The following is a 56,977-nucleotide window of genomic DNA, read 5'->3' on the forward strand; positions in this document are numbered from 1 at the left end:
CCGCAGCGCAAGTTCAGCAACGCCTTCGTCCGCACCTGGGTCGGCTGAGCCGCCCCCCGTCTGGGACGCACTCCAGGTCGCCTCGATGCACGTCCCGTCGTTCCGGGGCGTACCGGAGGGGCGAACCAGAGGCGGCGCGGGGCGGCTCAGCCGACCCAGGTGCGGACGAAGGCGTTGCTGAACTTGCGCTGCGGGTCGTGCAGGCGGACGACGTCGAGGAAGTCCTCGCGCCGGGGGTAGAGACCGCGCACCCGCTCGGGGTCGGCGCGGAACTGCTTGCCCCAGTGCGGGCGCCCGGCCAGCGCACCGAGCGCCGCGTCGATGACCGGCAGCGCCGCGCCCACCCGCTCGACGTCCCGCACCAGCGTGAAGTGGACCGCCACGCAGGGCTGGGCGTACATCGGGCTCATCCACGCGGTGTCGGTCGCGATCGAGCGGACCTCGCACACCTGCACGAGCCCGGCGAGCGGCCCGGCGAGCCCCGCGAGCGCCCGGAGCGCCAGCCGTGCGCTGTGCCGCGGCACGAGGTACTCGCACTGGATCTCCGCGCCCGCGCTGGGCAGCTGGTCGGCGCGGAAGTGCGGCAGCCGGTCGCTCGCCGGGCCGGGCACGCCCTGCTGCGCCGTCGCGTTGCCGGGGTCGATGCCCGGGATCGGGTGTGCCTCGGCGGTGAGCGCGGGCCCGCCGAGCACGTCCGCGGGCGCCGGGCCCTGCGCCGTCGTCCGCTTGACCCACACGGTCTCGAACTCCTCCGTCCGCAGGGTGGTGAAGCAGCTGACCGAGTAGCCGAGGTCGCTCACCTCGTCGAAGGCGTCGGCGAGCGCCGCGAAGCCGACCGGTCCGTAGACGGTCTGGGCGACCTCGAAGGCAGGGACGGTCTCGAGCGTCACGGCGTGGACGATCCCGAGGGCGCCGAGGGAGACGGTCGCGGCGTCGAAGGTGTCGCCGTCGACCTCGCGGTCCAGGGTGCGCAGCGAACCGTCGGCCGCGACGAGCTCGAGCCGCGTCACGGCGGCCGCGAGCACCGTGTTGCCGACGCCCGAGCCGTGCGTCGCCGTCGCCACCGCGCCGGCCACCCCGATGTGCGGCAGCGAGGCGAAGTTGACCAGGGTGCGGCCGCGCTCCTCGAGGAAGAGCGCGAGGTCCGCGTACCGGGTCGCCGCGGCGACACGCACCCGGCCGGTCAGCGCGTCGAGCTCGGGCTCGGGGCCGCTCGCCTCGCCGTCGCCGAGGAGCCGCGGGTGGCGGTAGGCGAGTCGGTCGAGGCTGACGAGCAGACCCTCGGAGTCGGCGAGGTCGTTGAAGGTGTGCCGGGTGCCGAGCACGCGTACGTGCTCGGCACCGGCGACGACGTCGGACACCTCCGTGAGGGACGCGGGCCTGACCAGCGCGCCCGCGTAGACGTGGTTGCCTGCCCAGTTGATCGTCGTGGCCACGCCTGAGCCTCCCACGACCGGCTCAGGCCGCGCGCTCGAGCTCGAGCAGCAGCTCCTTGGCGGCCAGCCCGCCGAGGTAGCCGCCCACGCCGCCGTCGCTGCGCAGCACACGGTGGCACGGCACGACGATCGGCAGCGGGTTCGTCGCACACGCCGAGCCGACCGCCCGCACCGCCCCCGGGTTGCCCACGTGGCCGGCGACCTCGGTGTAGCTCTCGGTCTGCCCGTAGTCGATCGTCATGAGGTACTCGAGGACGGTGCGGCGGAAGCCGCGGGAGAGCGCGAGGTCGACGTCGAGCTCGAAACGGGTCCGGGTGCGGGCGAAGTACTCCTCCAGCTGCCGGGCGGCCTCGTCGAGCTGGGCAGGGGCATGCAGGACGCGCGGCCCCACCCGCTGGGCGAGGTCGGCCACGATGTGCTCGTGGTCCTCGAAGCCGTAGGCGACGCGGACCAGCCCGCGCGGGGTGGCGGCGAGCAGCAGCGGACCCACGGGGGAGTCGACCGTGCGGTAGGCGACGTCGAGGACCCCCTCGCGGGCGGCGTCGTCGGCGAGGCGGGCGTGCAGGCGCTCGAGGTCGGCGGGCTCGGCGTCCGGGAACAGGGCACTCATCGGCGGTCTCCTCGGCTGGGGGCGCCGTATCGGCGGCGCAGGGTGGTCATGCCGTCGGCGGCGGCGCGCCGGGCGGCGTCGGTGGTGCCGCCGACGATCGCGGCGACCTCGGCGTAGGGCAGGCCGGCGAGGTGGTGGTAGGCGACGGCCAGGCGCTGCTTCTCCGGCAGCGCGGCGACGGCGGCCCACACCTCCGCGGCGTCCCCCGGCTCACCGCCGGGCGCCGGCCGCTCGGGCAGTGCCGGCACGGGCACGGGCCGGCGGGCGCGGGCGCGGAGCTGGTCGAGGGCCTTGCGGTGGGCGATCCTCACGAGCCACGCCTCGAGGTTGGCCCCCGCGCCCAGGTCCGGGTAGGCGCGCAGCGCGGCGAGGAAGGTCTCCGACCAGGCGTCGTCGGCGTCGTCGGGGCCGACGACGGCGCGGCACACGCGCAGCACCGTCGCGCCGTGGCGGGCCACGACCTGCTCGAAGTGCGGGTTGGTCATCATCACCCCGTAGACGCTGCGGATGGGCGGAACGTGAGATCAGATCCAGGAGCCGAGCCACATGCGCGCCCGCCACATGTCGTAGGACAGGGTCTGGCCGGTCCACACCGGCCAGAACCACACGAGCGCGGCGACCGCCGCCACGCAGACGACGGCGAGCAGCACGTGGCCGAACCGGGTGCTGCGGGCGGGCTCGGGAGCGTCGTCGTCGTGGACGACGGCGGTGGCGACGGCGGTGGCAACGGGCGCGGTGGCGGGACGGGACAGCCACGAGTCGTCGGTGAGCGGCGCGGCCGGGAGGGGGCCGCCGTCGTCGTCCTCGTCCGGCAGCTGCCCGGGGCGGCGCGCGGGACCGTGCAGGGGCGGGAGCAGCCCGCCCACCCACGCGACGGCGACAACGACGGCGAGGGCGACGTACGGGGCCAGCGCGATGGCGTAGAAGGTGAAGATCGTGCGGTGGGAGTAGGCGAGCCACGGGACGTAGACGGCCGCGTAGCCGGCGAGGACCACCCAGGCGCGCCAGTCGCGGCGGGCGATCGCCATCCACAGGATCGCGACGAGCGCGAGCAGCCCGAGCCACCACACGACGGGGTTGCCGACGGAGGAGATCGCCTGGACGCAGCGGTCGGCGCCGCAGTCGCCGGGGGCCGGGCTCTCCCAGTAGAAGGACGTGGGGCGCAGCTGGAGCAGCCAGCCGGCGGGGTGGGCCTCGTAGGAGTGCTCGGAGTCGAGGCCGTTGTGGAAGTCCCACGCGCGCAGGTGGTACTCCCACAGGGAGTTGAGCGCGTTCGGCAGCCACGAGCGCACGACGGTCCCCGTCCCGGCGATCTCGTCCGCGGCCCACGTGCGCAGGTAGGCGCCGGTGTTGGCGAACCACGACGCCCACCCGGCGACGTAGGCGAGCAGCGCGACCGGGACGAGGGCGAGGAAGGCGGGCACGCCGCCGCGGAAGACACCCGCGCCGAACCACAGCCGTGCCCCGACGGCGCGACGGGCGCACAGGTCCCACACGACGACGAGGATCCCGAAGACGGCGAGCGCGTAGATCGCCGACCACTTGACCCCGCCGCCGAGCCCGAGGAGCACGCCCGCGAGGACGAGCCACCAGCGGATGCCGGTGCGCGGGCCCCACGGGTCGGACAGGCGCCCGTCCCCGCGCGCGGCGAGGTCCGCCGCCGCGGCGTGGGCGAGGCGCCGGCGGGACTGCTCCCGGTCGAGGAGCACCGCCGCGAGCGCGGCGACGACGAAGAGCCCGAGGAAGACGTCGAGGAGCCCGATGCGCGAGCCGGTGAGGTGGAGACCGTCGACGGCGAGGAGGAGCCCCGCGGCGCTGCCCAGGAGCGTGGAGCCGGTGAGCCGGCGGCCGATGCGCGCGACGATCAGCACGGTGAGCGCCCCGGCGACCGCCGCGGAGAAGCGCCAGCCCGCGCCGTTGTCCGCACCGAACAGGCGCAGCCCGATCGCGATGAGCCACTTGCCGATCTGCGGGTGGACGACGTAGTCCGGGTCGGCGGTGAGGTCGGAGAAGTCGCCCTCCCGGAAACGGGCGTTGACGTCCTCGTTCTCCCCGTCCCACTCGCCCTCGTAGCCGAGGGTGAGCAGGGAGTAGGCCTGCTTGACGTAGTACGTCTCGTCGAACATGAGCCGTGTCGGGTGGTTGAGGTTGACCAGGCGCAGCACCGCGGCGAGGGCGGTGACGACGAGCGGGCCGAGCCAGCCCCACAGCCGGTCGGTGGGCCCGGGGCGCAGCAGGCGGGAGGCGAGGTCCGTCTCGATCTCCGCCGCGCTGCGGTGGTCCGTCCGCTCGGGCGCCGCCTCCGCGGTGGCGACCGGGCCCGGGCCGTCGGTGTCGTCATGCGGCGCTGTCACGGGGGTGAGTCTAGGTCGTGGCGGGTGGGCCACACTGGACGGATGACTGAGCCGGTCGAGGGACCCGAGAACGACGACGCCGTGGCGGACGACGACGACGCGACGTCCGCCGTCGGCGGCTCCCCCTGGCGCGGGGAGGGTGGGCAGATCGTCCTTGCCGCCACTCCGATCGGGGATGCCGGGGACGCGCCTCCGCGCCTCGTGCGCGCCCTCGCGGAGGCCGACGTCGTCGCCGCCGAGGACACGCGCCGCATGCTCGCCCTGGCCAAGCGCCTGGGCGTGTGGGTGGGCGGGAGATGCTCAGCTTCCACGAGCACAACGAGCGTGAGCGGTCCCCGCGCCTGGTGGAGGAGGCGCGTGCCGGGCGACGGGTGCTCGTCGTGTCCGACGCCGGCATGCCCTCGGTGTCCGACCCCGGCTACCGGCTCGTCGACGCCGCCGTCGCGGCGGACGTGCCGGTGAGCGTGCTGCCCGGGCCCAGCGCCGTGCTCACGGCGCTCGCAGTCTCCGGGCTGGCGACCGACCGGTTCAGCTTCGAGGGCTTCGCCCCACGCCGGCCGGGCGAGCGGGACAAGGTGTTCGGGGCGCTCGCGGACGAGCGCCGCACGATGGTCCTCTTCGACTCCCCGCACCGGGTGGGCGAGACGCTCGAGGCGATGGCGCGGGCCTTCGGCGCCGAGCGCCGCGCCGCCGTGTGCCGCGAGCTGACGAAGACCTTCGAGGAGGTGCGGCGCGGGACGCTCGCCGAGCTCGCCGAGTGGGCCGCCGGGGGTGTGCGGGGCGAGGTGACGGTCGTCGTGTCCGGTGCGGAGCTGCGCGAGGCACGGCTGGAGGACCACGTCGCCAGCGTCGTCGCCCGGGCTGCCGCGGGCGAGCGCCTCAAGGACGCCGCGGCCGCCGTCGCCGCCGAGACGGGCCTGAGCAAGCGCGACCTCTACCAGGCCGCCCTGGACGCCCGCCAGTAACAACTCAGCTCTCGCCGCCCGGGGCGGTCGGCCCCGCATGGGTGGTCCTCCTCGCCGAGAGCTCACTTGTTACCGACAGCGCACGTGTTGCGGCACGCCCTTTGCCGCCGAGAGCTCACTTGTTACCGAGAGCGCATCGGTGACCGACTGGGCGGTCGTCGGTGCTGGGTCAGCGGACGACGACGACGGGGACCTTCGCCTCGCGGATGCACGCCGCGGCCGTCGAGCCGACGAGCATGTCGGCGATCTTGGACCGCCCCTTGGAGCCGACGACGAGGACGTCCGCGCCGGCCGCTGCCGACACCAGGGCCTTGCCGGCCCTCCCGAACGCCGTGTGCGCGTGCACGGTGACGCCGGGGTGCTCCGCGGCTGCCTTCTCGGCGCGGCGGTGGGTCTCGGCGAGCGTCGCGTCCTGCATCTCGACGATCGAGGGCGTCGTCCCGAAGGGGGCGTCGGGAGGCCGCACCGCCGTCGGGATGCTCCACGCGCGCACCACGTGCAGGTCGGTGCCGCGACGGGCGGCCTCGGCGGCTGCGTAGCGCAGGGCCTGGCCGGCGCAGGCCGAGCCGTCGTCACCCACGAGGACCCCACCGTCGATCTCCACGGCCGTGTGGATGCCGGCCATGGTCCAGCTGTGGCGCGCGTCGTCGTCGGCCATGTCTCCACTCTACGACCGGGCGGCGCGGGGGTCACGGGAATGGCGGCCGTGGAACGATGGGAGCGTCCACCGCGTGTGAGGAGGCCCCCATGTCCGAGCGTCGTGCTCTGCTCGTCGTCGACGTCCAGCCCACCTTCTGCGAGGGCGGTGCCCTTCCGGTGGCGGGAGGCAACGCCGTCGCCCAGGCCGTCGCCGCGTACGCCGCCGCCCACCGCGACCGGTACGCGCTCGTCGTGACGACGCAGGACTGGCACATCGACCCCGGCCGCCACTTCGCCACCCCGCCCGAGGAGCCGGACTACGTCGACACGTGGCCGCCGCACGGCGTCGCCGGGACGGCGGAGGCCGAGCTTCACCCGGCGCTCGCGGACCTCGCCCTTGACGCCTCGGTGAAGAAGGGCCAGTACGCCGCCGCGTACTCCGGTTTCGAGGGCACCGACGGCGAGGGGCGCACCCTCGCCCAGCTGCTCGACGGCGTGGACGCGGTCGACGTCGTCGGGCTCGCCGAGTCGCACTGCGTCAAGGAGACGGCGCTCGACGCCGTGCGGGCAGGCATGTCCGCGCGGGTGCTCAGCGACCTCACCGCGCCCGTCACCCCGGAGCAGGGCGAGCTGGCGCGGGCGCAGCTGCGCGACGCGGGCGTGGAGGTCGTGCCCTCGCGCTGACCGGGCTACGGAGGAGTCCGGCTGTCGGCGAAGGGGGACGGGCGTGATCCGGTTGTCGGCGCGGTGGGGGTTGGGGAACAAGTGAGCTGTCGGCGAGGCTGGTCGCCCGTGACAAGTGAGCTGTCGGCGACAGGGGTCGGCCCCGGCTCCGGGGGCGGTGCGCGGGCAACTAGGCTGGTCCCATGACGAGCATCCTCTCGGCGGTGGCCTGGCCCTACGCCTCCGGCCCGCGCCACATCGGGCACGTGGCCGGCTTCGGCGTTCCCTCCGACGTCTTCTCCCGCTACATGCGCATGGCGGGCCACGACGTCCTCATGGTCTCCGGCACCGACGAGCACGGCACCCCGATCCTCGTCGCGGCCGACGCCGCCGGCGTCTCCGCCCGGGAGCTCGCCGACCGCAACAACCGCCTCATCGTCGAGGACCTCGTCGCGCTCGGCCTGTCCTACGACCTGTTCACCCGCACGACGACGCGCAACCACTACGCCGTCGTCCAGGAGATGTTCCGGGCCGTCCACGAGAACGGCTACATGGTCGAGCAGACCACCCAGAGCGCGATCTCCCCGTCCACCGGCCGCACGCTGCCCGACCGCTACATCGAGGGCACCTGCCCCATCTGCGGCTACACCGGGGCGCGCGGGGACCAGTGCGACAACTGCGGCAACCAGCTCGACCCCACCGACCTCATCGACCCGCGCTCGCGGATCAACGGCGAGACGCCGCAGTTCGTCCAGACCCAGCACTTCTTCCTCGACCTGCCGGCGCTGGCCGAGGCGCTGGGGGAGTGGCTCGACGGGCGTGAGGCGTCCGGCACGTGGCGTCCCAACGTCATCCGCTTCTCCAAGAACATCCTCGCTGAGATCCGTCCGCGCGCGATGACCCGCGACATCGACTGGGGCATCCCGGTGCCGCTGGACGGCTGGCGCGACCAGCCCACCAAGCGGCTGTACGTGTGGTTCGACGCCGTCATCGGCTACCTGTCCGCCTCGGTCGAGTGGGCCCGCCGCACCGGCGACCCGGACGCGTGGCGCAAGTGGTGGAACGATCCGGAGGCCCTGTCCTACTACTTCATGGGCAAGGACAACATCGTCTTCCACTCCCAGATCTGGCCCGCCGAGCTCCTCGCCCACAACGGCGAGGGCCAGCGCGGCGGCGAGCCCGGGCAGTACGGCGTCCTCAACCTGCCCACCGAGGTCGTCTCGAGCGAGTTCCTCACGATGGAGGGCAAGAAGTTCTCCTCCTCGCGCGGCGTCGTCATCTTCGTGCGCGACGTCCTCGAGCGCTACCAGCCCGACGCGCTGCGCTACTTCATCTCCGTCGCGGGGCCGGAGAACCAGGACAGCGACTTCACCTGGGCGGAGTTCGTGCGCCGCACCAACGGTGAGCTCGTCGCCGGCTGGGGCAACCTCGTCAACCGCACCGCCTCGATGATCCACAAGAACATCGGCCAGGTGCCGCCCGCCGGTGAGCTCACCGAGGCGGACCGCGCCCTGCTCGACCAGGTCGAGGCCGGCTTCGCCACGGTCGGGGACCTCATCTCCCGCCACCGTCAGCGCGCCGCGATCTCCGAGGTCATGCGCCTGGTCGGCGAGGCGAACAAGTACATCACCGACATGGAGCCCTACAAGCTCAAGGACGAGTCCCAGCAGGAGCGCCGGGCCACGATCCTCCACGTCGCCGCGCAGGCGGTGAGCGACCTCAACGTCATGCTCAGCCCCTTCCTCCCGCACAGCGCCAACACCGTCGACGCCGTCATCGGCGGCACCGGCGACGTCGCCCCGCTCCCGCGGATCGAGGAGGTCGAGGACCTCGACGGCGGACCGGGCTACCCCGTCATCACCGGTGACTACACCGGCGTCCCCACCTGGGGCCGGCGCCCGGTGCGGGTGGGGGAGCCGGTCGCCAAGCCCGTCCCGGTCTTCACCAAGCTCGACGACTCGGTCGTCGAGGAGGAGCTGGCCCGCCTCGGCGTCGACGCGCAGTGAGCCCCCGCGAGCGCGGCTGGCCGCCGCTGCCCGAGGCGCTGCCCGCCGCCGTCGTCGACAACCACACCCACTTCCCCGTGGGGGCCGACGAGGACCCGGGCGTGCGCGAGGGCAGCGCGCCGCTGACCCTGCCCGAGCAGCTCGAGCGGGCCGCGTCCGTGGGCGTCACCCGGATGGTCCAGGTGGGCTGCGACCTCGACACCCTCGCCGGCAGCGTCACGCTCGCCGAGGAGCACCCGCAGGTGGTCGCGGCCCTCGCCATCCACCCCAACGAGGCGCCGCTCCACGCCGGCGTCCGCGAGGTGGCCCCCGACGGCCTCGACCCGGCCGTCGCGCCCCGGCACGAGACGTCCCTGGACGACGCCGTCGCCCGGGTCGCCGAGCTCGCCCGCCACGAGCGGGTGCGGGCCATCGGGGAGACCGGCCTCGACTTCTTCCGCGGCGGTGAGCAGGCGCGCGAGGTGCAGCGGGCCGCCTTCCGCGCACACATCGCCCTCGCCAAGGAGCTCGGCCTGGCGCTGCAGATCCACGACCGCGAGGCGCACGAGGACGTCGTCGAGATCCTTCTCGCCGACGGCGCCCCCGAGCGGACCGTCTTCCACTGCTTCTCCGGCGACGTCGGCCTGGCCCGCGCGTGCGCCGAGCACGGCTGGTACGTGTCGGTGGCCGGGCCGGTGACCTTCAAGGCCAACGACACCCTGCGCGCCGCCGTGCGTGAGGTGCCTCTCGAGCTGCTCCTCGTCGAGACCGACGCGCCCTACCTCACCCCGGCCCCCTACCGCGGTCGCCCCAACGGTCCCTACGTCCTGCCGCTCACCGTGCGGCGCCTGGCCGAGGAGACCGGCACCGACCTCACCGAGCTCTGCCACCGGCTGACGGCGAACACCGAGGCGGTCTACGGCACCTGGTAGTCGACCTCTTCAGTCACTCCAGTCACACCAGTCACACGGGTAGCTTTCCGCACCAGCATGCGGATCCGGCCGCCTTTCCCATCAGGTCACGAATCGGTTACGGTCTACCGCAGGTCAGTCACCACCCGGTCCGTCCCGACGAGCCGGGTGCCCTCCCTCCAGACAGGACCATGCTGTGTCAGATGCCGTCAGGCGTGCGCGTCACCGCGAGGTGGCGACGCCCGCGAACAACGTCCGCACCGTCGCCCGGCGCGGTCTGCACGCCGCTGTCCTCGCCGTCATCGCCGGCGGCACCGTCGCCTTCGCCGGCACCACCGCGCCCGACGCCGGCGCCACCGACCCCGTCGTCATGGCCGGCGCCACCGTCGAGCCCGCGTCGATCGACCGGGCCGTCGCCGGCCTCGCCGCCTCGCGCTTCGAGGCCCGCACCCCGCTCGAGGGCGTGGCCGTGGAGCTCGTCGTCGACGGCGAGGCGCAGCAGCTGACGACGCAGGCCGCGACCGTCGCCGAGCTCCTCACCAGTGCGGGCGTGCTCGTCGACCAGGACGACGTCGTCTCCGCGCCCCTGGCGACGCCCGTCTCCGCCGGCCTGACGGTGGAGGTGACGACGGTCGACGTCGTCGACGAGCACGTCACCGACACCGACAAGCACGAGACCGTCGAGGAGGAGGACGACTCCCTCCCGCGCGGCGAGCGCGAGGTCGTCACCGAGGGGGTCGACGGCGTCACCGCCACGACCTACCGCATCACCACGACGAGCGGTGAGGAGACCGGCCGCGAGGTCGTCGCGCGCGCCGTCGTCTCCGAGCGTGTCGACGAGGTCGTCCGGGTCGGCACCGCCGAGCCGGAGCCCGAGCCCGAGGCTGCCGCCCCGTCCTCGAGCAGCTCCTCCCCGTCCGCCTCGGTGCCGCCCGCGGCCGCGCCGACCGGCGGCAGCCCCAAGGCGATCGCCGCCGAGATGGTCGCCGCGCGCGGCTGGGGCACCGACCAGTACAGCTGCCTCGAGACGCTGTGGCAGCGCGAGTCGGGCTGGAACCACACCGCCGAGAACCCCAGCTCCGGCGCCTACGGCATCCCGCAGTCGCTGCCCGGCTCGAAGATGGCCTCGGCCGGCTCCGACTGGCGCACCAACCCCGCCACCCAGATCACCTGGGGCCTGGGCTACATCAGCGGCCGGTACGGCACCCCGTGCGGCGCCCTGGGCCACAGTAACTCCCACGGCTGGTACTGAGCCGCGGATTAGCACGTGGTGAGTGACCTCACGTAGACCGCCACGTAACGATTGAATTACAGTCACCTGCGGGCCGCCAAGGTCCCGTGTTGCCGACAGGTGATGCATACAGCCGGATCAGACTCCTCCCGCGGCGCTCGAGCCGTGTCGGGCAGGCCGCCCCCGGGCGACCGGCCTCGTCTGTGCCGGGACGCGCAACCCTAGGAAGTCCGTGCTCTCTCACGACACGTCCGACCAGACCCTCCACCCCCGCCGACGCCGCCCCCGCCGTCGTCGCCTCCGCGCCGCCCTCGCCACGGTCGGTGCCGCCGCCCTCGTGGCCGGTGGCGGCGTGGCCGTCGCCGCGGCCCACAAGACGATCGAGCTCGACGTCGACGGCGTCGAGCAGACGGTCTCCACCTTCGCCGGCTCCGTCGAGGGACTCCTCGACGAGCACGACGTCGCCGTCGGTGAGCACGACGCCGTCGGCCCGGAGCTCGACGCGACGCTCGACGACGGCATGCTCGTCGTCGTCCGCAGCGCCCGGCAGATCCGCGTGGACGTCGACGGCGAGCAGCGGGCCATGTGGACCACCGCCGAGACCACCGGCGAGGCGATCCAGTCCTTCGGCGAGGCCGGCCGGCAGATCACCGTCGCCGCCTCCCGCTCCCGGGACGGCGGCCGCGAGGCGCTCGACATGCCGCTCGTCGACGGCGCCCCGGTCGAGGTCGTCGCCGACGGCGAGACCCTCACCGTGACGCCCGAGGGCGAGGCGCACCTCGACGACGTCCTCGCGCTCGCGGACGTGACCGTCGGCAAGCTCGACGGCGTCGTCGTCGGGACCGGTGAGGGCGGCGTCGTCCAGGTCACCGTCACCCGCGGCACCCACGCGCTCGAGACCGACGCGCAGACCGTGCCCTTCGAGACCACCGAGCGCGAGGACGACTCGCTCTACGTCGGTGAGCGCCGGGTCGTGCAGGAGGGCGCCGAGGGGCGCCGCGTGCGCGCCAGCCTCGCCGTCCAGGTGAACGGCGAGGAGCGCGTCTCCGAGGCCAGCAACTACGTCACCGTGGTTGCGCCCGTCGACGAGGTCGTCGCGGTCGGCACCAAGGAGCGCCCGGTCGCCCCGCCGCCCACCGCGCCCTCCCGCGGCTCGAGCAGCGGCAGCAGCAGCTCCGGCAGCTCCAGCTCCGGCAGCTCCAGCTCCGGCGGCTCCAGCAGCGGCGGCGGCTCGAGCAGCTCCGACGAGTCCGGCTCCGGCGGCGCGCCGTCAAGCGGCGTGTGGGCCTCGCTGGCCCAGTGCGAGTCCGGCGGCAACCCGTCCATCGTGAGCAGCAACGGGCTCTACCACGGCCTGTACCAGTTCTCCGTGGGGACCTGGCAGTCGGTCGGCGGCTCCGGACTGCCCTCGGAGGCCTCCCCGGCCGAGCAGACCAAGCGCGCCCAGATGCTCCAGGCCCGCTCCGGCTGGGGCCAGTGGCCCGCCTGCTCCGCCCAGCTCGGCCTGCGCTGACCCCAGCACCACCCCTCGCGCCGACAGCACCGTTCCTGCCCCCAGGCAGGAGCACCGCTGTCGGCGCGAGGTCGTTCCCGCGTGCGGCGGCGGCCTCGCCCGCGCCCGATAGGCTCGACGCCGTGAGCCACGACCCCGCCCCCACGCCGGCCGACCCCCTGCTCGGGCCCGCCGACGTCCGCGCCCTGTCCGGCGCCCTCGGGATCCGGCCGACCAAGACCCTGGGCCAGAACTTCGTCATCGATCCCGGCACCGTCCGCAAGATCGTGCGCACCGCCGGGATCACGGCCGACGACGTCGTCGTCGAGGTCGGCCCCGGGCTCGGCTCCCTCACCCTCGCGCTCCTCGAGACGGGGGCCCGCGTCGTCGCGGTCGAGATCGACCCGGTGCTCGCCGAGGCGCTGCCCGCCACCGTGGCCGCCCGGCTGCCCGAGGCGGCCGACCGGCTCCTCGTCGTGCGGTCCGACGCCATGGACGTCACCGAACTGCCCGCCTTCCCCGGTGAGGGCCCCGCTCAGCCCGGCGCCCTCGTGGCGAACCTGCCCTACAACGTCGCCGTCCCGGTCCTGCTCACCCTGCTCGAGCGGCTGCCCAGCCTGCGCACGGGGCTGGTCATGGTGCAGGCCGAGGTCGCCGACCGGCTCGCCGCCCCGCCCGGCTCGCGCACCTACGGCGTCCCCTCGGCCAAGGCCGCCTGGTACGCCCGCGCGCAGCGCTCGGCGACGATCGGGCGCACCGTCTTCTGGCCGGTGCCCAACGTCGACTCCGCGCTCGTCCGCATCGAGCGGCGCGACCCGCCGTCGAGCACCGCGAGCCGCGAGGAGGTCTTCGCCGTCGTCGACGCCGCCTTCAGCCAGCGCCGCAAGACGCTGCGCTCGGCCCTCGCCACCTGGGCCGGGTCCGCAGAGCGCGCCGCGGCCGCCGTCACCGCCGCCGGGCTGGACCCGACGCTGCGGGGCGAGCGCCTCGGCATCACCGACTTCGCCCATATCGCCGAGCACCGGGAGCCGGACGCATGACGTACCCGCCCGGCGCCGTCTGCGTCCGCGCCCCCGGCAAGATCAACCTCGCCCTGCGCGTCGGTGCCCCGGACGAGGACGGCTACCACCCCCTGGCCACCGTCTTCCAGGCCGTCAGCCTCCACGAGGACGTCATCGCCTCGCCCGCCGACTCGCTGAGCCTCACCGTCGAGGGCCGCGATTTCGACCGCGTCCCCACGGACGAGACCAACCTCGCCCTGCGCGCCGCCCGGCTGCTCCAGGAGCACGCCGGCATCACCGCCGGCGCCCATCTGCACATCGTCAAGCAGGTGCCAGTGGCCGGCGGCATGGGCGGCGGGTCCGCCGACGCCGCCGCCGCGCTCCTCGCCTGCGACCAGCTGTGGGACGCCGGGCTGGACCGGGAGCAGCTCGTCCAGCTCGCCCGCCGGCTCGGCGCCGACGTGCCTTTCGCGCTCACCGGCCTCACCGCGATCGGCTCCGGCCGCGGCGACGTCCTCACCTCCGCCATGGTCGGCGGCAGCTACCACTGGGTGCTCGCCCTCCAGGACGAGGGGCTGTCCACCCCCGAGGTCTTCGCGGCCTTCGACGACGACGGCGGCACCCACGCGCCCGCGCCGCACCTGGACGACGCGCTGCTCGTCGCGCTGCGCGGTGGAGACCCGCTCGAGCTCGCTCGCCACCTCACCAACGACCTCGAGGAGGTCGCCCTCGACCTGCGCCCCGAGCTCGGCGACGTCATCGCCGCGGCCGACCGCGCCGGTGCGCTGGCCGCGGTGCTGTCCGGCTCGGGTCCGACGGTCGCTGCGCTGGCCATCGACGAGCGGCACGCCCGCTCGGTGGCCGCCGTCGTCCAGGAGGCGGAGGTGGCCCGCGAGGTCCTCGTCGTCAACGGTCCCGTCCCGGGAGCCCGCGTCCTCGGGCAGGTGTCCGGCTCCTAGACCCCGCGCGACGTGCGGCGGAACGCCCGGTAAGGTGGCCTGCGGCGTGCCGGGAAGTCTGGTCGGCGGGCGGTCGGTCGACCGCTCCTCCTCTGCCCGACCTCACGACAGGACCTCATGCCCTCCGTCACCGCTGCCCTCCGTTCGCCCCGCGCCGGAGCGCTTCTCCTGCTGATCGCGGCCGTCCTCGGACTGCTCGCCGCGAACTCCCCGCTCGGCCCCTCGCTCAGCGAGCTCCAGGACACCTACCTCTCCGTGCCCGGCACCGCGATCAGCCTGAGCGTCGGCCACTGGATCAGCGACGGCCTGCTCGCCGTCTTCTTCTTCGTCGTCGCCATCGAGCTGCGCCACGAGCTCACCGCCGGTGAGCTCAACAGCCCGTCCAAGGCCATGCGGCCGGCCATCGCCGCGGTCGGTGGTGTGCTCGTCCCGATCGGGGTCTTCCTGCTCGTCGCCGCCGGCTCGGGCCTCGAGGACGGCTGGCCCATCCCCACGGCCACCGACATCGCCTTCGCGCTCGGCATCCTCGCCGTCTTCGGCCGCGGGCTGCCCACCCGGCTGCGCGTCTTCCTCCTCGCGCTGGCGATCCTCGACGACATCATCGCGATCCTCATCATCGCCGTGTTCTTCACCACCGACCCGAGCCTCGGCCTCATCGCCGCGGCGGCCGCGGGCACGGTCGTCTTCGCCGTCCTCAGCCGGCGTCTCGGCGGCCGAGGACACGGCGTCGTCGTCCTGCTCATGGTCGTCGTCGCCCTCGTCACCTGGGGTCTCGTCGTCCTGTCCGGGGTGCACGCGACGATCGCCGGCGTGGCTCTCGGCCTCGTCATGGCGGCCCGCCCCGCCGACCGGACCCGGCACGCCCTCGAGCCCTTCTCCAACGGCGTCGTCCTGCCGGTCTTCGCCTTCTCCGCCGCGCTCGTCGTCATCCCCTCCGTGCCGCTCAGCGAGCTGTCCCCCGCCTTCTGGGGCATCGTCCTCGCGCTGCCGGTCGGCAAGATCGTCGGCATCATGCTCGGCGGCTGGCTGGGCGCCCGGCTCGTCCGGGCGGGCGGCACCACCCTCGGCGGGCAGGAGCTGCTCGCGGCGGGAGCACTCGGCGGCATCGGCTTCACCGTCTCGCTCCTCATGAACGAGCTCGCCTACGCCGACGTGCCGGCGGTCGCGGACGAGGGCACCCTCGCGGTGCTCGTCGGCTCCGGCATCTCGATGGTCATCGCCGCCGCCGTCGTCAGCCGCCTCGCTCGTAACTACCGGAAGCGCGAGGCCGTCACCGGGGCCTGAGACAGGCCGGCCGCGGCGGGCACCTACCCTTGACGGGTGGCACATCTTCTCGGGGCCGAGGCCCTGCACCTGGAGTACCCGACGCGGGTCGTCTTCGACTCGGTCAGCCTGGGCGTCGACGAGGGGGACCGCATCGGCATCGTCGGCCGCAACGGTGACGGCAAGTCCAGCCTTCTCGGCATGCTCGCGGGACGCATCGAGCCCGACGGCGGACGCGTCACCCGCCGCGGCGGCGTGCGGATGGGCGTCCTCGACCAGAGCGACACCCTCGACCCGGCGCTCACCGTGGGCCACACCATCGTCGGGGACCGCCCCGAGCACGAGTGGGCCGGGGACGCCCGGGTGCGCGACGTCATCGACGGTCTCGTCTCCGACCTGCCCTGGGACGCCACCGTCGGCACGCTGAGCGGCGGGCAGCGGCGCCGCGTCGCGCTCGCCACCCTGCTCGTGGGGGAGTGGGACGTCATCGCCCTCGACGAGCCGACCAACCACCTCGACGTCGAGGGCATCAGCTGGCTCGCCGCCCACCTCAAGCGGCGGTGGGCCGCCAACGCGGGCGGTCTCCTCGTCGTCACCCACGACCGCTGGTTCCTCGACGAGGTCGCGACGATGACGTGGGAGGTCCACGACCGCGTCGTCGAGCCCTTCGAGGGCGGGTACGCCGCCTACGTCCTGCAGCGCGTGGAGCGCGACCGCCAGGCCGCCGTCATCGAGGGCAAGCGGCAGAACCTCATGCGCAAGGAGCTCGCCTGGCTGCGTCGCGGCGCCCCGGCGCGCACCTCCAAGCCGAAGTTCCGCATCGACGCCGCGAACCAGCTCATCTCGGACGTGCCGCCGCTGCGGGACCGCACCGAGCTCTCCCGCCTCGCGACGGCGCGCCTCGGCAAGGACGTCGTCGACCTCCTCGACGTCGGGGTGTCCTTCGACGGCCGGGAGATCCTGCGCGACATCGAGTGGCGCATCGCCCCGGGTGAGCGCACCGGCATCCTCGGGGCCAACGGGGCGGGCAAGTCCACCCTCCTCGCGCTCGTCGCCGGCACGCTGGAGCCGACCGCGGGGCGGGTCAAGCGCGGCAAGACCGTGCGGCTGGCCATGCTCGACCAGCAGTTCACCGAGCTGCAGGAGATCGCCGGTGACCGGGTCCGCGAGGTGCTCGCCCGCACCCGCACGAGCTACGTCGTCGACGGCAAGGAGATGACGCCGGCGCAGCTGCTCGAGCGCCTCGGCTTCGCCCGGGAGCACCTGTCCGCCCGGGTGGGGGAGCTGTCCGGCGGGCAGAAGCGCCGCCTCCAGCTGCTCCTCATCCTGCTCTCCGAGCCCAACGTCCTCATCCTCGACGAGCCGACCAACGACGTCGACACCGACATGCTCGCCGCGATGGAGGACCTCCTCGACTCCTGGCCGGGCACGCTCATCGTCGTCTCCCACGACCGCTACCTCCTCGAGCGGGTCACCGACCAGCAGTACGCCGTCATGGACGGGCGCATGCGCCACGTGCCGGGAGGTGTGGACGAGTACCTCGAGCTGCGCCGTCGGGAGCAGGACGCGCCGTCGCGCGCCGCGGGCGGGACCGCACCCGCGACCGTGCCGACCGGTCAGCCGAGCAGCGCCGAGATGCGGGTCCTCCGCAAGGAGATCACCGCGGCCGAGCGGCGGATGGAGAAGCTCGCCGCCCAGGTCGAGCGGCTGCACGCGAGGATGGCCGCCCACGACCCGAACGACTACGGCGGGCTGTCCGCCCTCGGCGAGGAGCTGCGCGCCCTCGAGGCGCAGGTGGCCGAGCAGGAGGAGCGCTGGCTCGAGCTCTCCGAGCAGGTGGGGTAGCCCGCTCGAAAAAGAGTAGGACGAGCGCGGGCGCCGTCCTACTCTCCTGGCCTCCGACCGTTTTCCGGAAGTGAGGCCGACGATGACAGCCCTCGCCCACCTGGAGCAGACCTTCGCCGGCCGGCTCCTGCGCCCCGACGCCGACGGTTTCGCCGAGCTCACCGCCCGGGAGTTCGCCGCCGTCGGCGACCATCCCGCCGCCGTCGCGCAGGTGGGCACGACGGCGGACGTCGTCGCCGCCGTCCGCGGAGCCCGCGAGGCGGGCCTCTCCGTGGCCGTCCGCAGCGGCGGCCACAGCTACGCCCACCACGGCGCCGGCCCCGGCGGTCTCGTCCTCGACGTGCGGGGCCTCGACCCCGTCTCGATCGACCCGGACGCGCTCGTTGGCCATGCCGGCGGCGGTGCGACCGCCGGTGCCTACAGCCGCGCCGCGGGGGAGCACGGGCTCGCCACTGGCTTCGGGGACACCGGGACCGTCGGTGTCGCGGGCATCTCCCTCGGCGGCGGCATCGGGTTCCTCAGCCGGCGCGACGGGCTCACGGTCGACAACGTCCTCGCCGCCGAGGTCGTGCTCGCCGACGGGAGCGTCGTCACCGCGGACGCGGAGCACCACCCGGACCTCTTCTGGGCGCTGCGGGGCGGCGGCGGCAACTTCGGCGTCGTCACCAGGCTCACCCTTCGGCTGCGGCCGACGACGGCCGTCACCGGCGGGATGCTCGTCCTCGAGCCGACCCCCGAGCGACTCGCCGCCGCCAACCAGGTGGTCCTCGACGCGGCTGACGGGCTCAGCGCGATGATCAACCTCCTCGTCGCGCCGCCTGCGCCGTTCCTCCCGCAGTCGCTGCACGGCAGACCGGTCATGCTCGTCCTCGTGTGCTGGTCAGGCCCGGAGGCGGAGGCGGACTTCGCGCTCGCGCCCCTCCGGGCGCTGGACGAGCCTCTCGTCGAGGACATCGGCCCCCGCGCGTACACCGACATGCTCCAGGGGCCACCCCCGTCCCCGCAGCCGCTGCACCCGGCGATGCGCACCGGCTTCACCGACCGCCTCGACGAGCAGTGGGCTGCCACCGCCCTCGACGCGGTGACGACCGCGACGACGTTCACCGCCGTCAACCTCCGCCCCATGGGCGGGGCGATCGCCCGCGTCCCGGTGGACGCGACCGCGTTCGCGCACCGGCACCACGCCGTCATGGCGTCCGTCGCCGCGCCCACGCCGGACCCCGCCGCCCTCCCCGCCGCACAGGCGTGGGCCGACGCCACGGCGAGGTCGCTCGGACTGGTCGGCGCGGGGTACGTGAACTTCATGTCGGAGACGACGGCGGACGACGTCGCCGCGGCCTACCCCGGTGCGGTCCTCGAGCGGCTGGGGGAGGTCAAGCGGACCTACGACCCGGACAACGTCTTCCGCTACAACCACAACGTCACGCCCGCCCCGGCGAGCCCGGGCGGTTAGGAGTCGAGCGGCAGGAGGAGCCGGCGCAGGAGGCTGGTGAGCTGCTCCGCCTCGGCCGGGTCGAGCTCGGCGAGCAGCTCCTGCTCGGACAGGAGCAGGTCCGCCATGGCGGCGTCGACCGTCTCCTTGCCCCGCGGGGTGAGGCGGACGAGGACGACGCGGCGGTCCGTGGTCCCGACGGCGCGGACGACGTAGCCGTGGGCCACCATCCGGTCGATGCGGTTCGTCATCGTCCCCGAGGACACGAGCGTTTCGTTGAGCAGCCGGCCGGCCGTCAGTTCGTAGGGCTCGCCGGCGCGGCGCAGCGCGGACAGGACGTCGAACTCCCAGCCCTCGAGGGCGTGGTCGATGAAGACCCGGCGGCGGGCGAGGTCGAGGCGGCGCGAGAGGCGTGAGACCCGCGAGAAGACGTGCAGCGGCCGGGGGTCGAGGTCCGGGCGCTCCCGCCCCCACGCCGCAACGATGCGGTCGACCTCGTCCTGGCCCTTGAGCATGTCTTGAGATTACTCGACATCAAGATAAATCGGCGGACCCCAAGGCCTCCCGCCCACCCCTTCGACGCCGAGAGCCGGGATCCAAGGGTAGGAACGGCGAGAGCCGGACTCCTCCACGGAGGAGTCCGGCTCTCGGCGACGGGGAGTGAGTGGGTGTCAGCCGCGCAGGGCGTCGGTGAGCTTCATCCGGCCACCGGTGTGGAGCACGCCGCGGCGGTAGACCCGCCCGGCGATCCACACGAGGACCGGGATCGTCGCGAGCGCGATCCCGATGGACAGCAGCATCTCCCACGTCTCCACGCCGCCGAAGACGTTGCGCACCGGCATCATGAACGGGGAGAAGAACGGGATCTGGGAGAAGATCTTGACCATCGTGCTGTCCGGGTCGGAGGTGACCATGAAGATCGCCAGGTAGAACGGCACGAACATGAGGAACATGAGCGGCGTGGTGACCGCCCCGATCTCCTCCTGCCGGGAGACCAGCGCCGCGAAGCCGCCGAAGAGCAGCGAGAACAGGATGAACCCGAGGAGGAACCACAGGAGGACGAGGAGCAGCGTCCCTCCGAGGTCGATCTCGAAGCCGTCGAGCAGCCCGGTGGCCCACGCGGGCACAGCGCTGGCGACGCTGAGGATGACCACCTGAGCGAGGCCGACGATCCCGATGCCGAGGATCTTGCCGGCGAGCAGCTCGGAGGGGCGGATCGTCGCGAGGAGGATCTCGACAACGCGCGAGGTCTTCTCCTCGACGACACCCATCGCGATGAGCGAGCCGGAGCCGATGAGCGCGAAGAGCAGCAGGGAGATCGCCAGCATCGCGACGAGGTAGCGGGGACCGAAGTCGTCTCCCTCCTCCTCGCTCTCGACGCTCGCCACCTGCGGGCCGGCCGTCGCGAGGGCCTCGTTGAAGGCCTGCGGGTCCCCGCCGAGCTCGCTCACCTGGGCGGTGAGCACGTGGGCCTGGACGGCGGAGGTGACGAGCCCGAGCAGCTGCTGGTCCGCCTCCTCCTCGACGAGCATCTCCGGACGTGCCGGGTCCCCGGCGAGGAAGGCGTCGAGGTCCTCGGTGAGCCGGGACTCGGCGTCCTCGCGGGTCAGCTCCTCAACCTCGATCGTCGTGCCCAGGGCGGTGCCCGCGGCGGTCAGCTGGGGCTCGAGCTCGGCGACGCCGCTCTCGACGCCGACGGTGAAGTCCGCTGCGCCGTCGTCGGCGTCCCGGTTCGCGAAGTAGTCGAGGACGAAGATGCCGACGACGATGACGATGACCATGACGGCCAGCGAGATGAGGTTGGACTTCGTGAAGAAGCGGGCCTTGACCTCGCGGCGCGCGACCATGCCGACGTTGGCGAGGGTGGAGTTCCGGCTGGTGCTGTCCTTGCTCATGCTGCGTCCTTCTCCTCGGTCTCGCTGACGACGCCACGGAAGAGGTCGGCGAGCGTGGGCACGACCGGCCCGAACTCGCGGAGCTGTCCGGCGGCGGTGGCGGCGGAGAGCAGCGGCTGCTCGACACCGGCGTCGTGGCCGGTGAGCTCGACGACGACCTCGCGGCCGTCGTCGGACAGCACCCGCGCCCCGGGCACCGTGCGCACCCACCCGGCCGGTGCGCCGTCGACGACGGCGCGCCAGCGCGCGTTCGGCGTGCGGCGCAGCTCCTCCTTCGTGCCGACGGCGACCATCTGGCCGGCGCGGACGATGCCGACGCGGTCGCACAGGCGCTCGACGAGGTCGAGCTGGTGGGAGGAGAAGATGACGGGGACGCCGGCGGCGGCGCGCTCGGAGAGCACCCCGCTCATGACGTCCACGGCGACGGGGTCCAGGCCGGAGAAGGGCTCGTCGAGGACGAGGATCTCGGGCTCGTGGACGAGCGCGGCCGCGAGCTGCACCCGCTGCTGGTTGCCCAGCGAGAGCTTCTCGACGTCGTCACCGCGACGCGCCTCGACACCCAGGCGCTCGGTCCACTGCTCCATCGCCGTCGTGGCCTGCTTCTCACCCATGCCGTGGAGGCGGGCGAGGTAGACGAGCTGCTCGCCGACCTTCATCTTCGGGTACAGCCCACGCTCCTCGGGCATGTAGCCGACGCGGCGGCGCATGTCGAGGTCGAGGGGCTGCCCCTTCCAGCGCACCTCACCGGAGTCGGCGGCGAGCACGCCGAGGGCGATGCGCATCGCCGTCGTCTTGCCGGCACCGTTGGACCCGACGAAGCCGAAGATCTCCCCGCCCTCGACGGCGAAGGTGAGGTCGGTGAGGGCGCGCAACGTGCCGTACGCCTTGTTGAGGTGGTCGAACTCGAGCTGTGGCATGGCCTCTTCCGTCGTCGCCGGGCGGGTTCGGGCCAGAGTCTAGGGGACGGGTGTGACGCCCCGAACGATCTGTCAGTCCGACGCGGAGTCGGGCAGACCGGTCAGCCGCGGGCTCTTCTCGAGGGCGGCCAGACCGTTCCACGAGAGGTTGACGAGGTGCGCGGCGACGGTCTCCCGGTCGGGGTGGCGCGCCTCGAGCCACCACTGCCCGGTGAGCGCGATCATCCCGACGAGCATCTGCGCGTAGATCGGTGCCGTGCTCGTCGGCAGCCCACGACGGCGGAACTGCTCGGCGAGCAGGTGCTCCACCTGCGTGGCGACGTCCCCGATGAGGGAGGAGAAGGTGCCGGTGGCCTGCGCGACGGGGGAGTCGCGCACGAGGATGCGGAAGCCGTCGGTGTTGAGCTCGATGTACTCGAGCAGGGCCAGCGCGGTCCGCTCGACGATCCGCTTGGGGTGCCCGCCCGTCTCCAGGGCGCCGCTCAGCGCGGCCAGCAGCTGCTGCAGCTCGCGGTCGACGATGACGGCGTACACACCCTCCTTGCCGCCGAAGTGCTCGTAGACGACGGGCTTGGAGACCTTGGCGCGGGACGCGATCTCCTCGACGCTCGTGCCCTCGAAGCCCTTCTCGGCGAAGAGCTCGCGACTGACGTCGAGCAGCTGCTCCCGGCGCTGTCCGGCGGTCATCCGGGCGCGGGACGTGCGAGATCGGTCACTGGTCACCCACCCATCATGCCTGGCGGGTCCGACAGGCGGCCGGGCTGCCCACGCGGCCTGGCAGACTAGGCGCTGCGCCGCGCACGGCGCGGTCCGCCCTGGTGTAACGGCAGCACACAGGCCTTTGGTGCCTTGAGGTCCGGGTTCGAATCCTGGGGGCGGAGCGCCCGGGCACCCCGCAGGACAGGATCCGCGCGGGCCCGGCCGCTCGTGCGCCGGGATAGAGTGGTGAGCGCACAAAGCCCGGGGAACACCCCGAGCAGGACCCGACGAGGGAGCCGACACGCGTGAGTGCCCAGCCAGCCGCCGTCATCGTCCTTGCCGCAGGTGAGGGCACCCGGATGAGGTCCCGGACCCCCAAGGTCCTCCATCGCATCGCCGGCCGCAGCCTTCTCGGCTTCGCGCTCCGCGCCGGTGCCGAGCTCGACCCGCGGCGCCTCGCCGTCGTCGTGCGCCACGAGCGGGAGACCGTCGCCGCGCACGCCGGGGAGCAGCTGCCCGGCGTCGTCGTCGTCGACCAGGACGCCGTGCCCGGGACCGGCCGCGCCGTCCAGTGCGCCCTCGGCGTCCTCGACGGCCTCGAGGAGGCCGGTGCGGCGCTCCTGTCCGGCGCCACCGCGTCCGGCGGCGGAAAGCTCGAGGGCCCCGTCGTCGTCACCGCCGGCGACGTCCCGCTCCTCGACTCCGCCACCCTGCAGCAGATGCTCGCGGCGCACGAGGCCGACGGCAACGCCGTCACCCTCCTCAGCACCCGCCTGCCCGACCCCTACGGCTACGGGCGCGTCGTGCGCGACGACAGCGGCGACGTCGTCGCGATCGTCGAGGAGCGCGACGCCACCGCCCAGCAGCGCGAGATCGACGAGATCAACGCCTCGATCTACGTCTTCGACGCCGAGGTGCTGCGCGACGCCCTCACCCGCGTCGACGACGCCAACGACCAGGGCGAGGTCTACCTCACCGACGTCGTCGCCCTCGCCCACGGCGACGGCAAGCGGGTGCGTGCGCTCGTCGTCGAGGACGAGTGGCTCGTCTCCGGCGTCAACGACCGCGCCCAGCTCGCGGCGCTCGGCACCGAGCTCAACCGCCGGATCGTCACCGAGTGGATGCGGGCCGGCGTCACCGTCGTCGACCCCGCCACCACGTGGGTCGACGCCGACGTCCGTCTCGGCCGCGACGTCACCATCCACCCCGGCACCCAGCTGCACGGCACGACGACCGTCGACGACGGCGCGGAGATCGGTCCCGACACCACCCTGCGTGACGTCGTCGTCGGCGCCGAGGCCACGGTCGTGCGCACGCACGGCTTCAGCGCCACCGTCGGCCCGCGCGCCACGGTCGGCCCCTTCGCGTACCTGCGCCAGGACACCGTCCTGGGCGAGGGCGGCAAGATCGGCACCTTCGTCGAGACCAAGGACGCCCAGATCGGGGCCGGCTCCAAGGTCCCGCACCTGTCCTACGTCGGTGACGCGGAGATCGGGGAGGGCACGAACATCGGCGCCGCCTCCGTCTTCGTCAACTACGACGGCGTGCACAAGCACCGCTCGAAGGTCGGCAACGGGGCACGCACCGGCTCGGACAACATGTTCGTCGCGCCGGTGACCGTCGGCGACGGCGCGTACACCGGTGCCGGCACCGTCCTGCTCAAGGACGTCCCGCCCGGTGCGCTGGCCGTCAACTCCATGACCCAGCGCAACATCGAGGGCTGGGTGCTGCGGCGCCGGCCCGGCACACCCTCCGCGGAGGCCGCGAGCAAGGCGCTCGTGGCCGACGAGGAGCGGGAGCTGTCCCCCCAGGCACGGGCCGAGCTGGCCCGCGGCAACCACGGCGGCGCCGTCCCGCGCGACGGCGACGCCACCACCGACACGACCGGGAGCAGCACCGAGCGATGACAGGCATCACCTCACGCGGCGAGAAGCGACTCGTCCTTGTGTCCGGACGGGCGCACCCCGCTCTGGCGAACGCCGTCTCCCGCGAGCTCGGCACCGAGCTCGTCCCCACCACCGCCTACGACTTCGCCAACGGTGAGATCTACGTCCGCTTCGAGGAGAGCGTGCGCGGCTCGGACGCCTTCGTGCTCCAGTCGCACACGGCGCCGATCAACCAGTGGCTCATGGAGCAGCTGCTCATGGTCGACGCGCTCAAGCGCGCCTCGGCCAAGCGGATCACCGTCATCGCGCCCTTCTACCCCTACGCCCGGCAGGACAAGAAGCACAAGGGTCGCGAGCCGATCTCCGCGCGCTTCATCGCCGACATGTTCAAGACGGCCGGCGCGGACCGCCTCATGTCGGTGGACCTCCACGCCGCGCAGGTCCAGGGCTTCTTCGACGGGCCGGTCGACCACCTGTGGGCGATGCCGATCCTCACCGACTACGTGCGCTCGCGGGTCGACACGAGCAACGTCACCGTGGTCTCCCCGGACGCCGGCCGGATCCGCGTGGCCGAGAAGTGGGCCGAGAAGCTCGGCGGCGGGCCGCTCGCCTTCGTCCACAAGACCCGCGACATCACCCGGCCCAACCAGGCGGTGGCCAACCGCGTGGTCGGCGAGGTCGAGGGGCGCACCTGCGTGCTCGTCGACGACCTCATCGACACCGGCGGCACGATCGCCGAGGCCGTCAAGGTCGTCAAGGCGGCCGGGGCGCGCGACGTCATCGTCGCCGCCACCCACGGCGTGCTCTCCGACCCCGCCGCCCAGCGGCTGAGCGAGTGCGGGGCCCGGGAGGTCGTCATCACCGACACCCTCCCGCTGGACGCGAGCAAGCACTTCCCCCAGCTCACGGTGCTGCCCATCGCCCCGCTCCTGGCCCGCGCCATCCGCGCGGTCTTCGACGACGGCTCGGTCACCAGCCTCTTCGACGGCAACGCGTAACGCCCACTCCGGCCCGGCCCCCGGTGCCCCACCCCACGCCGGACCCCGCTGCTGAAACTGATCGGCGCGGCTGATATATCAGCCGCGCCGATCAGCATCTGCAGCGCAGATCGGAGGAGGGTGCCGCACAGGTGAACGTGCGGTCGCCTCCGTCCCCAGATCGCCTCGGCGCCGCCCGTGCCCAGGGGCCGGTGGGTGAGGGTGCGGGGATGGACCGGGAGCCGATCGACCTCATCCCCACCCGCGACGCTGCTCTCCGCGGAGTCGACATCCGCTCGGCGAAGGCGTCCGTCGTCAGGCTGCGGCACGGCACGTACGTCCACCGCGAGGCCCTTGGCGCCGCGTCACCAGCACTGCGCTACGAGTACGTCGTCCGGGCCACGGTCGAGTCGATGCGCTCCCGGGCGCCACTCGCGCACGAGTCCGCTGCCGTCATGCTCGAGATCCCGATCATCGGTCCGTGGCCGGACCGTACGCACGTCATGGTGAAGGCCGGCCGCGGGGGTCGGAGCAGCGCGCGGATCATCCGCCACGGCACAGCAGAGATGCCGGAGCTCGTCACCGTCGACGGGATCGCGGTGGTCCACCCGGCACGGACCGTCGTGGACCTCGCCCGCACACGCAGCTTCACCTCCGGGCTCGCCAGCGCGGACCATGTGCTTCGCGCGGGGATGGCGACGCACGAGCAGCTCCTCGCCGAGGTCGAGAAGATCGGCCATCACCGGGGAGCAGGGCGGGCACGGGCGGTGGTCGAGCATGCCGATCCGCGGTCGGAGTCTGTCGGGGAGTCGCTCAGCCGCGCCCAGATGATCGAGCTGCGGCTTCCCGTCCCCCTGCTGCAGCACGACTTCTACGACGCGGACGGGTTCGTCGGCCGGACCGACTTCTGGTGGCCGGAACTGCGGCTCGTCGGGGAGTTCGACGGCAAGGTCAAGTTCGGTCGGGAGATCGCGGGTGACGTTTCGGACGCCCGGCAGGCACTGTGGCGGGAGAAGCAGCGCGAGGACCGGCTGCGACGTCTGGGCCTCGGGGTCGTCCGGTGGACGTGGGACGAGGCCATCGACCGCGGGCGGTTCGCGCGGCTGCTGGCGCGAGCCGGCCTCCACCCTGGCCGCCTGACCGAGTCCTGACTGATCCCGCGCCTGATCCGATTCCCGCTGCTGACATGTCAGCAGCGGAAGCAGGATCAGCAGCGCGGAGGCTGGGGGCGGTGGGAAGCGGGCGCGCCGCGGGGCGCGCGGGCGCGGGCGTGGGGTGCGGCGGGGCACAGGGGGCGGCCTACCGGCGGGGCGCCGGGGTCGGGTACCATTGACAGGTTGCCTCGGCGAGGAGTTCGGACACCGGCTCCGTGATCGACGCGGTGGCGCCTCCGGGTGCCGCGTGTCCTCCCGCGCCCAGGTGCTGCCGCCGTCCGACGCCAGACATGGAGACCCTCGTGGCCGACAACCAGACCCTCACCGCAACGACCCGCACCGAGTTCGGCAAGGGCGCCGCCCGCCGCACCCGCCGCGCGAACCTCATCCCGGCCGTCCTCTACGGGCACGGCGAGGCCCCCCAGCACCTCGCGCTCGAGTCCCACGCGACCTTCCTCGCGCTCAAGGACAACGCCAACGCGCTCCTCACCCTCGTCATCGACGGCAAGGAGCAGACCGCCCTCGCCAAGGACATCCAGCGCGACCCGGTCCGCCGCACCATCGACCACGTCGACCTCGTCATCGTCCGCAAGGGCGAGAAGGTCACCGTCGAGGTCCCGGTCCACGTCGTCGGCGAGTCGGCTCCCGGCACGATCCACCAGGTCGAGCTGCAGCACCTCACGGTCACCGTCCCCGCCACGAGCATCCCCGAGCTCGTCGAGGTCTCCATCGAGGGCCTCGAGGACGGCGCGATCATCCGCGTCAGCGACATCCCCCGCCCCGAGGGTGCGACGATCGACGTCGACCCGGAGCACGAGGTCGTCATCGTCTCGACGCCGCGCGCGTCGGCCGACGACCTCGCCGCCGACGAGGCGTCCGCCGAGGCCGGCGCCTCCGCCGGCGTGGACTCCTCCGAGGCCTGATGCCCTGAGCCCACGTCACGCCCGGACCGCCGGGCGTGACGTGGGCTCACGTCTGTGCAGGGAGAGACATGAACGACACCTGGCTCGTCGTCGGGCTCGGCAACCCCGGCCCGAAGTACGCGGGCAACCGGCACAACGTCGGGCGCATGGTCATCGACGTCCTCGCGCGCCGTGCCGGCAGCTCGCTCACCAGCCACAAGGCACGCGCCCACGTGGCCGACGCGCGCCTCGGCGTGCTGCCCGGCGGTGCCCCCGGCCCGCGAGTGGTCCTTGCCATCCCCGGCACCTACATGAACCTCTCCGGCGAGCCCGTCAGTGCGCTCCTGCGCTTCTACGACATTCCCCCGGAGCGGCTCCTCGTCGTCCACGACGAGCTCGACCTGCCGCCGAGCACGCTCCGCCTCAAGCGCGGCGGCGGCGAGGGCGGGCACAACGGGTTGCGCTCCATCTCCGCCTCGACCGGCACCAAGGACTACGTGCGCCTGCGCGTGGGCATCGGGCGCCCGCCGGGCCGGATGGACGCCGCGGACTTCGTCCTGCGTGACTTCGCCCCGGCCGAGCGGCCCGAGCTCCTCGTCACCCTGGAGGAGGCGGCGGACGCCGTCGAGCAGGTCGTCATCGAAGGCCTGGAGAAGGCGCAGCTGCGCCTCCACACCGCCTGAGGGTCACTCGAAGCGGGAGGTGTCACCCGCTCCGGCCCGCGCCACCTCGGGGGCGCCGCCGGTGAGGTCGACGACGGTGGTCGGCTCGACCGACGCGACGGGTGCGTCGACGACGACGTCGACGAGGTGGCCGATCTCGTCGTTGACGACCCAGCCCTCCGACATCGTCTCGGCGGTGTCCGGCAGGATGAGCGTGGACGTGAGCATCGGCTCGCCGAGCTCGGAGAGGATCGCCAGGGCCACACGGTGGTCGGGCACCCGCACGCCCACGGTGAGCTTCTTCGGCTGGAGCATCATCCTGGGCACCTCCTTCGTCGCCTTGACGATGAAGGTGTAAGGCCCGGGCGTCAGGGACTTCACCAGCCGGAAGCCGGCGTTGTCGAGGATGACGAAGGTGCCCGCCTGGGCGAGGGTCGCGCACATGAGGGTGAAGTGGTGCTTGTCGTCCAGGCGCCGGATCGTACGGATCCGGTCGAGGGCGTCCTTGCTGCCCAGCCGCGCACCGAGCGCGTACCCGGAGTCGGTCGGGTAGGCGATGAGGCCGCCGTCGCGCAGCACCTCGGTGACCTGCGCGAGGCGGCGCGGCTGGGGGTCCTGGGGGTGGAGCTCGACGTAGCGCGCCATCGGCCCAGTGTGCCGCAGGTCGCCTCGGCCGGCAGCGGAACTGCGGGTGCTCGCCGGGAGATGCGCGCCGAGCCGCCGTAGAATCGTGGGGTTCCCCCGCTCCGGACCAGGATGCGGGGCGCCTGTGCTGCCCACCCGCGAAGGACCCATGCGACTCACCGGACTCATCCCTCCGCTCCTCGCCGACCCTGCCTTCGCCCAGGCGGTCGCCGCGGCCGCACAGGGTGGCGAGCGGGCCGTGAGCATCCCGCTCGGCGTGCGTGCCGCCCTCGTCGCCGCGATCACCGAGCGTGAGGGGCGCACCGACCGGCCCGTCGTCATCGTCACGGCCACCGGCCGGGAGGCCGACGACGCCGCGGCGGCCGTCCGCAACTTCCTCCCCGCCGACGACGTCGCGGTGCTGCCCTCGTGGGAGACGCTCCCGCACGAGCGGCTGTCCCCGCGCAGCGACACCGTCGCCCGCCGCATCGCGGTCTTCCGTCGCCTGGCACACCCCGGCACCGGGCGCACCGGCCCGATCCGCGTCCTCGTCATGCCCGTGCGCGCGCTCCTCCAGCCGGTCATCACGGGGCTCGGCGACCTCCAGCCGGTCGAGCTCGAGGTCGGTGACGAGCGCAGCCTCGAGGAGGTCGCCGCCGGCCTGTCCGCAGCCGCCTACTCGCGCGTCGACATGGTCGAGTCCCGTGGCCAGTACGCCGTCCGCGGCGGCATCCTCGACGTCTTCCCGCCGGCCGAGGACCACCCGATGCGCGTGGAGTTCTGGGGCGACACCGTCGAGGAGATCCGCTGGTTCTCCGTCGCGGACCAGCGCAGCCTCGACGTCGCCGACCACGGCCTGTGGGCGCCGCCGGCCCGCGAGATGCTCCTCACCGGAGCGGTCCGCGCCCGCGCCAAGTCGCTCGTCGGGGAGATGCCCGGCGCCGCGGACATGCTCGAGCGGCTCAGCGAGGGCATCGCCGTCGAGGGCATGGAGTCGCTCGCCCCGCTCCTCGTCGACGGCCTCCAGCCCGTCCTCGACCTCGTTCCCGACGACGCCCTCGTCCTCATGTCCGAGCCCGAGCGCATCCGCCGCCGCGCGCACGACCTCGTCGCGACCACCGAGGAGTTCCTCGCCGCGGCCTGGGCCTCCGCCGCCGCGGGCGGCACGACGCCCGTCGAGCTGCGCAGCGCCTCGTTCGCCACGCTCGAGGACACCCACGACCTCGCCCGCAGCCGCGGCCTCGGCTGGTGGGACCTCACCAGCCTCTCCGCCGAGATGCCCGACGCCCCCGACGACGGCGCAGCGGACGAGGACACCTCCGCCGTCGCCGCCCGCGACGTCGAGCCCTACCGCGGCGACGTCCCGCGCGCCCTGGCGGACCTGCGCGCCCTCACCCAGGACGGGTGGCGCCTGCTCATCACGACGCAGGGCCCCGGCCAGGCCCGCCGCATGGTCGAGCAGCTCGCCGACTCCGACGTCCCCGCCCGCCAGGTCGAGGACGTCGTCGAGGAGCCGCCCGCCGACGTCGTCCTCGTCACGACGGCGTCGGTCCCGCGCGGCTTCGTCGCACCCGAGCTGCGGCTCGCCGTCGTCACCGAGTCCGACCTCACCGGCCGCGCCGGCACCTCGACCCGCGACATGCGCAAGATGCCCTCGCGGCGGCGGGGCGTCGTCGACCCGCTCGCGCTGCGGCCGGGCGACTACGTCGTCCACGAGCAGCACGGCGTCGGGCGCTTCATCGAGCTCATCCAGCGCACCGTGGGCCGCGGCAAGGACGCCACCACCCGCGAGTACCTCGTCATCGAGTACGCGTCGTCCAAGCGGGGCCAGCCGGGGGACCGGCTCTTCGTGCCCACCGACTCCCTGGACCAGGTGACGAAGTACTCCGGTGGGGAGGCGCCGAGCGTCAACAAGATGGGCGGCGGTGACTGGGCCAAGACCAAGAGCCGCGCCCGCAAGGCGGTCAAGGAGATCGCGGCGGAGCTCATCCGCCTCTACGCCGCCCGCGCCTCGACCAAGGGCCACGCCTTCGCCCCGGACACGCCGTGGCAGCGGGAACTCGAGGACGCCTTCCCCTACGTCGAGACCCCAGACCAGCTCGTCACCATCGAGGAGGTCAAGAGGGACATGGAGCGGCAGATGCCCATGGACCGCCTCCTGTCCGGCGACGTCGGCTACGGCAAGACGGAGATCGCCGTCCGGGCCGCCTTCAAGGCCGTCCAGGACGGCAAGCAGGTGGCCGTCCTCGTGCCCACCACCCTCCTCGTCCAGCAGCACTTCGACACCTTCTCCGAGCGCTACGCCGGCTTCCCCGTCGAGGTGCGCGCCCTGTCCCGCTTCCAGAGCGACGCCGAGGCCACCGCGACCCGCGAGGACCTGGCCTCGGGCAAGGTCGACGTCGTCATCGGCACCCACCGCCTCCTCACCGGCGAGATCCGCTTCAAGGACCTGGGTCTGGTCATCGTCGACGAGGAGCAGCGCTTCGGCGTCGAGCACAAGGAGACGCTCAAGCAGCTGCGCACGAACGTCGACGTCCTCGCGATGAGCGCGACGCCCATCCCGCGCACCCTGGAGATGGCGATCACCGGTATCCGGGAGATGTCGACGCTCGCGACCCCGCCGGAGGAGCGCCACCCGATCCTCACCTACGTCGGCCCCTACGAGGAGAAGCAGGTGGCCGCGGCCATCCGGCGAGAGATGCTCCGCGAGGGGCAGGTCTTCTTCGTCCACAACCGGGTCTCCTCGATCCAGCGCGCCGCCTCGCGCATCTCCGAGCTCGTGCCGGAGGCGCGGGTGGCCGTCGCCCACGGGCAGATGGGCGAGCACCAGCTGGAGAAGGTCATCCAGGACTTCTGGAACAAGGAGTTCGACGTCCTCGTCTGCACGACGATCGTCGAGACCGGCCTGGACATCTCCAACGCCAACACCCTGCTCGTCGACCGCGCCGACACCTTCGGCCTGTCCCAGCTCCACCAGCTGCGCGGCCGGGTGGGCCGTGGCCGCGACCGCGCCTACGCCTACTTCCTCTACCCGCCGGAGAAGCCGCTCACCGAGACGGCGCACGACCGCCTCACGACCATCGCCTCGCACACCGAGCTCGGCGCCGGCATCCAGGTGGCGATGAAGGACCTCGAGATCCGCGGGGCAGGCAACCTCCTCGGCGGGGAGCAGTCGGGCCACATCGCCGGGGTCGGCTTCGACCTCTACATCCGGATGGTGGCCGACGCCGTCGCGGAGTTCCGTGGGGAGAAGGAGCAGGAGAAGGCCGACGTCCGTATCGAGCTGCCGGTCGACGCGCACGTGCCGCACGAGTACATCGAGCACGAGCGGCTGCGCCTGGAGGCCTACGCAAAGATCTCCGCGGCCGACGACGACGCCGCCATCGACGCCGTCCGCACCGAGCTCGCCGACCGCTACGGGCCTGTCCCCGAGCAGATCGAGCGGCTCTTCGCGGTCGCGGCGCTGCGGATGCGGGCCCGCGCGGTCGGCCTGAGCGACATCACCGCGCAGGGCAAGTACGTCCGCTTCGCGCCGGTCGAGCTGCCCGAGTCGGCCCAGCTGCGCCTCAAGCGCCTCTACCCGGGCACCGTGCTCAAGCCCGCCGTCCGCACGATCCTCGTCCCGTTCCCCATGACGGCGAAGGTCGCGGGCAAGCCGCTGCACGACGCCGCCCTGCTCGTCTGGGCGGGGGAGCTCATCGAGGCCGTGCTCACCTCCTCGGTCGCCGCCGCCGCGCAGGTCGCCACCTCCTGACCGGAGGAGTCCGGCTGTCGACGTCGGGCGGGGGAGTGCGTCCCGGCGCGGGGTGGCCGGGGGCTTGGCGGCCCGCGCGGCGTGGCAGCCGCGGCGATGTCAGTGGTCGGTGTGACAGTGGGGAGTGACGGAAGGAGACGACATGACCACTGCCACCGCAGAGCGCACCATCACCCTGACGGCCGAGGACATCGACCGTGACGGCCTCGAGGTCTACTGCCCCGAGGCGCGCGGCGCCACGCGCACCCGCCACTACTTCTGCGAGTGCTGCGGCGCCACCGACCACGACCTCCTCTGACGAGCCGTCCTGCCCCGCCGTGGCGGGGCAGGAGCGCTCCCCGGCTCCCGTACGATGGTGCGGGCCGGTGCGCCGCCGGCCGGACGAGGGAGGTAACACGGTGACATCGACGAGGCTGAGCCGCGGCATCGCCGCAGCCACCCTGCTGACCGCACTCGCGCTCGGAGGCTGCTCCGCGCACCCCGGCGCCGCCGCGGTCGTGGACGGGGAGCGCATCACCGAGGCCGAGCTCGCCCGCGCGGTCTCCGACTTCGCCGCCGTCACCGGCCAGCAGGTCGACTCGGTCGCCATGCTCGGCACCCTCGTCGTGGCCCCCGTCCTCATCGAGGTCGGCGCCGAGCACGGGGTGGGCGCCTCCGAGGACGAGGCCGTGGCCCTCCTCGACCAGCAGGCCGAGGTCTCCGGGCTCACCGCCCCCGAGGACGGCTACGGCAGCGGCGTCATCGACGTCGCCCGCATGACCCTCGTCAACCAGCGCCTCGCCGCGGCACCCGAGGGTGCGGCCGCCACGCAGGCGATCACCGAGCGCATCAGCGAGGCCGAGGTCGAGGTCAGCCCGCGCTACGGCGAGTTCGACCCGAGCGGCCAGATCGTCCCGCAGGCCCTGCCCTGGATCGCCACGACCACCCCGCCGGCCACCCCGCTCGGGTGACCGCCCGCGGGGACGCCATGGCCGCCGTCGTCGCGGCCATGGACCGGCTGCGCTCACCCGGCGGCTGCCCCTGGGACGCCGAGCAGACCCACCGCTCGCTCGCGCCCTACGCCGTCGAGGAGGCCTTCGAGCTCGCCGAGGCGGCCGAGTCCGACGACCGTGACGCGCTGCGCGGTGAGCTCGGCGACCTCCTCCTCCAGGTCCTCTTCCACGCCCGCGTCGCGGAGGAGCACCCGAACGACCCCTTCGACCTCGACGACGTCGCCCAGGTCCTGCTCGACAAGCTCGTCCGCCGTCACCCGCACGTCTTCGCCGAGGCCGACGACGTCAGCTCGGCGGCCGACGTCGAGGCCGCCTGGCACGAGATCAAGAAGCGCGAGCGCACCGGTGAGGACGTGCTCGCCGGCATCCCGCTCGCCCTGCCCGCCCTCGCGCGCGCGCAGAAGGTGACCCGGCGCCTGCGCCGCGAGGGAACGGCCGACGACGCGCTTCTCGGCGGGGAGTCCTCGCCCGCCGTCGTCGACGAGGACGCCGCGCTGGGACGCGAGCTCATGGGCCTGGTCCTGCGCGCCGAGGACGCCGGCGTCGACGCCGAGGCCGCCCTGCGTGCCCACCTGCGCACCCTCCAGGACGCCCGCGGGCAGGGTCCCAGCTGACGGAGGTCCCGGTCGCGTGCGCGGCACCGGGACTATCGTGGACCCGACAAGTCAGACGTCGACATGAAGGAGACATCCGTGGCCAGCATCGAGGCCGTAGGAGCACGCGAGATCCTCGACTCGCGTGGAAACCCCACCGTGGAGGTCGAGGTCGCACTGGACGACGGCACGATCGCCCGCGCCGGAGTGCCCTCGGGCGCCTCGACCGGCGCGTTCGAGGCCGTCGAGCGCCGTGACGGCGACAAGGGCCGCTACCTCGGCAAGGGCGTCCAGGACGCCGTGAACGCCGTCGTCGACGACATCGCCCCCGAGGTCCTCGGCCTCGAGGCGAGCGAGCAGCGCCTCATCGACCAGACCCTCATCGAGCTCGACGGCACCGCCAACAAGGGCAAGCTCGGCGCCAACGCCATCCTCGGCGTCTCCCTCGCCGTCGCCAGCGCCGCCGCCCAGAGCGCCGCCCTTCCTCTCTTCCGCTACGTCGGCGGCCCCAACGCCCACGTGCTGCCCGTCCCGATGATGAACATCCTCAACGGCGGCTCCCACGCGGACTCCAACGTCGACATCCAGGAGTTCATGGTCGCCCCGATCGGCGCCGCGACCTTCAAGGAGGCGCTGCGCTGGGGCGCGGAGACCTACCACTCCCTCAAGTCGGTCCTCAAGAGCCGTGGCCTGGCCACCGGCCTGGGTGACGAGGGTGGCTTCGCCCCCAACCTCGAGAGCAACCGCGCCGCCCTCGACCTCATCCTCGAGGCCATCGAGAAGGCCGGCTTCACCCCGGGCGAGGACATCGCCCTTGCCCTGGACGTCGCCGCGACCGAGTTCTTCAAGGACGGCGCCTACCAGTTCGAGGGCACGGCCACCACGCCCGAGCAGATGGTCGCCTACTACACCCAGCTGGTCGCGGACTACCCGCTCGTGTCCATCGAGGACCCGCTGAGCGAGGACGAGTGGGGCAGCTGGTCCGAGCTCGTCGCCTCCATCGGCACCCGCACCCAGATCGTCGGCGACGACCTGTTCGTCACCAACCCCGAGCGCCTGGCCAAGGGCATCGAGCTCCGCTCGGCCAACTCCCTGCTGGTCAAGCTCAACCAGATCGGCACGCTGACCGAGACCCTGGACGCCGTGTCCCTCGCCCAGCGCAACGGCTTCACCGCCATGGTCTCCCACCGCTCCGGTGAGACCGAGGACACGACGATCGCGGACCTGTCCGTGGCCGTCAACGCCGGCCAGATCAAGACCGGCGCGCCCGCCCGCGGCGAGCGCATCAACAAGTACAACCAGCTCCTGCGCATCGAGGAGGAGCTCGACGAGGCCGGCGTCTACGCCGGACGCTCCGCCTTCCCGCGCGCCTGAGCCACCAGCGCACCCCGGCCGGCCCGGTCCCCTCGCGGGGGCCGGGCCGGTCCCCGTCTCGGGCGGGCCGGCCGACTCACGTGCACCGGCTACCGGGCGCCGGGCCGAGCGTGAGAGACGATGTGGACATGACAGCGCGCCGCCCCACCGGCCGTCGCGGTACCGGTGGCGCCGCGCGGCCCTCCTCCGTGCGCCCGCCGGGCGTGCGCCGTGGGACCCGCGGACCCCGCCCGGCCGGCCGCGCCGGGCCGCCCCACCGGCCCCAGCCGGCCCACCGGGCCCACCCGCCCCCTCGTCCGCCGCCGTCGCGCGCGCCGCACGGCAGGACCCGGGCGAGGAGGCGACCAGTCCCACCATCACCCTGCGCGGCCTGGGGCTCTTCGTCGTCATCCTCGTCGCGTTCATCGTCCTGGCGCCCACCCTGCGTCACGCGGTGGAGCAGCAGGAGCAGCTGCGCCAGCTGAACGCCGACATCGTCGCCACCGAGAAGCGCAACTCCGCCCTCGAGCTCGAGCTCGAGCAGTGGCAGGACGAGACCTTCGTCCAGGCGCAGGCCCGCGACCGGCTCGGTTACGTCATGCCCGGCGAGCAAACCTTCCGCGTCGTGGACCCCGAGACCGTCCTCGGGGAGGACGCCGAGGCGGAGCCCGAGCAGTCCGGCGTGCCCGGGATGGCCGACGCCCCCTGGTACCTGGCGCTGTGGGAGTCGGTCTCGATGGCCGGCCAGGCGGTCCCCGGGGAGAAGCCCGCGCCGGAGGACTGAGGGTTTCGTCGCCCGCGGGTCCGTGGGTGACAATCTCCCGGTGACCGACGCGCACCCCGTCTCCCCGACCGTGACGCCCGAGGACCTCGAGGTCCTGGCCGAGCAGCTCGGCCGGCTGCCCCGCGGCGTCGTCGACATCGCCGCCCGGTGCGTGTGCGGACGCCCGCTCGTCGTGCGCACCGCCCCGCGCCTGGACGACGGCACGCCCTTCCCCACGACCTTTTACCTCACCGCCCCCGGCGCCGTGCGCGCCGTGAGCACCCTCGAGGCCGAGGGCGTCATGCGCGAGATGACCGAGCGGCTGGCGCAGGACGAGGAGCTCGCCGCCGCGTACACCGCGGCCCACGAGGACTACCTCGCGCGCCGCGCCGAGCTCGGGGAGGTGCCGGAGATCGCCGGCATCTCCGCCGGCGGCATGCCCAGCCGGGTCAAGTGCCTCCACGTCCTCGTCGGTCACGCCCTCGCCGCCGGCCCCGGCGTCAACCCGCTGGGTGACGAGGCCCTCGAGCTCATCCGCCCCCGCTGGCGGGCCGACCGGTGCACCTGCGGCGAGGGGAGCGAGCGATGACGCGCGTCGCCGCCATCGACTGCGGGACCAACTCGATCCGCCTCCTCATCGCCGACGTCTCGCGCCGTGGCCCGCTCGTCGAGGTCGCCCGCGAGATGGAGGTCGTGCGTCTGGGGCAGGGCGTGGACCGCACCGGCATGCTCGACCCCACGGCGCTCGAGCGCACCCTCACCGCGGTGCGCCGCTACGCCGAGATCTGCGCCGCGCACCGCGTCGAGGCCACCCGCTTCGTCGCGACCTCCGCCACCCGCGACGCCGGCAACCGCCACACCTTCGTCGACGGCGTCCGCACGCTCCTCGGGGTGGAGCCGGAGGTCGTCAGCGGGCAGGAGGAGGCCGCGCTGTCCTTCGCCGGCGCCGCGAGCGTCATCGGCGCCGAGCAGGCGCGCCCGCTCCTCGTCGTCGACATCGGCGGCGGCTCCACCGAGCTCGTCATCGGCGACGACGTCCCCCGCGCCGGCGTCTCCCTCGACATGGGCAGCGTCCGGCTCACCGAGCGGCACCTGCGCGCCGACCCGCCCACCGGCAAGCAGGTGAAGGCGGCCCGCCAGGACGTCCGCGACGCGCTCGCCGAGGCGGCCGCCGAGGTGCCGCTCGCGGAGGTGCGCACCGTCGTCGGCGTCGCCGGCTCGGTCACCACCGTCACCGCCCACGCCCTCGGCCTGCCGGAGTACGACCGCATCCGCGTGGACGGCGCCGAGCTGCCGACCGCGGCCGTGCTGGCCTCCTGCGAGGCGCTGCTCCAGGCCACCCGCGAGGAGCGGGCGGCCATGGGCTTCATGCACCCGGGGCGGGTCGACGTCATCGGCGCCGGCGCCCTCATCTGGGGCGAGGTCGTCGGCGCCGTCCAGCGCGCCACCGGCAACCTGCCGACGGTCCGCACGAGCGAGCACGACATCCTTGACGGGATCGCGCTCAGCCTGCGCTGACCTGCCCCGCGCAGGCGGATCGTCCATGATGGCGGGATGAGTCATGTCCCGCCGGGAAGCGGCTGGCCGGGCGACCGCGCCACCCCGCAGACCCCCGTGGCCCGCTCCGCGGCGGGTGTGCGCCGCCTCGCCGCGGGGAGCCGGGACCTCCTCACCCTGGACGCCCGCTCCACCGTCTGCCGCGCCTGCCCGCGCCTGGTCGAGTGGCGCGAGCACGTCGCCGACGTCAAGCGCCGTGCCTTCGCGGAGCAGACCTACTGGGGCCGGCCCGCAGCCGGCTTCGGTGACCCTGCCGCCCACCTGCTCGTCGTCGGTCTCGCGCCCGCCGCGCACGGCGCCAACCGCACGGGCCGGCTCTTCACCGGGGACCGCTCTGGGGACTGGATCTTCGCGGCGCTGCACCGCGCCGGCTACGCCAACCAGGCGACGTCCGTCGCCGCGGACGACGGCCTGGAGCTCACCGGTGCCCGCATCGTCCCCGCCGTGCGCTGCGCCCCGCCCGACAACAAGCCCACCCCCGACGAGCGGGCCGCCTGCGCCGGCTGGCTGCACCGGGAGATCACCCTCCTCGAGCCGACGACGACGGCGGTGCTCGCCCTGGGCGGCATCGCCTGGCAGGCCACGCTCTCGGCGCTCGTCGCGCTCGGCTGGCAGGTCCCGCGCCCGCGGCCGGCCTTCGGGCACGGCGCCGAGGCGGACGTCACCTCCCCCGGCGGGCGGACCGTGAGGCTCATCGGGTCCTACCACGTGTCCCAGCAGAACACCTTCACCGGCCGGCTCACCGAGGCCATGCTCGACGACGTCCTGGCACGCTGCCGGGCGACGGGCTGACGCCGGCGCCCCCCCTAGGATGTTCGGGCGTCGCCCCCATAGCCCAATCGGCAGAGGCAGCCGACTTAAAATCGGCTCAGTGCGGGTTCGAGTCCCGCTGGGGGCACCGACGTCCGGACACAGTCGTCCTTTGGTCCACGCACAGCCGTTCTCGCGGCGGATGCCGCGCCGCGCGCGGCGGCGCAGACTTGAGTCACCAGCTCGGGCGGGCGGCCCGAGGAATGGAGATCACGATGGACGTGTCCGCGGTGCTCGAGAGTACGCGGCAGGAGGTGCGGGACGGCACGGACAACGGCGTCCGTCCCACCACCTCCCTGCTGGAGGATTCGACCGAGGAGTTCCTGTAGCCGGAAGCGTGAGATGCGGGACAATACGTGCCCGTACCGCGCGAACCGGACACCGGCGACCTACGATCGACGTATGACTGCCTCGACCGGAACGGCCCCTGCCAGCACGCCGCGCCCGCGCCGCACCAAGCGCATCCTCATTCTCGGAGGCGGGTACATCGGCCTGTACACCGCGCTCGGTCTGCGAAAGCGGATGAGCCGCGAGGAGGTCGAGATCGCGATCGTCGACCCGCGCTCCTACATGACCTACCAGCCCTTCCTGCCGGAGGCCGCCGCAGGCGCCCTCGAGCCGCGCCACGTCGTCGCGCCGCTGCGCCGCGAGCTGCGCGGCTGCACGCTCGTCACCGGCAGCGTCTCGGAGATCCGCCACGCTGAGCGCCGTGTCGTCGTCGAGCCGGTCGAGGAGGGCGAGCCCTACGAGCTGTCCTACGACGAGCTCGTCGTCGGCCTCGGCGCCGTGGCCCGCACACTGCCGATCCCCGGCCTCGCGGAGTTCGCGATCGGCTTCAAGTGGGTCGAGGAGGCCACCGCGCTGCGCAACCAGGTGCTCGGCAAGATGGACGTCGCCGCGTCCACCTGGGACCCGGAGATGCGTCGCCGCAAGTTGACCTTCGTCTTCGTCGGCGGCGGTTTCGCCGGCATCGAGGCGCTCGGCGAGATCGAGGACATGGCCCGCGCCGCGGCCAAGAACTTCGACGGCATCCGCCGCGAGGACATGCGCTTCGTCCTCGTCGAGGGCGCCGGCCGCATCCTGCCCGAGGTCGGCGAGGAGCTCGGCGGCTACGCCCTCGAGCAGCTGCGCGCCCGCGGCATCGAGATCCACCTCAACACCTTCCTCGAGTCCTGCGTCGACGGGGACATCAAGCTCTCCACCGGCGAGGAGTTCCAGGCGGGCACCGTCGTGTGGACCGCCGGCGTCAAGGCCAACCCCGTCCTCGGCAACTCCGACCTCCCGCTCGACGAGCGCGGCCGTGTCCGCGCGCTGCCGACCCTCCAGGTCGTGAACGACGACGGCGTGGTCGAGGGTGCATGGGTCGCGGGCGACTGCGCCGCCGTCCCGGACCTCACCGGCGAGCACGGCGCGACGACCGGCCCCACCGCCCAGCACGCCGTGCGCCAGGCCAAGCACCTCGCGCAGAACCTCGTGCGGGCCCTGCGCGGGGAGCCGCTGGAGGACTACAAGCACAAGAACATCGGGACCGTCGCGTCCCTCGGGTTGGGCAAGGGCGTGGCGAACGTCGGCGGGCTCAAGCTCCGCGGGCCGATCGCCTGGTTCATGCACCGCAGCTACCACATGTGGGCGATGCCGACCTTCAACCGCAAGGTGCGCATCGTCCTCGACTGGACCACCGCGCTCTTCTTCCGCCGCGAGCTCGTCGCCCTGGGCTCCCTGCAGAGCCCGCGCGCGTCCTTCGTCGCGGCGGCGACCAACAACCAGAAGAAGCAGCCCTCGCCGTCCGCGGCGAAGGAGTGACCCTCCTCGGACCCCGCTGCTGAAAAGGAACTGCGCGCCTGATCCATCAGGCGCGCAGTTCCTTTTCCCGTAGCGAGGACGGCCGAGGTGGCTCCGGGCGCTCAGGCGTCTCTGCGGCGCAGGAGCGCCGCCGCGGCGAGCAGGGCCACGGCGACGTAGGCGAGGAAGACCCCGTAGCCGACCCACGGGTCGAGCATCTCGGGCATGCCCGGCATTCCCATCATGTCCTCGGAGGGACCGCCGACGGTGATGATCCGCTCGCCCGCCGTCGTCGGCAGGTAGGGGTAGAGGTCCCGCAGCCAGTCCAGGCCGTTCATCGCGACCTGGAGGACGGTGGGCAGGATGAGCAGGATCCCGACGACGACGGCGATCGCGCCTGCCGAGTGGCGCACGAGCGTGCCGATCGCCAGGCCGAAGAGGCCAACGGCGGCGAGGTAGAGCCCGGTGCCCCAGAACATCCGCAGGGTGTCGGGGTCGCCGAGGTCCGCGGCGCCACCGGCGTCGGCGAGCATCGGCATGGTGACGACGTACGCGAGGGCGATCCCGACGACGCCGACGACGAAGGACACGACGGCGACGAGGACCGCCTTGGCCACGAGCACCGGCAGCCGGGTGGGCACAGCGGTGAGCGAGGAACGGATCATCCCGGTGGAATACTCCCCGGTGACGACGAGGACGCCGAGGACGGCGATGACGAGCTGGGCCATCCCGTAGGCGGTGCCGAGCACCGTGAGCCCGTCCAGCCCGACCTCGTCGGGTGTCAGGCCCTCGGACGCCACGGCGCCGGCCGCAAAGGCCATGAGCACCGCGAGCATGAGCATCGCGAGCAGCGTGAGGGCGATGGTCCAGTAGGTCGAGCGCAGCGACCAGAGCTTGATCCACTCCGAGCGCAGGACGCGACCCATGCCCACCGGGCGGACCGGGACGGTCGGGGTGGTGGCGGAGGTGGTGGCACTCATCGGGCAGCTCCTTCGGTGCGGGTGGAGGTGCCGTTGCCGTGCTGCGGCTCGGAGCGGTACTCGACCTCGTCCTGGGTGAGGGTCATGTACGCGTCCTCGAGGGAGGCGCGGACCGGCGTCAGCTCGTGCAGGGGGATGCCGGACGATGCGGCGAGGTCGCCGATCTCCTCCGCGGTGCGGCCGGTGACCTCCATGAGGCCCGGCTCGGCAGCACGCAGGGAGGCCCCGCCCCTGGCGAGGAGGTCCCCGAGCTCGCTCGCCCGCGGCGAGCGGACCCGCACGGTGACGCCACGGGTGGCGTCGATGATCTCCTGAACCGGCCCGGCGGTGATGATCCGCCCGCGCCCGATGACGAGCAGCTGGTCGGCGGTCTGGGCCATCTCGCTCATGAGGTGGGAGGAGAGGAAGATCGTGCGCCCCTCGGCGGCGAGCTGGCGCACCATCGTGCGCACCCACTTGACGCCCTCGGGGTCCAGGCCGTTGACGGGCTCGTCGAGGATGAGGGTGCGCGGGTCACCGAGCATGGCGGCGGCGATACCCAGCCGCTGGCCCATGCCGAGGGAGAAGCCGCCCACCCGCTTGCGGGCCACCGCCTGCAGACCGGTCATCTCGATGACCTCGTGCACCCGGGCCGTCGGGATGCCGTGCGTGGCGGCGAGGGCGCGCAGGTGCTGGTAGGCCGAGCGGCCGGTGTGCACGGCCTTGGCGTCCAGCAGCACCCCGACCTCCCGCAGCGGGGTGCGGTGCTCGGCGTACGGGCGGCCGTTGACGGTGACCGTGCCCGACGTCGGGCGGTCCAGTCCGACGACCATGCGCATCGTCGTCGACTTCCCGGCGCCGTTGGGGCCGAGGAAGCCGGTGACGGTGCCCGGTCGCACGGTGAAGCTCACCCGGTCGACGGCGGTCTTGTCCCCGTACCGTTTGGTGAGCTCGTGGGCTTCGATCATGCGTACCTCCTTGTCCGGCCTCCACCGTAGAGGTCGGCGGGGGTGCACCGCGACGACCCGAAGGGGGAGATCTGCGCCCGGCGCCCTCCCGCTCGCGGGGGAGCAGTGCCTCCACCACGCGCACGAGCAGGGAACACCGCAGGGGCAGCGCACGTTGTGCAGGTGCGGGCCGCCCCATCGGCACCCCCATAGGATGGGCCGCTGACAGACCATGGCGTCGGCACGTGCCCGCGCTGCGACCAGGAGGCACTGAGTGAGCAATCCAGTCTTCGAGAACAGCCCGTACTTCGGCGAGCGCCGGCAGCAGCGGGCGACGACCCCGAACGGCTACCCCGCACACCCCGGCTACGCGCCGCAGGGCGGGACCACCTACCAGCAGCCGCCGGTGGCTGACCCCTACCCGGTGCAGCACCTCGAGCAGGCCTACCAGCAGCCGGCCGCCGGCCCCGCCCAGACGGGCCGGATGACCTACGACGACGTCATCATCAAGACCGGTGGGCTCCTCGCGCTCGTCGTCGCGATGGGCGCGCTCAACTGGTTCGTCCTCGGCGGCAACCCGCTCGCCACCTACGGCGGCCTCGCGATCGGTCTCGTGCTCGGCCTGGTCAACGCCTTCAAGCGGGAGCCGAGCCCGGCGCTCATCGCCGTGTACGCCGCGGCCGAGGGCCTCTTCCTCGGTGGCATCTCGATGGTCTTCGAGACCATCTACCCGGGCATCGTCCTCCAGGCCGTCCTCGCGACCGGCGCCACCTTCGTCGCCACCCTCCTGCTCTTCTCCAGCGGTGCGGTCCGCGTGACCCCGAAGCTCACCCGCTTCGTCCTCATCGCGCTCGTCGGCTACGCGCTGTTCTCGCTGGTCAACCTCGGCATCATGCTTTTCGGCTCCGGCGACTCCGCCTTCGGCCTGCGCTCGAGCGTCGAGATCATGGGCATCCCGCTCGGCGTCATCGTCGGCGTCTTCGCCGTCGGCCTGGCCGCGATCTGCCTCATCATGGACTTCGACGCGATCAAGCGTGGTGTCGAGAACGGTGTGCCGGCGCGCTTCGCGTGGTCGGCCGCCTTCGGTCTCATCGTCACGCTCGTGTGGCTCTACCTCGAGTTCCTGCGTCTCCTCGCCATCCTCCGCGGTGGCGACTGACCCAGCCCTGCCTCGTCCCGAGAGCCGGATCCCTGCCGCGGGATCCGGCTCTCGGCGTCTCCGGGAGGGGCGCTAGGCTTCCGGCCGTGCCCCTCTTCGACATCGACGCCGCCGAGCTGCCCCACTACCGTCCGGAGGTCGCGGAGCCGGCCGACTTCGACGCCTTCTGGGCCCGGACCCTGGCCGAGACCCGCGTCCACGACCTCGCCGTCGAGGCGGTTCCCGTGGACGCCCACCTCAGCGTCATCGAGGCCTACGACCTCACCTTCTCCGGCTTCGGTGGCCACCGCGTCAAGGGCTGGTACCTGCGGCCCGCCGGGCGCGGGGACGAGCAGCTGCCCGCCGTCGTCGAGTACATCGGCTACGGCGGCGGACGCGGCTTCGCCCACTCCCGCCTCACCTGGGCCGCCGCCGGATACGCCTCCGTCGTCATGGACACCCGCGGGCAGGGCACCGCGCCCACGAACGGCTTCGGCGCCACCCCGGACCCGGCCGGCGCGGGCGTGGCGGCCCCCGGCACGCTCACCCGCGGGATCGAGGACCCCCACGACCACTACTACCGCCGCGTCTACACCGACGGCGTGCGCGCCGTCGAGGCCGTGCGCGCGCTGCCGGGCGTGGACCCGGAGCGGGTCGCCGTCACCGGCGTGAGCCAGGGCGGGGCGATCACCACCGCCGTCGCCGGGCTCGTCGACGTCGCCGCCGCGATGCCGGACGTGCCGTGGCTGTCCCACATCCGCCGCGGCGTCGAGCTCGCGCCCGCCGGGCCCTTCGCGGAGGTGCGCACCTACCTGTCCGCGCACCGGCACCGCGTCGCGGACGCATTCCGCACGCTGTCCTACGTCGACGGCGTCAACCACGCCCGGCGCGCGCAGTCGCCCGCGCTGTACTCCGTCGCCCTCATGGACCCGGTCTGCCCGCCGTCCACCGTCTACGCCGCAGCCAACGCCTGGGGCGGGGAGGTCGACATCGAGGTCTACCCCTTCAACGAGCACGAGGGCGGCACGGAGTTCCAGCGCGAGCGCCAGCTGGGCTGGCTCGCCGCGCGGCTGGGATGAGAACGGCAAGAGCCGGGCACCACGGGGTGCCCGGCTCTCGTCGTTCCACTGGTCAGCCGGCCGCGGCCGCGACGAGGTCGGGCTGCTTCTCGACCCGCTTGGCTCGCTGCTTCTCCAGGCGGCGCTCGACGAGGAGGTAGAGCACCGGCACGAGCAGCAGGGTGAGCAGCGTCGAGGTGATGAGACCGCCGATGACGACGAGCGCGAGCGGCTGGGAGATGAAGGCGCTCCCGCCCGTCACACCGATCGCCATCGGCGTGAGCGCGGCGATGGTGGCCGCGGCCGTCATGAGGATGGGCGCCAGCCGGTGGCGGCCACCCTCGACGATGCCCTGCTCCAGCGGCATGCCCTGCTTGCGGTACTGGTTGATGAGGTCGATGAGGACGATCGCGTTGGTGACGACGACGCCGACGAGCATGAGGGCACCGATGAGGCCCGGCACGTCGAGCGGGCTCCCGGTGACGACGAGCATTCCGACGGCGCCGGTGGCCGCGAAGGGCACCGAGACGAGGAGGATGAGCGGCTGCACGAGGGAGTTGAAGGTCGCGACCATGACGAGGTAGACGATGGCGATCGACAGTGCCAGAGCCAGGCCGAGGTTGGCGAAGGCCTCCTCCTGCTCGGCGCTGACGCCGGCCACCTCGGCGGCCACGCCGTCGGGCAGGTCGAGGGAGTCGACGGCGGCCTGGAGCTCGCTCGTCACGCTGCCGAGGTCCGAGGCGGTGGACGTCGCGCTGATGGTCGCGCTGCGCAGCCCGTCGGCGCGGGTGATGGAGACCGGCTGCTCGACCTCGCGGACCTCGGCCACCTCGGAGAGGGGGACCGGGCCGAGCGGGGTGGTGAGCGGCAGCGCGGCGAGCTCCTCGCGGGTGCTCGGCGTCTCGCCGACGTCCATGACGACGTCGTTGCGCCCGTACTCGGTGTTGATCGAGGCGACCGTCGTGCCCTGGAGGGCGGTGGAGACGGTCTGCCCGATCTGCGCCTCGCTCAGCCCGAGTGCGGCGGCGGCCTCGCGGTCCACGTCGACGAGCAGCGTGGGCAGCTCGGCGGCGAGGTTGGAGGCGACGTCGGTCGTCCCCTCGATGCCCTCGACGGCCGCGAGGACGTCCGCGGCGGCGGACTGGACGTCCTCGCCGTCGGCGCCGCTCACGACGACCTCGAGGCTGCCGGAGAAGCCGGCCATGCCCGTGGTGACGGTGAGCTCGCCCGCCGTGTCGAGCTCCTCGAGGCGCGAGCGCAGCTCGTCCTCGACGGCGACGGCGTCGGCCTCGAGGTCGAGGGTGATGGAGAAGGTCGTCTCCCCGCCCGCCCCGAAGAAGGCCATGGCGGAGTCACCGGACCCACCGGTCACCTGGTAGGTGTCGACGGCGTCGAGGCCGGCGACGACCTCCTCGACCTCCTGCGCGGCGGCGTCGGCGGCCTCGAGCGAGGTGCCCGCCGGCAGCGCCTGCGTGACGGTCAGGGTGTTCTGGCCGGTGTCGCCGATGAACTCGGTCTCGAGCTGGGTGGCGAGGCCCACCGTGCCGCCGAGGACGGCGACGGCGACGAGCACCGCGACCCACGGCCGGGCGAGGGCCGCGCGCAGGGTCCCGACGTAGGTGCGCTGGAGGGCGCCGGAGCGCTCCTTCTCCTCGGCGGCCGCCCGCACCGCGTCGAGGTCCTCCCCGGGCTTGGGGCCGCGGACGAACCAGTACGCGAGCACCGGGACGATCGTCAGCGCGACGAAGAGCGAGGCGAGCAGCGCCAGGGCCGCGGTGAAGGCGAAGGGCCGGAACAGCTCACCGACCATGCCGCCGACGAGACCGATCGGGACGAACACGGCGGCGGTCGCGATCGTCGCCGAGGTGATGGCCCCGGCGACCTCGCGCACGGCGTCGAGGATGGCCTCCCGGCGCGGCTTGCCGTAGGACAGGTGCCGGTTGATGTTCTCGATGACGACGATGGAGTCGTCGACGACGCGCCCGACCGACACCGTGAGCGCGGCGAGCGTGAAGAGGTTGAGCGTGTAGCCGACCGTCCGCAGGCCGATGAGGGCGACGATGAGCGACAGCGGGATGGACAGGGCCGTCACGCCGGTGGGCCGCCACTTGCGCAGGAAGAGCAGGATGACGACGACGGCGAAGACGAGACCGAGCAGGCCCTCGGTCGCGAGGTCCTTGATCGAGTCCTGGATGAAGGGCGCCTGGTCGAAGACGACGGTGATCGCGGCGCCCTCGCCGAGGGCCGCCTCGAACTCGGGCAGGAGGTCCTGGACCTCCTGGGAGACGTCGACGGTGTTGCCGTCGGGGGTCTTGGTGACGGCCAGGCCGAAGCTCGGGTCGCCGTCGGTGCGGTTGAAGGAGGTGGCCGCGGAGCGCTCGGCGCTCACCTCGGCGACGTCACCGACGAGGACGGGACCGGCCTCGGTGGGGACGGCCAGCGCGGCGACGTCCTCGGCGGAGGTGAGGCGGGCGCCGGTCTCCACGGACAGGGTGCGGTCGTCCTCGGTGATCGTGCCGCCCGGCACGACGGCGCCATTGGCGCGCAGCGCGTCGGCGATCGCGGTCGGGTCGACACCGGCCTCCGCGAGGGCGGCGGGGTCGACGTCGATGCGGACGAAGCGGTCCTGGACGCCGCTGAGCTGGACGTCGCGCACGCCCTCGAGGCGCTCGAGCTCGGGCACGACGACGGTGCGCAGCACCTCGGCGGCCTGCTCCTGGTCCCCGCTCGTCGCAGCGGCGAGCTGGATGACCGGGAGGTCGTCGATGCCGCCGCTGATGACCTGGGTGTCGGCCGACTCCGGCAGGACCGGCTCCAGCCGCGTGATCGCGGCCTGGAACTCCTGCTGGGCGTTGGTGACGTCCGTGCCGTAGGCGAGCTCGAGGAGAACGACGGAGGAGCCGGCGCTCGACGTCGACGTCGTGCCCTCCAGCCCGGCGACGACGCCCGCGGCCTGCTCGACGACGTCGCTCACCTGCTGCTCGACGACCTCCGGCGAGGCGCCCGGGTAGGTCGTGACCGCACCGACGATCGGCAGGTCCAGGGGCGGGATGAGCTCCTGCTTGAGCGTCGTCGTCGCCCACAGCCCGCCGAGGACGGCGAGCACGGTGGCGAGGGCGACGAGGGCGCGGTTGGCAAGGCTGAACCGGGCGAGTGACGACACGAGGTCTCCGTCTGACGGCGTGGAGTAGAGTGACGGTCGGCCAGATACTTAGGCAAACCCGAAGTAAGGTAACACGCGTGACCGACCAGCGCCCGAGCGAGCACGACCGCCTCATCGACGAGGTGAGGACGGCTGGGGAGATGGTCGCGAAGTTCTTCGTCCACGAGCAGCTCGGCCCGATCCTCGGCTCCACGCTGACGATGCAGCAGCTCAAGCTCGTCGCCCTGCTCGCGACGCACGGGCCGCTCGGGGGGCACGACCTCGCCCGGCACCTCGACGTCTCGATGCCCACGGTCTCCGGCCTCGTCGACAGGCTCGTCGAGCGCGGCATGGTCGAGCGCCGTCTGGACCCGCGCGACCGACGCGTGCGGCTGACCGCGCTGAGCCCAGCGGGGCAGGCCTTCGTCGCCGAGCACGACGCCGCCGGGTGGCGGGTGGGGATGGAGATCCTCGAGACGCTGGACCCGGAGGACCTCCGCGCTCTCGCGCGCGGCCTCGGGGCCATGTGGGCGGCCGTCGAAGCAAAGGTGACCCGCGAGGGCGGGTGCCTGCCGGACGGCTGCGCGGGCGGGCCGCGGCTCGCCCCGTAGGCTGGTGGGATGAGCGCAAACCTCCCCATCGCGTCCGGTTCCTTCGGCGACGAGCCGACCCTCACCTTCCCGGGCACCCCGGCGCCCGACGGCCTGCAGGTGGCCGTCCTCGAGGCCGGCGACGGCGCGGCCGTCGAGCCGGGCGACACCATCGTCGTCAACTACCACGGGCAGGTCTGGGACGGCGCGGTCTTCGACAGCTCCTACACCCGCGGCTCGACCATCTCCTTCCCCATCGGAATGGGCATGGTCATCGGCGGCTGGGACGACGGCCTCGTCGGCAAGGCGATCGGCTCGCGCGTCCTGCTGTCGATCCCGCCGGAGCACGGCTACGGCTCGCGCGGCGTCCCGCAGGCGGGCATCGGCGGCGAGGACACCCTCGTGTTCGTCGTCGACATCGTCGGCGTCGAGTAGGCCGCGCCCCACCCCGTCACGCATGCGCCCGCCGGGTGCCCATGCTCCCCGTCTACCGGGAGCATGGTGGCCCGACGGGCGCACAGTCTGTGTGGGTGGGGTGTGGGTAGGGTCGGCCGGGGGCCGGGGACCGGCTCAGGCCGGGGGCAGGACCTCCTGCTGGGAGGGGACCTGGTCCTGGCGCAGCAGGCCCACGGGGCAGCTGAAACCGTTGGGGCCGTGGTTGCAGTAGCCGCCCGGGTTCTTGTGCAGGTACTGCTGGTGGTAGTCCTCGGCGTGGTAGAAGGTGCCCGCGGGGGCCAGCTCGGTGGAGACCGGGCCGTGGCCGGCGTCGGCCAGCACGCGCCCGAAGGCCTCGGCGGTGAGCTCGGCGGCCCGCTGCTGCTCCGGCGTCGTCCAGTAGATCGCCGAGCGGTACTGGGTGCCGACGTCGTTGCCCTGACGGTTCGGCGTCGTCGGGTCGTGGTTCTCCCAGAAGGCCTTGAGCAGGCGCTCGGGGTCGGTGCGTGCGGGGTCGTAGGCGACGAGCACGGCCTCGGTGTGCCCGGTGCGGCCGGTGCACACCTCCTCGTAGGTCGGGTAGGGCGTGACGCCGCCCTGGTACCCGGCCGCCGTCGTCACGACGCCGTCGAGCTTCCAGAAGATCCGCTCGGCGCCCCAGAAACAGCCCATGGCGACGTAGAGCACCTCGGTGCCCTCGGGCCAGGGGCCGCGCAGCGGCGTGCCGAGAACCTCGTGCCGCTCCGGCACGGTGAAGCCGGGGACCTGGCGCCCGGGCAGCGCCTCCTCGGTAGTGACCATGCGGGGCTCGGGACGGAAGAACATGTGACCTCCAGCAGTGAGAGACGCCGACTGCCGCGGGGGGACGGCAGCCGGCGCCTAGTGAGAACACCACGGCCACCTGGGTATTCCCTGGGAGGCTGAGGCCGGTCCTCTAGGCTGTGGCTCGGCTCGTCCACCACGTCGATTGCGGGGTCCATGTCCGAGAACGCGCCTCCCGGGTGGCTCTCCCGGCTGATCCCCGCCCGCCGCAGCGACTCCCTCGAGGAGCCGCCGGTGGTCGCGCGCGTGGTCCACGAGTCGCGGCTCGGTGAGGACGACTCCGCCGAGCTCGCCGTCCCGCTCCCGGTCCGCGCGGCGGCCGCCTGGTCCTGGCGGGTCCTCGCCATCGCCGCAGCGGCGGCCCTCGTCGGCTACCTCGTCATCGTCTTCAAGACGGTCGTCGTGGCCTTTGTCGTCGCGATCCTCCTCGCCGTGCTCCTCGACCCGGTCTCGGCGTGGCTGCGCAAGCGGCTGCGGGTCCCGCGCACGCTCGCGGCGATGATCACGCTGCTCGGCACGCTCGCCGTCGTCGTCGGCCTGCTGACGATGGCCGGCCGCTCGGTGATCGCCGGCTTCACCGACCTCGCCGACCAGGCCTCCCAGGGCTTCAGCGAGCTCGTCAGCTGGCTCTCCGACGGGCCGCTGGGCATCGACGAGTCCCAGGTGCAGGCGTGGCTCGACGAGGGGCTGTCGGCACTCGAGTCGAACTCCGGCGTCCTCGTGTCCGGGGCCCTTGCCGCGACCACCTCGGTGACGCAGATCGTCAGCGGCGGACTCATCTCGATCTTCTGTCTCTTCTTCTTCCTGCGGGAGGGACGGCGCATCTGGCAGTGGTTCGTGCGCCTGGCCCCCGCTCGCACGCGTGACCGCGTCAACGAGGCCGGCATCCGGGGCTGGATCACCCTCGGCGGCTACGCCCGCACCCAGATCCTCGTCGCCCTCGCCGACTCCATCGGCATCGGCCTCGGTGCCGCGATCCTCGGTCTGCCGCTCGTGCTGCCGCTGACGATCCTCGTCTTCCTCGGCTCGTTCATCCCGATCGTCGGTGCGCTCGTCACCGGCGCGGTCGCGGTGCTCGTCGCCCTCGTCGACCAGGACGTCCAGACCGCCGTCATCATGCTGCTCATCGTCCTGCTCGTGCAGCAGATCGAGGGCAACGTCCTGCAGCCGTGGCTCATGGGCAACGCCGTCTCGCTCCACCCGGTGGCGGTGCTGCTCGCCGTCACCGCGGGCACGGGCGTGGCCGGCATCCTCGGCGCGCTGCTCGCCGTGCCGATCGCCGCCGTCGTCAACACCGTGGTCCTGTACCTCCACGGCCACGACAAGCATCCCCGGGCCGCCACGGACTGGCACCGTCCGGGCGGGCCACCGGGCACGCTGTTCCGCTCGATCGCCGACTCCTACGCCGCGGACGAGGGTGACGAGGACGACGACGAGGCCGCCGCGACCGCCTCCGTCACCGTCGGGGAGCCCGAGGACGACGAGGAGCGCGCGGGAGGGTCGCCGTCGCCGTGAGCGAGATCAGCCACGCCGACGTCGAGGAGGCTGCCGCCCTGCTGAGCGGCGTCACGAGCCGCACCCCGGTGGAGCGGAGCGGCGCGCTCAGCGGCGTGGCGGGCACGCCGGTGCTCCTCAAGTGCGAGAACCTCCAGCGCACCGGGTCCTTCAAGCTGCGCGGCGCCTACGTGCGCCTGTCCCGGCTCAGCGCGGAGGAGCGGGCACGCGGCGTCGTCGCCGCCAGCGCCGGGAACCACGCGCAGGGCGTGGCCCTCGCCGCGCGGGAGCTCGGCATCTCGGCGGTCGTCTACATGCCCGTGGGCGCTGCCCTGCCCAAGCTCGCGGCCACCCGCGGCTACGGCGCCGAGGTGCGCCAGGAGGGCGCCGACATCGCCGGTGCGCTGGTGGCCGCGCAGCGGGAGGCGGCGGCGAGCGGGCGGGTCTTCATCCCGCCCTTCGACCATCGCGACGTCGTCGTGGGCCAGGCGACGATCGGCCTGGAGATCCTCGACCAGGTTCCGGACGTCCGCACGATCCTCGTGCCCACCGGGGGAGGGGGACTGCTCGCCGGGATCGCCGCGGCCGTCCACGCGCGCGGCGCGGACGTGCGGGTCGTGGGCGTCCAGGCCGCCGGGGCGGCGGCCTTCCCCGCCTCGCTCGCCGCTGGGCGGCCGGTGCCGCTGGAGCGGATGAGCACGATCGCCGACGGCATCGCCGTCCCCGTCCCCAGCGAGCTGACGCTCGGGATCGTGCGCCGCCACGTCGCGGAGGTCCGGACGGTGAGCGAGGAGGCGATCTCGCGTGCACTGCTCGTCCTCAGCGAGCGGGCCAAGCTCGTCGTCGAGCCGTCCGGCGCGGTGGGGGCGGCCGCACTCCTCGACGGGGCCGCGGGCCTCGAGGGGCCCGTCGTCGTCGTCCTGTCCGGAGGCAACGTCGACACCCTCGTGCTCCACCGCATCCTGCGCCATGGTCTCGTGGCCGCTGGGCGCTACCTCCAGATGGAGGTCCGTGTCCCTGATCAGCCAGGTTCCCTCGCCGGGCTGGTCGGCGTCCTCGCCGCCACGGGCAGCAACGTCGTGAGCATCCGGCACGACCGCACGGCCGCCGACCTCGGTGTCGCCGAGGTGCGGATCGGCGTCGAGGTGGAGACGAAGGGCACCGACCACTGCCACGAGGTCGTCACGGCCCTGCGCGACGCCGGCTACGGCGTCCTGTTCCAGTCCGTGCCGTAGAACGCGGGAGCGGGGTGCCGGTGGCCGCAGCCACCCGCACCCCGCTCCCGGGTGTTGCTCGGTCAGCCCGTGAAGGGCTTGACCTTGACGATCTCGACGGCGATGTCCTTGCCGTTCGGCGCCGTGTAGGTCACCGAGTCGCCGGCCTTCTTGCCGAGGATCGCGGCGCCGAGCGGGGACCGCTCGGAGAGCACCTCGACGTCGACGTCCTGGGCGGCCTCACGGGAGCCGAGGAGGAAGACCTCCTGCTCGCCGGCGACCTTGGCCGTGACGACCATGCCGGACTCGACGACGCCGTCGTCGGCCGGGGCCTCCCCGACGTGCGCGTTGCGGAGCAGCTCGGTGAGCTGGACGATCCGGCCCTCCATCTTGCCCTGCTCCTCGCGGGCGGCGTGGTACCCGCCGTTCTCCTTGAGGTCACCCTCGGCGCGGGCCGCCTCGATGCGCTCGGTGATCTCGGCGCGGCCGGGCCCCGTCAGGTGCTCGAGCTCTGCCTTGAGGCGGTTGTACGCCTCGGCGGTCAGCCAGGTGGTCGCTGTCTCGGCCACGTCTCCTCCTCCATCCAACACAAAAAATCATGAGCCCCGGCCACTGGTCGGGCCGAGGCTTTCGGGTGCACACACTCGCCGCGACGGGCGACGCTGCGCTGCTCGCCGCGCGGGGCGATGGCGCCAGGATAGCAAATCCCGTCAGGCGGACGTCTGAAGTGCCGGTTCTTGCGGCTCAGGAGCCCGTCTCGCGGCACCCGGCCACCCGGGCGCCCGTCGCGGGCTCGGTGGTGGCGACGCGTGCGGTGACGAGAGTGGTCCGCTCCGACGCCGGGCCCACGGGCACGCGCGCCACCCCCACCTGCGCGAAGGACCCGTTCAGGGCCAGGACCGTGCACTCCGCCGTCGTGCCGGGCTCCATGTGGGCCACGAAGGTGACCTCGACGGCGGAGTCGTCGAGGACGGTGAAGGCGGCACCCTCGGTGCGCACCGCCTCGTCGGTCGAGACGACGGCGAGGACGACGAACGCCGCCACCGCGAGGACGGCGACGACGGCCAGGGCGAGACGGCGACGGCGCCGGGTCGCGGCGTCGGGCGCTGCTCCGTAACGCTCCTCGAGGGCGGCGCGCTGCTCGTCGTCAGGGGTGCTCACGCCCCCATTGTCGTCCATGGCTCTCGTCACCTGCGTTGCCCCCGGGCGTCGCGGCGGGCGAGAATCGATGCCGGTCCAGATCAGGAGGAACACAGTGAGCGAGCAGCTACGCCTCATGGCGGTGCACGCACACCCCGACGACGAGTCGAGCAAGGGTGCCGCGACGATGGCGCGGTACGTGGCCGAGGGCCACCGCGTCCGGGTGGTGACGTGCACCGGCGGTGAGCGGGGTGACATCCTCAACCCCAAGCTCGCCCACGACGAGTCGATCCTCGCCGACATGCCCGCCTACCGCCGTCGGGAGATGGCGGCGGCCGCGGAGGCGCTGGGGATCGAGCACACGTGGCTCGGCTTCGTCGACTCCGGGCTGCCCGAGGGCGACCCGCTCCCGCCGCTGCCCGAGGGCTGCTTCGCGCTCGAGCCGCTCGAGGTGCCGGTCGAGGCGCTCGTGCGGGAGATCCGCACCTTCCGCCCGCACGTGATGACGACGTACAACGAGGAGGGGGGCTACCCCCACCCCGACCACATCCGCACCCACGAGATCTCCGTCGCGGCCTTCCACGCGGCCGCCGACCCGGAGCAGTTTCCCGACGCCGGACCGGCGTGGGAGGTGTCCAAGCTCTACTACGACGTCGGCTTCTCCCTCGACCGGATCAAGGCGATCTCCGAGGCCATGCACGCGCGCGGGCTCGTCTCGCCCTTCGAGGACTGGCTCGAGCGGGCGGCGACCCGCCCCCAGCGCACCGTCACCACCCGGGTGCGCTGCGAGGACTACTTCGACCGCCGCGACGAGGCGCTGCGGGCCCACGCCACGCAGATCGACCCCGACGGCTTCTTCTTCGAGGTGCCCCGGGACGTCGAGCGGGAGGTGTGGCCGGTGGAGCAGTTCGAGCTCGCCGAGTCCCGTGTGCCGGTGGAGATCCCCGAGGACGACCTCTTCGCGGGGCTGCGTAGGCTGAGCGCGTGACCCCCACCCTCCTCACGCCGCTTCTCCTTGCGCTGAGCGCGGAGACACCGACGCCGCCCGCGCCGGACCCCGAGATGACGATCTACACCGTCACGCCCGGCCTCGCCGGCTTCATCGCCTTCTTCGTGCTCGCCTTCATCGGGTGGCTGCTCTTCCGCTCGCTCACCAAGCACGTGCGCAAGGTCGAGCACGAGGGCCGGCGCCGGACGGAGCGCGAGGCCGAGGAGCCGAAGGCCGAGGAGCGGGAGGCCGGCCCGGGCCGCTGAGTCAGGCGATCGCGGCGACGGCGAGCGCGACGGCGGCGTAGTGGCACCAGTAGCCACCCACCGTGCCGACGTGGAAGATCTCGTGGAAGCCGAACCAGCGCGGGCTGGGGTTGGGCCGCTTGGTGCCGTAGACGACGGCGCCCAGGGTGTAGCAGGCGCCGCCGGCGATGACGAGCCACATGATCATCGGGCTGCCGGCGCGGGAGAAGTCCGGCAGGAACCACACGGCCACCCACCCCAGGGCGACGTAGATCGGCACGTAGAGCCAGCGCGGGGCGCCCAGCCACAGCACCCGCATGAGGATGCCAGCGACTGCGCCCACCCACACGACCGTGAGCAGCACCCGGGCGGTGGAGGCCGGCAGCAGGAGGACCGCCAGCGGGGTGTAGGTGCCGGAGATCAGCAGGAAGATGTTCGAGTGGTCCAGGCGCCGCAGCAGCGCGGCCGCGCGCGGGGACCACGTGCCGCGGTGGTAGATCGCGCTCGTGCCGAACAGGAGCACGGCGGAGATGCCGAACACCGCCGTCGAGACCCTGGCCGCGCCGGGCGGCGCGAGGGCGACGAGGACGATGCTCGCGACGAGGGCCAGCGGCGCCGTCCCGGCGTGGATCCAGCCACGCAGCCGCGGCTTGACGGCCTCCGCGACCGCCTCAGCGGAGTCCGCGATCCCGTCGACGGCACGACGAGCGGGGGGAGTGTCGGGTGCCAACCGGCACCTCCTTCCGTGGGACGGAGCGACAACCTACGCTGCCGTAACTTACGCCAGCGTAGTGGACGGGACCACCGTGCCGTGCCCGCCGTCGGAGTAGCCTGACCCCGTCGTCCCACACCGTCGTCAGGAGTGCCCCAGGACATGCGGCCCCACCGCCTGCTGTACGGACTGTACGAGCGCCGTCTCGCCCGCCGGCTCGACCGGTCCGCCACCCCGCGGCACGTCGGGGTCATCCTCGACGGCAACCGCCGCTGGGCCCGGGCGCTGGGCAACCCCGCCTCCCACGGCCACCGCAGGGGCGCGGACAAGATCACCGAGGTGCTCGGCTGGTCGGAGGACGCCGGGGTGCAGATCGTCACCCTGTGGATGCTGTCCACCGACAACCTCCAGCGCGACGCCGACGAGGTCGCCGAGCTGCTCGAGATCATCGCGTCCGCCGTCGACACGCTCGCCGACTCCGGCCGGTGGCGGCTGCGCGTCGTCGGGGCCCTGGAGCTGCTCCCCAAGGCCGTGGCCGACCGGCTGGCCCGCGCCGTCGAGCGCACGGCCCACGTGACTGGCATGCACGTCAACGTCGCCGTCGGCTACGGCGGGCGCTACGAGATCACGGCTGCCGTGCGCTCCCTGCTCCACTCCTACGCCGGGCAGGGGCTGAGCCTGGAGGAGGCGGCCGAGGCGCTGAGCGTCGAGAGCATCGCCGAGCACCTCTACACCAAGGGACAGCCCGACCCGGACCTCGTCATCCGCACCTCCGGTGAGCAGCGGCTGGGCGGCTTCCTCCTGTGGCAGAGCGTCCACAGCGAGTACTACTTCTGCGAGGCCTACTGGCCCGACTTCCGCCGCGTCGACTTCCTGCGCGGCCTGCGCGACTACACCCAGCGCGAGCGCCGCCTCGGCCGCTGACCCCCCACCCCCCACCTGCCCGCATATGCGGGATATATGCAGTCTTTCGCCGATTGCCACTGCATCGATCCCGCATATGCCGGATCTGGGGGCGGGTGAACTCTCGGTGAACTTCGGCCACCCCCGGGAGTGTCGCGGGCACGTCCCGCGCGTGCGGGCCTAGCGTCGGGTGTGACGGGCAGCACACCCGCCGCCCTCCGGGAGGCCCACCGATGGACGCGACGTTCGCAGGGGCCGCCGGCCCCGCCGGCAGGCCGCTCGCCCTACTCACCGCGCCCGGCACGGCCACCGCCGGTGCGCCGGAGGGAACCGTCATGACCCTGACCCACCCGGACCCGCTCGCCGACCTCGCCCAGGCGCAGCTGTCCGAGACCGCCGTGCGCCTCACCTACGTGCTGGACACCTCGGTCCTGCTCTCCGACCCGCACGCCATCGGGCGCTTCGCCGAGCACGACGTCGTGCTGCCGGTCGTCGTCGTCACCGAGCTCGAGGGCAAGCGCCACCACCCCGAGCTCGGCTACTTCGCGCGCACGGCGCTGCGCCTCCTCGACGACCTGCGCGTCCGCCACGGCCGCCTCGACGTCGCGGTCCCTGTCGGCACCGCGGGCGGCACGCTGCGCGTCGAGCTCAACCACTCCGACCCCGAGGTGCTGCCCTCGGGCCTGCGCCTGGGCGACAACGACACCCGCATCCTGTCCGTCGCCGCCAACCTCGCGGCCGAGGGTCACGAGGTCGCCGTCGTCTCCAAGGACCTGCCGATGCGAGTCAAGGCCTCCGCGCTCGGCATCCCGGCCCAGGAGTACCGCGCCCAGCAGGTCGTCGCCTCCGGCTGGACGGGGATGACGACGGCGGACCTCACCGACGAGGAGATGGCCACCCTGTGGGGCGAGGAGCAGCTCGGGACGGCGGGCCTCGCCCTGGCGGACCACCTCACCGAGGAGCTGTGCCACACGGGCGTCGTCCTCCACTCCGGGCGCGGCTCGGCCCTGGGCCGGGTGACGCCGGACGGCCGCCTGCGCCTCGTGCGCGGGGACCGGGAGGTCTTCGGGGTCCACGGCCGCAG

General features: G+C 73.2%; 52 protein-coding genes, 2 tRNA genes and 1 pseudogene (1 of these 55 cut by a window edge). 38 read left to right on the forward strand and 17 right to left on the reverse strand.

Features of this window, described 5'->3' with window-relative positions; genetic code table 11:
• Positions 1–146: 146 nt before the first annotated feature.
• The 4 genes from ACWPXV_RS06850 to ACWPXV_RS06865 are packed head-to-tail and all read right to left on the reverse strand — an operon-like array spanning position 147 to position 4,400.
• Positions 147–1,436, reverse strand: a complete 1,290-nt coding sequence (locus ACWPXV_RS06850; protein ID WP_454084537.1) for a D-arabinono-1,4-lactone oxidase — start codon at positions 1,434–1,436, stop codon at positions 147–149.
• A gap of 22 nt (positions 1,437–1,458) precedes the next feature.
• Entirely contained in the window at positions 1,459–2,046 is a 588-nt protein-coding gene (locus ACWPXV_RS06855) for a methylated-DNA--[protein]-cysteine S-methyltransferase (RefSeq protein ID WP_454084538.1), read from the reverse strand.
• Positions 2,043–2,531 carry an RNA polymerase sigma factor gene (locus ACWPXV_RS06860; protein WP_454084539.1) on the reverse strand — a complete coding sequence of 163 codons (489 nt, stop codon included), beginning with the start codon at positions 2,529–2,531 and terminating at the stop codon, positions 2,043–2,045. Before ACWPXV_RS06860 ends, ACWPXV_RS06855 begins: the two co-directional genes overlap by 4 nt.
• Before the next feature lie 39 nt (positions 2,532–2,570).
• Positions 2,571–4,400, reverse strand: coding sequence for a dolichyl-phosphate-mannose--protein mannosyltransferase (locus ACWPXV_RS06865; protein ID WP_454084540.1), 1,830 nt, complete (start codon positions 4,398–4,400; stop codon positions 2,571–2,573).
• Positions 4,401–4,442: 42 nt separating this feature from the next.
• Between ACWPXV_RS06865 and rsmI the strand changes: the two are divergent.
• Positions 4,443–5,365 (forward strand): annotated as a pseudogene (rsmI, locus tag ACWPXV_RS06870) (16S rRNA (cytidine(1402)-2'-O)-methyltransferase).
• Positions 5,366–5,534: 169 nt separating this feature from the next.
• Here the strand turns inward: rsmI and ACWPXV_RS06875 are convergent.
• Positions 5,535–6,023: a universal stress protein gene (locus tag ACWPXV_RS06875; protein ID WP_454084541.1), complete on the reverse strand. Its 489-nt coding sequence runs from the start codon at positions 6,021–6,023 to the stop codon at positions 5,535–5,537.
• Between the two features lie 89 nt (positions 6,024–6,112).
• Between ACWPXV_RS06875 and ACWPXV_RS06880 the strand changes: the two genes are divergently transcribed.
• The 10 genes from ACWPXV_RS06880 (at position 6,113) to ACWPXV_RS06925 (ending at position 18,807) form a co-directional block, all read left to right on the forward strand.
• Complete coding sequence (locus ACWPXV_RS06880; protein WP_454084542.1) at positions 6,113–6,688, forward strand: isochorismatase family protein; 576 nt, start codon at positions 6,113–6,115, stop codon at positions 6,686–6,688.
• Between the two features lie 182 nt (positions 6,689–6,870).
• Entirely contained in the window at positions 6,871–8,673 is a 1,803-nt protein-coding gene (metG, locus tag ACWPXV_RS06885) for a methionine--tRNA ligase (RefSeq protein WP_454084543.1), read from the forward strand.
• Entirely contained in the window at positions 8,670–9,584 is a 915-nt protein-coding gene (locus tag ACWPXV_RS06890; protein WP_454084544.1) for a TatD family hydrolase, read from the forward strand. The genes metG and ACWPXV_RS06890 overlap by 4 nt, the downstream gene beginning before the upstream one ends.
• Before the next feature lie 175 nt (positions 9,585–9,759).
• Complete coding sequence (locus tag ACWPXV_RS06895; protein ID WP_454084545.1) at positions 9,760–10,815, forward strand: aggregation-promoting factor C-terminal-like domain-containing protein; 1,056 nt, start codon at positions 9,760–9,762, stop codon at positions 10,813–10,815.
• A 211-nt stretch (positions 10,816–11,026) separates the two neighbouring features.
• The gene (locus ACWPXV_RS06900) at positions 11,027–12,307 is read left to right on the forward strand and encodes a transglycosylase family protein (RefSeq protein ID WP_454084546.1); all 1,281 of its coding nucleotides are present in this window, start codon (positions 11,027–11,029) and stop codon (positions 12,305–12,307) included.
• A gap of 122 nt (positions 12,308–12,429) precedes the next feature.
• On the forward strand, positions 12,430–13,326 hold the full coding sequence (gene rsmA / locus ACWPXV_RS06905; protein WP_454084547.1) for a 16S rRNA (adenine(1518)-N(6)/adenine(1519)-N(6))-dimethyltransferase RsmA: 897 nt from the start codon (positions 12,430–12,432) through the stop codon (positions 13,324–13,326).
• Positions 13,323–14,246 carry a 4-(cytidine 5'-diphospho)-2-C-methyl-D-erythritol kinase gene (locus ACWPXV_RS06910; RefSeq protein WP_454084548.1) on the forward strand — a complete coding sequence of 308 codons (924 nt, stop codon included), beginning with the start codon at positions 13,323–13,325 and terminating at the stop codon, positions 14,244–14,246. The genes rsmA and ACWPXV_RS06910 overlap by 4 nt, the downstream gene beginning before the upstream one ends.
• A 117-nt stretch (positions 14,247–14,363) precedes the next feature.
• Positions 14,364–15,530, forward strand: a complete 1,167-nt coding sequence (locus ACWPXV_RS06915) for a Na+/H+ antiporter NhaA (RefSeq protein WP_454084549.1) — start codon at positions 14,364–14,366, stop codon at positions 15,528–15,530.
• 36 nt (positions 15,531–15,566) lie between these two features.
• Positions 15,567–17,354: an ABC-F family ATP-binding cassette domain-containing protein gene (locus ACWPXV_RS06920; protein WP_454084550.1), complete on the forward strand. Its 1,788-nt coding sequence runs from the start codon at positions 15,567–15,569 to the stop codon at positions 17,352–17,354.
• 82 nt (positions 17,355–17,436) lie between these two features.
• Positions 17,437–18,807 (forward strand): FAD-binding oxidoreductase, encoded by a 1,371-nt coding sequence (locus ACWPXV_RS06925; RefSeq protein WP_454084551.1) that lies wholly within the window; start codon positions 17,437–17,439, stop codon positions 18,805–18,807.
• Here ACWPXV_RS06925 and ACWPXV_RS06930 read toward each other — a convergent pair.
• The 4 genes from ACWPXV_RS06930 to ACWPXV_RS06945 all read right to left on the reverse strand — a co-directional run bounded on the left by ACWPXV_RS06930 (position 18,804) and on the right by ACWPXV_RS06945 (position 22,285).
• Positions 18,804–19,301, reverse strand: coding sequence for a MarR family winged helix-turn-helix transcriptional regulator (locus ACWPXV_RS06930; RefSeq protein ID WP_454084552.1), 498 nt, complete (start codon positions 19,299–19,301; stop codon positions 18,804–18,806). The genes ACWPXV_RS06925 and ACWPXV_RS06930 overlap by 4 nt on opposite strands.
• A gap of 156 nt (positions 19,302–19,457) precedes the next feature.
• Positions 19,458–20,681, reverse strand: coding sequence for an ABC transporter permease (locus tag ACWPXV_RS06935; RefSeq protein WP_454084553.1), 1,224 nt, complete (start codon positions 20,679–20,681; stop codon positions 19,458–19,460).
• Positions 20,678–21,598, reverse strand: a complete 921-nt coding sequence (locus ACWPXV_RS06940) for an ABC transporter ATP-binding protein (protein WP_454084554.1) — start codon at positions 21,596–21,598, stop codon at positions 20,678–20,680. The genes ACWPXV_RS06935 and ACWPXV_RS06940 overlap by 4 nt, the downstream gene beginning before the upstream one ends.
• A 72-nt stretch (positions 21,599–21,670) precedes the next feature.
• A complete protein-coding gene (locus tag ACWPXV_RS06945; protein WP_454084555.1) occupies positions 21,671–22,285 on the reverse strand; it encodes a TetR family transcriptional regulator in 615 nt (204 codons plus the stop codon).
• Between the two features lie 122 nt (positions 22,286–22,407).
• On the opposite strand from ACWPXV_RS06945, the gene ACWPXV_RS06950 reads away from it, so the two are divergent.
• The 6 genes from ACWPXV_RS06950 to pth all read left to right on the forward strand — a co-directional run bounded on the left by ACWPXV_RS06950 (position 22,408) and on the right by pth (position 27,899).
• Positions 22,408–22,479 (forward strand) — tRNA-Gln (locus tag ACWPXV_RS06950).
• A 177-nt stretch (positions 22,480–22,656) separates the two neighbouring features.
• Complete coding sequence (glmU, locus tag ACWPXV_RS06955; protein WP_454084687.1) at positions 22,657–24,204, forward strand: bifunctional UDP-N-acetylglucosamine diphosphorylase/glucosamine-1-phosphate N-acetyltransferase GlmU; 1,548 nt, start codon at positions 22,657–22,659, stop codon at positions 24,202–24,204.
• Positions 24,201–25,181: a ribose-phosphate diphosphokinase gene (locus ACWPXV_RS06960; protein ID WP_454084556.1), complete on the forward strand. Its 981-nt coding sequence runs from the start codon at positions 24,201–24,203 to the stop codon at positions 25,179–25,181. The genes glmU and ACWPXV_RS06960 overlap by 4 nt, the downstream gene beginning before the upstream one ends.
• Before the next feature lie 209 nt (positions 25,182–25,390).
• On the forward strand, positions 25,391–26,311 hold the full coding sequence (locus ACWPXV_RS06965; RefSeq protein WP_454084557.1) for a hypothetical protein: 921 nt from the start codon (positions 25,391–25,393) through the stop codon (positions 26,309–26,311).
• Positions 26,312–26,604: 293 nt separating this feature from the next.
• Positions 26,605–27,237, forward strand: a complete 633-nt coding sequence (locus ACWPXV_RS06970) for a 50S ribosomal protein L25/general stress protein Ctc (protein ID WP_454084558.1) — start codon at positions 26,605–26,607, stop codon at positions 27,235–27,237.
• Positions 27,238–27,305: 68 nt separating this feature from the next.
• On the forward strand, positions 27,306–27,899 hold the full coding sequence (pth, locus tag ACWPXV_RS06975) for an aminoacyl-tRNA hydrolase (RefSeq protein ID WP_454084559.1): 594 nt from the start codon (positions 27,306–27,308) through the stop codon (positions 27,897–27,899).
• Positions 27,900–27,902: 3 nt separating this feature from the next.
• Here the strand turns inward: pth and ACWPXV_RS06980 are convergent, their stop codons facing one another.
• Positions 27,903–28,523, reverse strand: a complete 621-nt coding sequence (locus tag ACWPXV_RS06980) for an L-threonylcarbamoyladenylate synthase (protein WP_454084560.1) — start codon at positions 28,521–28,523, stop codon at positions 27,903–27,905.
• Positions 28,524–28,671: 148 nt separating this feature from the next.
• Between ACWPXV_RS06980 and mfd the strand changes: the two genes are divergently transcribed.
• From mfd to ACWPXV_RS07035, 11 genes are all read left to right on the forward strand, one after another.
• A complete protein-coding gene (gene mfd, locus ACWPXV_RS06985) occupies positions 28,672–32,256 on the forward strand; it encodes a transcription-repair coupling factor (RefSeq protein ID WP_454084561.1) in 3,585 nt (1,194 codons plus the stop codon).
• A gap of 142 nt (positions 32,257–32,398) precedes the next feature.
• Positions 32,399–32,554: a hypothetical protein gene (locus ACWPXV_RS06990; protein ID WP_454084562.1), complete on the forward strand. Its 156-nt coding sequence runs from the start codon at positions 32,399–32,401 to the stop codon at positions 32,552–32,554.
• A 100-nt stretch (positions 32,555–32,654) separates the two neighbouring features.
• The gene (locus tag ACWPXV_RS06995) at positions 32,655–33,206 is read left to right on the forward strand and encodes a hypothetical protein (protein WP_251839648.1); all 552 of its coding nucleotides are present in this window, start codon (positions 32,655–32,657) and stop codon (positions 33,204–33,206) included.
• Complete coding sequence (locus ACWPXV_RS07000; protein WP_454084563.1) at positions 33,203–33,862, forward strand: MazG family protein; 660 nt, start codon at positions 33,203–33,205, stop codon at positions 33,860–33,862. The genes ACWPXV_RS06995 and ACWPXV_RS07000 overlap by 4 nt, the downstream gene beginning before the upstream one ends.
• 78 nt (positions 33,863–33,940) lie before the next feature.
• Positions 33,941–35,215, forward strand: coding sequence for a phosphopyruvate hydratase (eno, locus tag ACWPXV_RS07005; RefSeq protein WP_454084564.1), 1,275 nt, complete (start codon positions 33,941–33,943; stop codon positions 35,213–35,215).
• 388 nt (positions 35,216–35,603) lie between these two features.
• Complete coding sequence (locus ACWPXV_RS07010) at positions 35,604–35,978, forward strand: FtsB family cell division protein (protein ID WP_454084688.1); 375 nt, start codon at positions 35,604–35,606, stop codon at positions 35,976–35,978.
• Positions 35,979–36,018: 40 nt separating this feature from the next.
• Positions 36,019–36,546, forward strand: coding sequence for a DUF501 domain-containing protein (locus ACWPXV_RS07015; RefSeq protein ID WP_454084565.1), 528 nt, complete (start codon positions 36,019–36,021; stop codon positions 36,544–36,546).
• The gene (locus tag ACWPXV_RS07020) at positions 36,543–37,475 is read left to right on the forward strand and encodes a Ppx/GppA phosphatase family protein (protein ID WP_454084566.1); all 933 of its coding nucleotides are present in this window, start codon (positions 36,543–36,545) and stop codon (positions 37,473–37,475) included. Before ACWPXV_RS07015 ends, ACWPXV_RS07020 begins: the two co-directional genes overlap by 4 nt.
• 36 nt (positions 37,476–37,511) lie before the next feature.
• Entirely contained in the window at positions 37,512–38,306 is a 795-nt protein-coding gene (locus ACWPXV_RS07025; RefSeq protein WP_454084567.1) for a uracil-DNA glycosylase, read from the forward strand.
• 32 nt (positions 38,307–38,338) lie between these two features.
• Positions 38,339–38,412 (forward strand) — tRNA-Leu (locus ACWPXV_RS07030).
• 314 nt (positions 38,413–38,726) lie between these two features.
• Entirely contained in the window at positions 38,727–40,127 is a 1,401-nt protein-coding gene (locus tag ACWPXV_RS07035) for an NAD(P)/FAD-dependent oxidoreductase (protein ID WP_454084568.1), read from the forward strand.
• A 101-nt stretch (positions 40,128–40,228) separates the two neighbouring features.
• Here ACWPXV_RS07035 and ACWPXV_RS07040 read toward each other — a convergent pair whose 3' ends face one another.
• Entirely contained in the window at positions 40,229–41,086 is an 858-nt protein-coding gene (locus ACWPXV_RS07040) for an ABC transporter permease (RefSeq protein WP_454084569.1), read from the reverse strand.
• Positions 41,083–42,033 (reverse strand): ABC transporter ATP-binding protein, encoded by a 951-nt coding sequence (locus ACWPXV_RS07045; RefSeq protein WP_454084570.1) that lies wholly within the window; start codon positions 42,031–42,033, stop codon positions 41,083–41,085. The genes ACWPXV_RS07040 and ACWPXV_RS07045 overlap by 4 nt, the downstream gene beginning before the upstream one ends.
• A gap of 253 nt (positions 42,034–42,286) precedes the next feature.
• Here ACWPXV_RS07045 and ACWPXV_RS07050 point away from each other — a divergent pair, with 253 nt between their 5' ends.
• A complete protein-coding gene (locus ACWPXV_RS07050) occupies positions 42,287–43,171 on the forward strand; it encodes a Bax inhibitor-1/YccA family protein (RefSeq protein ID WP_454084571.1) in 885 nt (294 codons plus the stop codon).
• An 86-nt stretch (positions 43,172–43,257) separates the two neighbouring features.
• On the forward strand, positions 43,258–44,229 hold the full coding sequence (locus ACWPXV_RS07055) for an acetylxylan esterase (RefSeq protein WP_454084572.1): 972 nt from the start codon (positions 43,258–43,260) through the stop codon (positions 44,227–44,229).
• 52 nt (positions 44,230–44,281) lie between these two features.
• Here ACWPXV_RS07055 and ACWPXV_RS07060 read toward each other — a convergent pair whose 3' ends face one another.
• Entirely contained in the window at positions 44,282–47,371 is a 3,090-nt protein-coding gene (locus tag ACWPXV_RS07060; RefSeq protein ID WP_454084573.1) for an efflux RND transporter permease subunit, read from the reverse strand.
• 77 nt (positions 47,372–47,448) lie between these two features.
• Between ACWPXV_RS07060 and ACWPXV_RS07065 the strand changes: the two genes are divergently transcribed.
• Positions 47,449–47,961, forward strand: a complete 513-nt coding sequence (locus ACWPXV_RS07065; protein WP_454084574.1) for a MarR family winged helix-turn-helix transcriptional regulator — start codon at positions 47,449–47,451, stop codon at positions 47,959–47,961.
• A 9-nt stretch (positions 47,962–47,970) separates the two neighbouring features.
• Positions 47,971–48,375, forward strand: coding sequence for an FKBP-type peptidyl-prolyl cis-trans isomerase (locus ACWPXV_RS07070; RefSeq protein ID WP_454084575.1), 405 nt, complete (start codon positions 47,971–47,973; stop codon positions 48,373–48,375).
• Between the two features lie 135 nt (positions 48,376–48,510).
• Here the strand turns inward: ACWPXV_RS07070 and msrA are convergent, their stop codons facing one another.
• Positions 48,511–49,200: a peptide-methionine (S)-S-oxide reductase MsrA gene (gene msrA, locus ACWPXV_RS07075; RefSeq protein WP_454084576.1), complete on the reverse strand. Its 690-nt coding sequence runs from the start codon at positions 49,198–49,200 to the stop codon at positions 48,511–48,513.
• Positions 49,201–49,353: 153 nt separating this feature from the next.
• Between msrA and ACWPXV_RS07080 the strand changes: the two genes are divergently transcribed.
• Both ACWPXV_RS07080 and ilvA read left to right on the forward strand, forming a co-directional pair.
• The gene (locus ACWPXV_RS07080) at positions 49,354–50,712 is read left to right on the forward strand and encodes an AI-2E family transporter (RefSeq protein ID WP_454084577.1); all 1,359 of its coding nucleotides are present in this window, start codon (positions 49,354–49,356) and stop codon (positions 50,710–50,712) included.
• Entirely contained in the window at positions 50,709–51,926 is a 1,218-nt protein-coding gene (gene ilvA, locus ACWPXV_RS07085) for a threonine ammonia-lyase (protein WP_454084578.1), read from the forward strand. Before ACWPXV_RS07080 ends, ilvA begins: the two co-directional genes overlap by 4 nt.
• Before the next feature lie 62 nt (positions 51,927–51,988).
• Here the strand turns inward: ilvA and greA are convergent, their stop codons facing one another.
• Together greA and ACWPXV_RS07095 are read right to left on the reverse strand one after the other, a co-directional pair.
• Positions 51,989–52,474, reverse strand: coding sequence for a transcription elongation factor GreA (gene greA, locus ACWPXV_RS07090; protein ID WP_454084579.1), 486 nt, complete (start codon positions 52,472–52,474; stop codon positions 51,989–51,991).
• Between the two features lie 175 nt (positions 52,475–52,649).
• Complete coding sequence (locus ACWPXV_RS07095) at positions 52,650–53,066, reverse strand: DUF4307 domain-containing protein (protein ID WP_454084580.1); 417 nt, start codon at positions 53,064–53,066, stop codon at positions 52,650–52,652.
• A gap of 94 nt (positions 53,067–53,160) precedes the next feature.
• Between ACWPXV_RS07095 and mca the strand changes: the two genes are divergently transcribed.
• Positions 53,161–54,033, forward strand: coding sequence for a mycothiol conjugate amidase Mca (gene mca / locus ACWPXV_RS07100; RefSeq protein ID WP_454084581.1), 873 nt, complete (start codon positions 53,161–53,163; stop codon positions 54,031–54,033).
• Entirely contained in the window at positions 54,030–54,299 is a 270-nt protein-coding gene (locus ACWPXV_RS07105; protein ID WP_454084582.1) for a hypothetical protein, read from the forward strand. The genes mca and ACWPXV_RS07105 overlap by 4 nt, the downstream gene beginning before the upstream one ends.
• Before the next feature lies 1 nt (position 54,300).
• Here ACWPXV_RS07105 and trhA read toward each other — a convergent pair whose 3' ends face one another.
• Positions 54,301–55,008 carry a PAQR family membrane homeostasis protein TrhA gene (gene trhA / locus ACWPXV_RS07110; protein WP_454084583.1) on the reverse strand — a complete coding sequence of 236 codons (708 nt, stop codon included), beginning with the start codon at positions 55,006–55,008 and terminating at the stop codon, positions 54,301–54,303.
• A 144-nt stretch (positions 55,009–55,152) separates the two neighbouring features.
• On the opposite strand from trhA, the gene ACWPXV_RS07115 reads away from it, so the two are divergent.
• A complete protein-coding gene (locus tag ACWPXV_RS07115; protein WP_454084584.1) occupies positions 55,153–55,914 on the forward strand; it encodes an isoprenyl transferase in 762 nt (253 codons plus the stop codon).
• Positions 55,915–56,228: 314 nt separating this feature from the next.
• Positions 56,229–56,977, forward strand: partial view of a PhoH family protein gene (locus ACWPXV_RS07120; protein ID WP_454084689.1) — the 5' portion only. The gene runs 628 nt beyond the window's last position; only the first 749 of its 1,377 coding nucleotides appear in the window; its start codon is at positions 56,229–56,231; the stop codon falls past the right edge of the window.

Source organism: Georgenia sp. Marseille-Q6866, assembly GCF_965111665.1.

Coding starts and splice junctions, on each gene's coding strand:
- ACWPXV_RS06960 (WP_454084556.1), top strand. CDS start 24,201: ATGACAGGCATCACCTCACGCGGCGAGAAGCGACTCGTCCTTGTGTCC.
- ACWPXV_RS07080 (WP_454084577.1), top strand. CDS start 49,354: ATGTCCGAGAACGCGCCTCCCGGGTGGCTCTCCCGGCTGATCCCCGCC.
- ACWPXV_RS07040 (WP_454084569.1), bottom strand. CDS start 41,086: ATGAGTGCCACCACCTCCGCCACCACCCCGACCGTCCCGGTCCGCCCG.
- ACWPXV_RS06925 (WP_454084551.1), top strand. CDS start 17,437: ATGACAGCCCTCGCCCACCTGGAGCAGACCTTCGCCGGCCGGCTCCTG.
- ACWPXV_RS06945 (WP_454084555.1), bottom strand. CDS start 22,285: ATGACCGCCGGACAGCGCCGGGAGCAGCTGCTCGACGTCAGTCGCGAG.
- ACWPXV_RS06970 (WP_454084558.1), top strand. CDS start 26,605: ATGGAGACCCTCGTGGCCGACAACCAGACCCTCACCGCAACGACCCGC.
- pth (WP_454084559.1), top strand. CDS start 27,306: ATGAACGACACCTGGCTCGTCGTCGGGCTCGGCAACCCCGGCCCGAAG.
- ACWPXV_RS07025 (WP_454084567.1), top strand. CDS start 37,512: ATGAGTCATGTCCCGCCGGGAAGCGGCTGGCCGGGCGACCGCGCCACC.
- glmU (WP_454084687.1), top strand. CDS start 22,657: ATGAGGTCCCGGACCCCCAAGGTCCTCCATCGCATCGCCGGCCGCAGC.
- mfd (WP_454084561.1), top strand. CDS start 28,672: ATGCGACTCACCGGACTCATCCCTCCGCTCCTCGCCGACCCTGCCTTC.
- ACWPXV_RS07035 (WP_454084568.1), top strand. CDS start 38,727: ATGACTGCCTCGACCGGAACGGCCCCTGCCAGCACGCCGCGCCCGCGC.
- ACWPXV_RS06990 (WP_454084562.1), top strand. CDS start 32,399: ATGACCACTGCCACCGCAGAGCGCACCATCACCCTGACGGCCGAGGAC.
- ACWPXV_RS07115 (WP_454084584.1), top strand. CDS start 55,153: ATGCGGCCCCACCGCCTGCTGTACGGACTGTACGAGCGCCGTCTCGCC.
- ACWPXV_RS06915 (WP_454084549.1), top strand. CDS start 14,364: ATGCCCTCCGTCACCGCTGCCCTCCGTTCGCCCCGCGCCGGAGCGCTT.
- msrA (WP_454084576.1), bottom strand. CDS start 49,200: ATGTTCTTCCGTCCCGAGCCCCGCATGGTCACTACCGAGGAGGCGCTG.
- ACWPXV_RS06880 (WP_454084542.1), top strand. CDS start 6,113: ATGTCCGAGCGTCGTGCTCTGCTCGTCGTCGACGTCCAGCCCACCTTC.
- ACWPXV_RS06935 (WP_454084553.1), bottom strand. CDS start 20,681: ATGAGCAAGGACAGCACCAGCCGGAACTCCACCCTCGCCAACGTCGGC.
- metG (WP_454084543.1), top strand. CDS start 6,871: ATGACGAGCATCCTCTCGGCGGTGGCCTGGCCCTACGCCTCCGGCCCG.
- ACWPXV_RS06930 (WP_454084552.1), bottom strand. CDS start 19,301: ATGCTCAAGGGCCAGGACGAGGTCGACCGCATCGTTGCGGCGTGGGGG.
- ACWPXV_RS07070 (WP_454084575.1), top strand. CDS start 47,971: ATGAGCGCAAACCTCCCCATCGCGTCCGGTTCCTTCGGCGACGAGCCG.
- ACWPXV_RS06940 (WP_454084554.1), bottom strand. CDS start 21,598: ATGCCACAGCTCGAGTTCGACCACCTCAACAAGGCGTACGGCACGTTG.
- ACWPXV_RS07020 (WP_454084566.1), top strand. CDS start 36,543: ATGACGCGCGTCGCCGCCATCGACTGCGGGACCAACTCGATCCGCCTC.
- ACWPXV_RS06910 (WP_454084548.1), top strand. CDS start 13,323: ATGACGTACCCGCCCGGCGCCGTCTGCGTCCGCGCCCCCGGCAAGATC.
- ACWPXV_RS06965 (WP_454084557.1), top strand. CDS start 25,391: ATGGACCGGGAGCCGATCGACCTCATCCCCACCCGCGACGCTGCTCTC.
- ACWPXV_RS06875 (WP_454084541.1), bottom strand. CDS start 6,023: ATGGCCGACGACGACGCGCGCCACAGCTGGACCATGGCCGGCATCCAC.
- ACWPXV_RS06855 (WP_454084538.1), bottom strand. CDS start 2,046: ATGAGTGCCCTGTTCCCGGACGCCGAGCCCGCCGACCTCGAGCGCCTG.
- ACWPXV_RS06860 (WP_454084539.1), bottom strand. CDS start 2,531: ATGACCAACCCGCACTTCGAGCAGGTCGTGGCCCGCCACGGCGCGACG.
- ACWPXV_RS06980 (WP_454084560.1), bottom strand. CDS start 28,523: ATGGCGCGCTACGTCGAGCTCCACCCCCAGGACCCCCAGCCGCGCCGC.
- ACWPXV_RS07045 (WP_454084570.1), bottom strand. CDS start 42,033: ATGATCGAAGCCCACGAGCTCACCAAACGGTACGGGGACAAGACCGCC.